General features: G+C 64.6%; 57 protein-coding genes and 1 pseudogene (1 of these 58 cut by a window edge). 20 read left to right on the top strand and 38 right to left on the bottom strand.

The annotated features are described in order from the left end of the window. A protein-coding gene (locus tag BRA1253DRAFT_RS38630; RefSeq protein WP_083870077.1) for a GNAT family N-acetyltransferase crosses the window boundary here: on the top strand, positions 1–537 show its final stretch. The gene continues 705 nt to the left of window position 1, outside the view; 537 of the gene's 1,242 nt are visible here — the last part of the coding sequence; its start codon lies beyond the left edge, outside the window; the stop codon is at positions 535–537. A 51-nt stretch (positions 538–588) separates the two neighbouring features. Further along, positions 589–1,017, top strand: a complete 429-nt coding sequence (locus tag BRA1253DRAFT_RS38625; RefSeq protein ID WP_007603258.1) for an HIT family protein — start codon at positions 589–591, stop codon at positions 1,015–1,017. A gap of 92 nt (positions 1,018–1,109) precedes the next feature. On the opposite strand, the gene tsaA is transcribed toward BRA1253DRAFT_RS38625, so the two are convergent. The 4 genes from tsaA to BRA1253DRAFT_RS38605 all read right to left on the bottom strand — a co-directional run bounded on the left by tsaA (position 1,110) and on the right by BRA1253DRAFT_RS38605 (position 3,785). Further along, entirely contained in the window at positions 1,110–1,601 is a 492-nt protein-coding gene (tsaA, locus tag BRA1253DRAFT_RS38620; protein ID WP_007603257.1) for a tRNA (N6-threonylcarbamoyladenosine(37)-N6)-methyltransferase TrmO, read from the bottom strand. A 31-nt stretch (positions 1,602–1,632) separates the two neighbouring features. Next, on the bottom strand, positions 1,633–1,983 hold the full coding sequence (locus tag BRA1253DRAFT_RS38615) for an AzlD domain-containing protein (RefSeq protein WP_007603256.1): 351 nt from the start codon (positions 1,981–1,983) through the stop codon (positions 1,633–1,635). Then, positions 1,980–2,720: an AzlC family ABC transporter permease gene (locus BRA1253DRAFT_RS38610; protein WP_035994751.1), complete on the bottom strand. Its 741-nt coding sequence runs from the start codon at positions 2,718–2,720 to the stop codon at positions 1,980–1,982. Before BRA1253DRAFT_RS38610 ends, BRA1253DRAFT_RS38615 begins: the two co-directional genes overlap by 4 nt. A 117-nt stretch (positions 2,721–2,837) precedes the next feature. Then, the gene (locus tag BRA1253DRAFT_RS38605) at positions 2,838–3,785 is read right to left on the bottom strand and encodes a transglycosylase SLT domain-containing protein (protein ID WP_007603254.1); all 948 of its coding nucleotides are present in this window, start codon (positions 3,783–3,785) and stop codon (positions 2,838–2,840) included. Between the two features lie 114 nt (positions 3,786–3,899). Between BRA1253DRAFT_RS38605 and BRA1253DRAFT_RS38600 the strand changes: the two genes are divergently transcribed. Further along, the gene (locus BRA1253DRAFT_RS38600; RefSeq protein ID WP_007603253.1) at positions 3,900–4,940 is read left to right on the top strand and encodes a TRAP transporter substrate-binding protein; all 1,041 of its coding nucleotides are present in this window, start codon (positions 3,900–3,902) and stop codon (positions 4,938–4,940) included. A gap of 55 nt (positions 4,941–4,995) precedes the next feature. Here the strand turns inward: BRA1253DRAFT_RS38600 and BRA1253DRAFT_RS38595 are convergent, their stop codons facing one another. Together BRA1253DRAFT_RS38595 and BRA1253DRAFT_RS38590 are read right to left on the bottom strand one after the other, a co-directional pair. Beyond that, a complete protein-coding gene (locus tag BRA1253DRAFT_RS38595; RefSeq protein WP_007603252.1) occupies positions 4,996–5,196 on the bottom strand; it encodes a hypothetical protein in 201 nt (66 codons plus the stop codon). A gap of 77 nt (positions 5,197–5,273) precedes the next feature. After that, positions 5,274–5,570: a hypothetical protein gene (locus BRA1253DRAFT_RS38590; RefSeq protein ID WP_007603251.1), complete on the bottom strand. Its 297-nt coding sequence runs from the start codon at positions 5,568–5,570 to the stop codon at positions 5,274–5,276. 232 nt (positions 5,571–5,802) lie between these two features. Here BRA1253DRAFT_RS38590 and BRA1253DRAFT_RS38585 point away from each other — a divergent pair, with 232 nt between their 5' ends. Continuing rightward, positions 5,803–6,441, top strand: a complete 639-nt coding sequence (locus BRA1253DRAFT_RS38585; RefSeq protein ID WP_007603250.1) for an HAD family hydrolase — start codon at positions 5,803–5,805, stop codon at positions 6,439–6,441. A gap of 4 nt (positions 6,442–6,445) precedes the next feature. Here the strand turns inward: BRA1253DRAFT_RS38585 and BRA1253DRAFT_RS38580 are convergent, their stop codons facing one another. Both BRA1253DRAFT_RS38580 and BRA1253DRAFT_RS38575 read right to left on the bottom strand, forming a co-directional pair. Further along, positions 6,446–7,486, bottom strand: a complete 1,041-nt coding sequence (locus BRA1253DRAFT_RS38580) for a phenylacetaldoxime dehydratase family protein (RefSeq protein WP_007603249.1) — start codon at positions 7,484–7,486, stop codon at positions 6,446–6,448. Between the two features lie 26 nt (positions 7,487–7,512). Next, positions 7,513–8,529, bottom strand: coding sequence for a carbon-nitrogen hydrolase family protein (locus BRA1253DRAFT_RS38575; protein ID WP_007603247.1), 1,017 nt, complete (start codon positions 8,527–8,529; stop codon positions 7,513–7,515). A gap of 196 nt (positions 8,530–8,725) precedes the next feature. Here BRA1253DRAFT_RS38575 and BRA1253DRAFT_RS38570 point away from each other — a divergent pair, with 196 nt between their 5' ends. The 5 genes and pseudogenes from BRA1253DRAFT_RS38570 (at position 8,726) to BRA1253DRAFT_RS38555 (ending at position 12,238) form a co-directional block, all read left to right on the top strand. Then, positions 8,726–9,682 carry a helix-turn-helix domain-containing protein gene (locus tag BRA1253DRAFT_RS38570; protein ID WP_007603246.1) on the top strand — a complete coding sequence of 319 codons (957 nt, stop codon included), beginning with the start codon at positions 8,726–8,728 and terminating at the stop codon, positions 9,680–9,682. A 2-nt stretch (positions 9,683–9,684) separates the two neighbouring features. Continuing rightward, positions 9,685–9,837, top strand: a pseudogene (locus tag BRA1253DRAFT_RS44110) (aldo/keto reductase); the annotation flags it as partial. A 90-nt stretch (positions 9,838–9,927) separates the two neighbouring features. Beyond that, a complete protein-coding gene (locus BRA1253DRAFT_RS44835; RefSeq protein ID WP_007603245.1) occupies positions 9,928–10,089 on the top strand; it encodes a hypothetical protein in 162 nt (53 codons plus the stop codon). Between the two features lie 148 nt (positions 10,090–10,237). Beyond that, positions 10,238–11,659, top strand: coding sequence for an MFS transporter (locus tag BRA1253DRAFT_RS38560; RefSeq protein ID WP_051058504.1), 1,422 nt, complete (start codon positions 10,238–10,240; stop codon positions 11,657–11,659). A 129-nt stretch (positions 11,660–11,788) separates the two neighbouring features. Then, positions 11,789–12,238, top strand: a complete 450-nt coding sequence (locus BRA1253DRAFT_RS38555) for a PEGA domain-containing protein (RefSeq protein WP_007603242.1) — start codon at positions 11,789–11,791, stop codon at positions 12,236–12,238. Positions 12,239–12,362: 124 nt separating this feature from the next. On the opposite strand, the gene clpA is transcribed toward BRA1253DRAFT_RS38555, so the two are convergent. Together clpA and clpS are read right to left on the bottom strand one after the other, a co-directional pair. Then, on the bottom strand, positions 12,363–14,768 hold the full coding sequence (gene clpA, locus BRA1253DRAFT_RS38550) for an ATP-dependent Clp protease ATP-binding subunit ClpA (RefSeq protein WP_007603241.1): 2,406 nt from the start codon (positions 14,766–14,768) through the stop codon (positions 12,363–12,365). A gap of 285 nt (positions 14,769–15,053) precedes the next feature. Next, positions 15,054–15,386, bottom strand: coding sequence for an ATP-dependent Clp protease adapter ClpS (clpS, locus tag BRA1253DRAFT_RS38545; RefSeq protein WP_018455182.1), 333 nt, complete (start codon positions 15,384–15,386; stop codon positions 15,054–15,056). A 493-nt stretch (positions 15,387–15,879) separates the two neighbouring features. Between clpS and BRA1253DRAFT_RS38540 the strand changes: the two genes are divergently transcribed. Continuing rightward, positions 15,880–17,181 (top strand): pilus assembly protein TadG-related protein, encoded by a 1,302-nt coding sequence (locus tag BRA1253DRAFT_RS38540; protein WP_007603239.1) that lies wholly within the window; start codon positions 15,880–15,882, stop codon positions 17,179–17,181. 73 nt (positions 17,182–17,254) lie between these two features. Here the strand turns inward: BRA1253DRAFT_RS38540 and BRA1253DRAFT_RS38535 are convergent, their stop codons facing one another. Then, complete coding sequence (locus BRA1253DRAFT_RS38535; protein WP_007603238.1) at positions 17,255–17,593, bottom strand: phasin family protein; 339 nt, start codon at positions 17,591–17,593, stop codon at positions 17,255–17,257. 387 nt (positions 17,594–17,980) lie between these two features. Between BRA1253DRAFT_RS38535 and BRA1253DRAFT_RS38530 the strand changes: the two genes are divergently transcribed. Then, entirely contained in the window at positions 17,981–19,822 is a 1,842-nt protein-coding gene (locus BRA1253DRAFT_RS38530; protein WP_007603237.1) for a D-alanyl-D-alanine carboxypeptidase, read from the top strand. Positions 19,823–20,046: 224 nt separating this feature from the next. Here BRA1253DRAFT_RS38530 and BRA1253DRAFT_RS38525 read toward each other — a convergent pair whose 3' ends face one another. The 4 genes from BRA1253DRAFT_RS38525 to BRA1253DRAFT_RS38510 form a co-directional block, all read right to left on the bottom strand. Then, entirely contained in the window at positions 20,047–20,772 is a 726-nt protein-coding gene (locus BRA1253DRAFT_RS38525) for a DnaJ domain-containing protein (RefSeq protein ID WP_007603236.1), read from the bottom strand. Positions 20,773–20,842: 70 nt separating this feature from the next. Continuing rightward, positions 20,843–21,592, bottom strand: coding sequence for a hypothetical protein (locus BRA1253DRAFT_RS38520; protein ID WP_007603235.1), 750 nt, complete (start codon positions 21,590–21,592; stop codon positions 20,843–20,845). A 121-nt stretch (positions 21,593–21,713) separates the two neighbouring features. Further along, positions 21,714–22,574: an alpha/beta fold hydrolase gene (locus BRA1253DRAFT_RS38515; RefSeq protein WP_007603233.1), complete on the bottom strand. Its 861-nt coding sequence runs from the start codon at positions 22,572–22,574 to the stop codon at positions 21,714–21,716. Positions 22,575–22,916: 342 nt separating this feature from the next. Then, a complete protein-coding gene (locus BRA1253DRAFT_RS38510; protein ID WP_007603231.1) occupies positions 22,917–23,840 on the bottom strand; it encodes a division plane positioning ATPase MipZ in 924 nt (307 codons plus the stop codon). A gap of 282 nt (positions 23,841–24,122) precedes the next feature. On the opposite strand from BRA1253DRAFT_RS38510, the gene panC reads away from it, so the two are divergent. Continuing rightward, positions 24,123–24,974: a pantoate--beta-alanine ligase gene (gene panC / locus BRA1253DRAFT_RS38505; RefSeq protein ID WP_007603230.1), complete on the top strand. Its 852-nt coding sequence runs from the start codon at positions 24,123–24,125 to the stop codon at positions 24,972–24,974. Here the strand turns inward: panC and BRA1253DRAFT_RS38500 are convergent. From BRA1253DRAFT_RS38500 to BRA1253DRAFT_RS38480, 5 genes are all read right to left on the bottom strand, one after another. Further along, the gene (locus tag BRA1253DRAFT_RS38500) at positions 24,971–25,411 is read right to left on the bottom strand and encodes a DUF1489 family protein (protein WP_007603229.1); all 441 of its coding nucleotides are present in this window, start codon (positions 25,409–25,411) and stop codon (positions 24,971–24,973) included. The two genes, panC and BRA1253DRAFT_RS38500, sit on opposite strands and share 4 nt — an antisense overlap. Before the next feature lie 42 nt (positions 25,412–25,453). Beyond that, positions 25,454–26,419, bottom strand: a complete 966-nt coding sequence (locus BRA1253DRAFT_RS38495) for a hypothetical protein (protein WP_007603228.1) — start codon at positions 26,417–26,419, stop codon at positions 25,454–25,456. A 159-nt stretch (positions 26,420–26,578) separates the two neighbouring features. Beyond that, entirely contained in the window at positions 26,579–26,782 is a 204-nt protein-coding gene (locus BRA1253DRAFT_RS38490; RefSeq protein ID WP_007603227.1) for a hypothetical protein, read from the bottom strand. A 178-nt stretch (positions 26,783–26,960) separates the two neighbouring features. Beyond that, positions 26,961–27,329 carry a YidB family protein gene (locus BRA1253DRAFT_RS38485; RefSeq protein WP_007603226.1) on the bottom strand — a complete coding sequence of 123 codons (369 nt, stop codon included), beginning with the start codon at positions 27,327–27,329 and terminating at the stop codon, positions 26,961–26,963. An 87-nt stretch (positions 27,330–27,416) separates the two neighbouring features. Further along, positions 27,417–28,079 carry a glutathione S-transferase family protein gene (locus BRA1253DRAFT_RS38480; protein ID WP_007603225.1) on the bottom strand — a complete coding sequence of 221 codons (663 nt, stop codon included), beginning with the start codon at positions 28,077–28,079 and terminating at the stop codon, positions 27,417–27,419. 124 nt (positions 28,080–28,203) lie between these two features. On the opposite strand from BRA1253DRAFT_RS38480, the gene BRA1253DRAFT_RS38475 reads away from it, so the two are divergent. Next, positions 28,204–28,917: a DUF599 domain-containing protein gene (locus tag BRA1253DRAFT_RS38475; RefSeq protein WP_007603224.1), complete on the top strand. Its 714-nt coding sequence runs from the start codon at positions 28,204–28,206 to the stop codon at positions 28,915–28,917. 1,004 nt (positions 28,918–29,921) lie between these two features. On the opposite strand, the gene BRA1253DRAFT_RS38470 is transcribed toward BRA1253DRAFT_RS38475, so the two are convergent. From BRA1253DRAFT_RS38470 to mgtE, 4 genes are all read right to left on the bottom strand, one after another. Further along, a complete protein-coding gene (locus tag BRA1253DRAFT_RS38470) occupies positions 29,922–30,932 on the bottom strand; it encodes a hypothetical protein (protein ID WP_007603222.1) in 1,011 nt (336 codons plus the stop codon). Positions 30,933–30,981: 49 nt separating this feature from the next. Beyond that, positions 30,982–31,800, bottom strand: coding sequence for an aldo/keto reductase (locus BRA1253DRAFT_RS38465; protein ID WP_007603220.1), 819 nt, complete (start codon positions 31,798–31,800; stop codon positions 30,982–30,984). A gap of 172 nt (positions 31,801–31,972) precedes the next feature. After that, positions 31,973–32,320 carry a DNA-binding transcriptional regulator gene (locus tag BRA1253DRAFT_RS38460; protein WP_035994747.1) on the bottom strand — a complete coding sequence of 116 codons (348 nt, stop codon included), beginning with the start codon at positions 32,318–32,320 and terminating at the stop codon, positions 31,973–31,975. 163 nt (positions 32,321–32,483) lie between these two features. Continuing rightward, positions 32,484–33,905, bottom strand: a complete 1,422-nt coding sequence (gene mgtE / locus BRA1253DRAFT_RS38455; protein ID WP_007603218.1) for a magnesium transporter — start codon at positions 33,903–33,905, stop codon at positions 32,484–32,486. Positions 33,906–34,021: 116 nt separating this feature from the next. Between mgtE and BRA1253DRAFT_RS38450 the strand changes: the two genes are divergently transcribed. After that, positions 34,022–34,795, top strand: a complete 774-nt coding sequence (locus BRA1253DRAFT_RS38450) for a polysaccharide deacetylase family protein (protein ID WP_007603217.1) — start codon at positions 34,022–34,024, stop codon at positions 34,793–34,795. 191 nt (positions 34,796–34,986) lie between these two features. Then, positions 34,987–36,321, top strand: coding sequence for a polysaccharide deacetylase family protein (locus BRA1253DRAFT_RS38445; RefSeq protein ID WP_035994744.1), 1,335 nt, complete (start codon positions 34,987–34,989; stop codon positions 36,319–36,321). A 3-nt stretch (positions 36,322–36,324) separates the two neighbouring features. Here BRA1253DRAFT_RS38445 and BRA1253DRAFT_RS38440 read toward each other — a convergent pair whose 3' ends face one another. Further along, the gene (locus tag BRA1253DRAFT_RS38440; protein ID WP_007603215.1) at positions 36,325–36,699 is read right to left on the bottom strand and encodes a hypothetical protein; all 375 of its coding nucleotides are present in this window, start codon (positions 36,697–36,699) and stop codon (positions 36,325–36,327) included. Positions 36,700–36,986: 287 nt separating this feature from the next. Here BRA1253DRAFT_RS38440 and BRA1253DRAFT_RS44830 point away from each other — a divergent pair, with 287 nt between their 5' ends. After that, positions 36,987–37,244, top strand: coding sequence for a hypothetical protein (locus tag BRA1253DRAFT_RS44830; RefSeq protein ID WP_007603214.1), 258 nt, complete (start codon positions 36,987–36,989; stop codon positions 37,242–37,244). Positions 37,245–37,265: 21 nt separating this feature from the next. Here BRA1253DRAFT_RS44830 and BRA1253DRAFT_RS38430 read toward each other — a convergent pair whose 3' ends face one another. From BRA1253DRAFT_RS38430 to BRA1253DRAFT_RS38375, 12 genes are all read right to left on the bottom strand, one after another. After that, entirely contained in the window at positions 37,266–37,454 is a 189-nt protein-coding gene (locus BRA1253DRAFT_RS38430; protein WP_007603213.1) for a hypothetical protein, read from the bottom strand. 11 nt (positions 37,455–37,465) lie between these two features. Next, entirely contained in the window at positions 37,466–37,795 is a 330-nt protein-coding gene (locus BRA1253DRAFT_RS38425) for a four-helix bundle copper-binding protein (protein ID WP_007603212.1), read from the bottom strand. A 101-nt stretch (positions 37,796–37,896) separates the two neighbouring features. Next, positions 37,897–38,841 (bottom strand): cation diffusion facilitator family transporter, encoded by a 945-nt coding sequence (locus BRA1253DRAFT_RS38420; protein WP_007603211.1) that lies wholly within the window; start codon positions 38,839–38,841, stop codon positions 37,897–37,899. 18 nt (positions 38,842–38,859) lie between these two features. Beyond that, a complete protein-coding gene (locus tag BRA1253DRAFT_RS38415) occupies positions 38,860–39,765 on the bottom strand; it encodes an NAD(P)/FAD-dependent oxidoreductase (protein ID WP_007603210.1) in 906 nt (301 codons plus the stop codon). Further along, entirely contained in the window at positions 39,762–40,838 is a 1,077-nt protein-coding gene (locus BRA1253DRAFT_RS38410) for a flavodoxin family protein (protein WP_007603209.1), read from the bottom strand. The genes BRA1253DRAFT_RS38415 and BRA1253DRAFT_RS38410 overlap by 4 nt, the downstream gene beginning before the upstream one ends. 80 nt (positions 40,839–40,918) lie before the next feature. Beyond that, entirely contained in the window at positions 40,919–41,119 is a 201-nt protein-coding gene (locus BRA1253DRAFT_RS38405) for a hypothetical protein (protein ID WP_007603207.1), read from the bottom strand. A gap of 2 nt (positions 41,120–41,121) precedes the next feature. Next, a complete protein-coding gene (locus BRA1253DRAFT_RS38400) occupies positions 41,122–41,328 on the bottom strand; it encodes a hypothetical protein (RefSeq protein ID WP_007603205.1) in 207 nt (68 codons plus the stop codon). A gap of 358 nt (positions 41,329–41,686) precedes the next feature. Then, positions 41,687–41,938 (bottom strand): hypothetical protein, encoded by a 252-nt coding sequence (locus tag BRA1253DRAFT_RS38395; RefSeq protein ID WP_245286057.1) that lies wholly within the window; start codon positions 41,936–41,938, stop codon positions 41,687–41,689. A gap of 96 nt (positions 41,939–42,034) precedes the next feature. Then, positions 42,035–42,781, bottom strand: a complete 747-nt coding sequence (locus BRA1253DRAFT_RS38390) for a Crp/Fnr family transcriptional regulator (protein WP_007603201.1) — start codon at positions 42,779–42,781, stop codon at positions 42,035–42,037. After that, a complete protein-coding gene (locus tag BRA1253DRAFT_RS38385) occupies positions 42,781–45,948 on the bottom strand; it encodes a CheR family methyltransferase (RefSeq protein WP_007603199.1) in 3,168 nt (1,055 codons plus the stop codon). The genes BRA1253DRAFT_RS38390 and BRA1253DRAFT_RS38385 overlap by 1 nt, the downstream gene beginning before the upstream one ends. Before the next feature lie 169 nt (positions 45,949–46,117). Further along, entirely contained in the window at positions 46,118–46,384 is a 267-nt protein-coding gene (locus tag BRA1253DRAFT_RS38380; RefSeq protein ID WP_007603196.1) for a hypothetical protein, read from the bottom strand. Between the two features lie 10 nt (positions 46,385–46,394). After that, positions 46,395–47,402, bottom strand: coding sequence for a chemotaxis protein CheB (locus tag BRA1253DRAFT_RS38375; protein ID WP_007603194.1), 1,008 nt, complete (start codon positions 47,400–47,402; stop codon positions 46,395–46,397). Positions 47,403–47,484: 82 nt separating this feature from the next. On the opposite strand from BRA1253DRAFT_RS38375, the gene BRA1253DRAFT_RS38370 reads away from it, so the two are divergent. Further along, complete coding sequence (locus BRA1253DRAFT_RS38370) at positions 47,485–47,889, top strand: response regulator (RefSeq protein ID WP_007603192.1); 405 nt, start codon at positions 47,485–47,487, stop codon at positions 47,887–47,889. Between the two features lie 346 nt (positions 47,890–48,235). Here the strand turns inward: BRA1253DRAFT_RS38370 and BRA1253DRAFT_RS38365 are convergent, their stop codons facing one another. Next, positions 48,236–49,018: an SDR family oxidoreductase gene (locus BRA1253DRAFT_RS38365; protein ID WP_007603189.1), complete on the bottom strand. Its 783-nt coding sequence runs from the start codon at positions 49,016–49,018 to the stop codon at positions 48,236–48,238. Positions 49,019–49,218: 200 nt separating this feature from the next. Between BRA1253DRAFT_RS38365 and BRA1253DRAFT_RS38360 the strand changes: the two genes are divergently transcribed. From BRA1253DRAFT_RS38360 to BRA1253DRAFT_RS38350, 3 genes are read left to right on the top strand one after another with little or no spacing between them, the layout of a single operon-like run. After that, positions 49,219–50,394: a zinc-dependent alcohol dehydrogenase gene (locus tag BRA1253DRAFT_RS38360; RefSeq protein ID WP_007603187.1), complete on the top strand. Its 1,176-nt coding sequence runs from the start codon at positions 49,219–49,221 to the stop codon at positions 50,392–50,394. Positions 50,395–50,406: 12 nt separating this feature from the next. Further along, positions 50,407–50,949 (top strand): hypothetical protein, encoded by a 543-nt coding sequence (locus BRA1253DRAFT_RS38355; RefSeq protein ID WP_007603185.1) that lies wholly within the window; start codon positions 50,407–50,409, stop codon positions 50,947–50,949. A 27-nt stretch (positions 50,950–50,976) separates the two neighbouring features. Then, the gene (locus BRA1253DRAFT_RS38350) at positions 50,977–52,581 is read left to right on the top strand and encodes an alpha-amylase family glycosyl hydrolase (protein ID WP_007603183.1); all 1,605 of its coding nucleotides are present in this window, start codon (positions 50,977–50,979) and stop codon (positions 52,579–52,581) included. Positions 52,582–52,589 lie beyond the last annotated feature (8 nt).

Here is a 52,589-nt window from a genome sequence, read left to right as displayed (position 1 = left end):
GGGGTCACGATCCACTGGCTCACGGGCAAGGACATTACGGAAGACGCATGGGATGCGTTTTTCATGTTCTACATGGAGACCGGCTCGCGCAAATGGGGCCGGCCTTATCTGACGCGGGAATTCTTCTCGCTGATCGGCGAGACCATGAGCGATGACGTGCTGCTGGTGATGGCCCGTCGCAACGATCGCTGGATCGCGGGCGCGATCAACTTCATCGGCTCGGACACGCTGTTCGGCCGCAACTGGGGTGCGGTCGAGCATCATCCCTTCCTGCATTTCGAAGTCTGCTATTATCAGGCGATCGACTTCGCCATCAAACGCGGGCTGGCGAATGTCGAAGCCGGTGCGCAGGGCGAGCACAAGATCGCACGCGGCTACCTGCCGCGGACCACCCACTCCGCTCACTTCATCGCCGATCCGGGCTTGCGCCGCGCCATCGACGATTACCTCAAGCGCGAGCGCGCCTATGTCGCGGAAGCCGGACGTGAGCTAGCCGAGCTCGGCCCGTTCCGCAAAGGCGCCGACGAGGCGCCTTGACGGTTCGTTGCGGCTGGTGACAGTAAGCGCAAATTCTAGGGAGCCGCCGCCATGACCGCCTACGACCCCAACAACATTTTCGCAAAGATCCTGCGCGGTGAATTCTCCTGCCACAAGGTTTACGAGGATGAGCACGTGCTCGCGTTCCTCGACATCATGCCGCGGGTACCTGGCCACACGCTGGTGATTCCAAAAGCACCTGCCCGCAACATCCTCGACATCAAGCCGGACGACTACGCCCATGTCGCCCGCGGCGCGCACAAGATCGCTGCCGCAGCGATGACGGCGTTCAAGGCCGACGGCATCACCGTGCAGCAGTTCAACGAGGCGGCCGGCGGACAGGTGGTGTTTCATCTCCACATGCACGTGATGCCGCGCCACGACGGCGTGGCGATGCTTCCGCCCGCCAGCCGCAAGGAAGACGTCAAAGTGCTGGAAGAGAACGCGACCAAGCTGATCGCGGCGTTGAAGGCGGTTTGAGTCTCAGCTCCCGTAGCCCGGATGGAGCGAAGCGCAATCCGGGACCGTTCCCGCATTCCGCTTCGCTCCATGCGGGCTACGATGACCGCCTCTTACTCCGTCTGGAAATCCCCCGGCTGCGGCGCGGCCAGTGGCGTGAACTCGCAGCGATCCGGTTTGATGTCGATCAGCGGCGTGTTGTCGAGGCAATCGAGCCCGCGCACCAGAATCGCGTTGCCCTCGATGCCGACCAGCTTCACGATCGACGTCCCGATCGGATTGGGGCGCACCGGCGAGCGCAGCGAAAACGTGCCGCGGGTCTTTTCGTTGTTCTTCGGGCTTTGCAGGACGATGTCGCGGCGCGACTTGTCGAGCCAGTAGAGCACTTCGAGATTGCTGTAGAAATCGACACCTTTGATCGCCGGCACGAATGGCTCGAAGACCTCGAGCCGGCATATCGGGCCGTCATGCCGGCCCTGCCGCGGGGTCTCCAGCCGCGAGCTCCAGGGCGTGCGGATGCGGCCGATAAAGACGAGGCCGGCATCCTGCGTCGGCGGCAGCTCGATGGAGACTTCACCCTCGCGGAGCTCGTTTTCGCGAACCATATTTCCAAATCCCTGCTGTTCGCCGGCAGTTTTAGCCCAACCACCACTTGCCGGCCAGCATGAAGACTTCGCCCGCGACCACGCCCGCGAAGATCGAGCGGCGGGTCAGCAGGAAGACGACGAGGCCGGCGCCGACCGCACCGTAGCGCAAGGCGTCCGGCACGCTCGCAAGCGCACCGGGCGGCTCGACCACGATCTGGGCGATGACGCCGGCCAGGATCGCGGTGGCGACCGCCCGTACCCAGACCAGAAGCTCGGAGCCTTCGTCGATGCCGCCGCCGAACCACAGGCCCAGCATGCGCCATATCTGGTTGGGAACAACGCCGGCGACGAACAGCACCGCCAGCGCGTGCCAGTCGCCAATGAGCTGCGCAAAACTCATGCACGCACCTCCCGCCACCAATGCACGCCATAGGCGATGGTGCCGGCCACGAGGCCGCTGACGAGGATGTCGAGTCCGGAGTTCATTTTCGCGGCCAGCGGATACAGCAGAACCCCTAGCGCAAGTGCGACGACATCGGCGACCTCGCGGCTGTTGCGTGCGGTCGAGAACAGGAAGGACAGCGGCGTCAGCAAAAGGATCGCCGCCCCAAGCGTCTGGGTCAGATTCGCAGCAAGGAAATAGCCGACCGTGTTGGCGGTGAGACACACCGAGACAAGACCGAAGCCAAGTCCGTTGACGAAGGCGATCCGGCGTTCACGCGGCACCTGCGGCAGGAAGCGATGGCATTCGACCCACAGTGTCACTGCAGTGAGATGCGCCGCGAAAAACAGCTCGCGCCGTTTCGTCGTCGGCGTGCGCATCAGCGGCAGCACCGAGACCACCATCGGAAACAGGCGAATGGCGCTGACGGTGACCGCGATCGCCGACTGGATGACCGTCGCGCCGGAGCCGAGCGTGGTGATCAGGATGATCTGCGCCGGACCTGCCCAGACGAACAGCGTCGAGCAGAGCGCCCAGAGCAGGCTGAAATGGGTGTCGTGGGCGAGCGCGCCAATGCCGAGATAGGTCGCGAACAGGACGAGGGTGAGGATCGTCTGCGTGATCGAGCGCAGTCCCCACGCAAAGGCGCGCCAGGGACTTTGCCATTGAGGTGAATCGAGCGGAGGAAGCGCCACGGGAGTCTTGGCCGGGTGAGGAATCGTGCCTGCATAACGGGCAATACGGCGGCGGGCGTCAAGAAAGCGCGCGGCGGGGCTGGCATGCACGCGTGGTTGCCATTCGGGGCGCGTCCCCTACCCGCTCACACCGCGGTTCTTCAGCACGAAGCATGCCCCGCCCGCCTTGCGGATGCGACCGCAGAGTTCATCCGCCTCGCTCCGCGTATCGGCGCCGATGCGCACCTGGTAGAAGGCGCGCGTGCCTCGGCTGCGCATCACTGAGCTCAGCAGGCTCGGATCACGTTCGCCGATCACGGCGCCCAGCCGCGTGACCGCGCGGGAATACATAGCCAGTGCCCGGTTGCGGTCAAAGCCCGCGGCGAGCTGCACGCCCCAGATTTTTGCGGCCGCCAGCTCCACATGCTGTTCGAGCTCGGCGACGAAAGCATTTGGCGCGCGCTTCAAAAGCGCCATCAGATCGCGGCAGCTCGTCGGTGGCGCGCTCGGCGGACCCTTGCCCGTTGCGCCTGCCTTGGCCCAGGCATCGATGCTGGTGCCAGTGATGGCAAGAACGTAATTGCGGGTCTGCTCCGGCATGCTGCCGGTGCCGGCGAGCCATTCCTGCACCCGGCGCGGCCCGGCATTGTAGGCGGCCGCCGCCAGGCCGAGATTGCCGAACTGGTTGCGCAGCTCGTTCAGGAATTCCGCCGACTTCGGCAGCGCCTGCACCGGATTGAAGGGATTGAGCAGCCCGCGCTCGCTCGCGGTGCCCGGCATGAATTGCGCGATCCCCTGCGCGTGTTCGCCGCTGCGCGTCATGGGCCCCACCGCATCGGCCTGGAAGCGGCTCTCCTGCCAGATCACGCGGGCGAAGAACTCCAGCGGCAGATTGGCATCGCGCGCCGCGGCCTCGACGATCAGGCAGATCGATTCCCGCGTATCGCTCTCGCGCGCATCCGCGGGCTTCGCCGGCTGCACAGCGAGTTCTTCGACGCTGGGGACGGCGACGTCGGTTTTGGCGGGCGAACTGTCCCACGCAACAACCTGTGTCGCCGAGACAAGCAGCGCGGGGATGATGCACATCGCAATCTGCACCCATCGCGTGCAGGCATGACGGTGGCGCGCCTCGGCGCGGCATGCGACAGTGTGATCTGCCATGTTGTGGCATCGTGCCATGGTTCGACGAGTTGCCAATATATGCTGCCTGACCTGCTTCTCCCAATGCGTTACCCCGCCAAACGGATCCGCGCGATCCTTGTCCTCGCCGCATTCATCCTGGGCGTCGCGCCAGCCGCCGCGCAGGTGACGTCCCAAGTCACCTCTCAAGTCAATTGGCGGATGACCACGGAATACCCTGAGAATAACATCTCCGGGATTGGACTCGCGACCTTCGCAAGCCGCGTCTCCGACCGTACCCACGGTTTCGTGACCGTGACGAACGCCTTCGATAACCAACTCAAGATCAACTCGGGCGAGATGCCGCGCGCGGCGCTGGACGGCCGGATCGCGGGCGGCGATGCCTTCGCGGGCGCGCTCTCGGGCCTCGACCCTGTGTTCGGATTGTCCACCCTGCCCTTTCTCGTGCAATCGGTCGACATCGCCCGCGCCACCAATCTGCGGGCGCGCCCGCTCTACGAAAAAGCACTCGCTGCGCGCGGCCTCAAGCTGCTCTATGTGACGATCTGGCCGGCCACGGGCCTGTGGTCGGAACGGTGGCTCGAAGGTGCCGACGACCTGCCGAAACTGAACTTGCGAACCTATGATGCCAATTCCACCGAGGTCATGCGCGCGGCCGGCGCGAACGCGCAATTCCTGCCGATGGACGCGGCGCTCGCCGGACTGAGGGAACACCGGCTGAATGCCTTCCTCACCTCCGGCGACGGCGGTGCGGGGCGCAAATTGTGGGACTTTCTGCCGCATTTCACGGCCATCAACTACGCGATGCCGATCTCGATCGCCTTCGTCCGCAGCGACGCCTTTGCCGAACTGTCCGAACCGATGCAGCGCGAGGTGCTGGCCGCGGCGGCCGAGACAGAACAGAGCCAGCTCGCGCTACTGACCCACCGCACCATCGAGAACTATGCGCGCATGCGCGACAATGGCGTCCATATCGCCGAGCCGGCGCCCGCGTTCCTTGTCACGGAGCTGCGGAAGGCAGCAAAGGACGCGATCGCCGCCTGGGGAACCCGGGCAGGCGCGGAGGCGACCGCAATCGTCGAATGGGCGAGACAGCAATGAGGGAGCGGTAGCGGAATCTGCAATCAACGTCCTGCCGGTGTCGCTGCCTACCGCCCTAGTTCTTGACCGGACCCGGGATTTCGCCCCGGATGGCGCGGTCGAGGGCATCGATCAGCGCCTGGATCTCGATGAACTTGTTGCGCGCTCGCTCGGCCGTGTCGCGCACAAACGGAGCGGCCAGCACTTTCGCATGCGCATCCCTGTCCTCGATCATGCGATCACGGGCCTTCTTCAGAGTTTCAAGTCGCTCGCTCATCCGGCCTCTCCTGAAAAAAATCGTCCCGATCTCTCGTCCGGATTCGCCATTAACAAGACGCGGCGAACGAGCAACCCTCAACAGCCGCGGCAGATGTTCTTCAGCTTCGCTGCGGTTCTGGCCTCTTCCGCAACGAACGGGTCCTTGTAGGCAGCACGGGACCCATCGTTCTCCGCAGCAGCGGGCTTTCTTTCCTTTGGAGGAAACGCAGCATCGTAGCAGGCGAGACGTCCGCTCGTGCTTTCGATCGCCCGGCAGTCCGGCCCTGCCGCGACAGCGCCTTGCGACAGTGTGCCAAGTATCAATATGGCAAGCATCAATGCGACGAGAAGCGCTCTCCGGCGGATCCAGTCGACCAGACGAAATCGAGTCATACACGCTCCTGCTTAGTCGGCGGGAGCGCTGGTGACCCTCAGTCACCGGTCGATGCCAATGGAAGGCGGTGATGGCGCGACTCTACGCTTCCCTCCCGCGAATAGCGAGCTTTAAGGGATACGCGGTATCAAGAAGGCGATTTTCGGCCTGACAATGGTTGCGCGTTTGCCTTGGTCCGTGGCCTCGTTTAGGTCAAGCAATAGGCGGCGGTATCAACACAGGCGTGGCGACATGGTTACAATCTATTTCGATCTCGACGGCACGCTGACCGACCCGAAGCCCGGGATCACGCGCTCGATCCAGTACGCCCTGGAGCGGCTCAACGTCGCGGTGCCGAGCGCGGAGGAGCTGACCTGGTGCATCGGCCCGCCGCTGCATGCCAGCCTGCAAAAGCTCACGGGCAGCGCGGAACTCGCCGACCGGGCGCTGCTGCTCTATCGCGAGCGCTTCAGCGATGTCGGCCTGTTCGAGAACGAAGCCTATGCAGGCATCGTGGACACGCTGACAACGCTTGCCGCGACAACACCGCGCATGTTCGTGGCGACCAGCAAGCCCGCGGTCTACGCCACCCGTATCGTCGAGCATTTTGGCCTGAAACCGTATTTCGAGCGCGTGTTCGGTTCCGAGCTCGACGGCACGCGCGTCGACAAGCGCGACCTGCTGCGCTACGCGCTCGACGAAGCCAGGGTCGATCCCGCCAGCGCGATCATGATCGGCGACCGCAGCCATGACGTGGTCGGCGCCCGCACCAACGGCATGACCGCGATCGGCGTGCTCTATGGCTACGGCAGCGAGGCCGAGCTGCGGGACGCCGGCGCGCATCACATCTGCGCCGCGCATTCGGAGCTGCTCGGTCATTGCGTGATCTAGCCGATCAAGCGCTGACGGTCTCTATCGCCGCCAGCATGCCGGTCCTGGCGTGACAGTTCAGATACTCGAAGAACTGCTCGTCTGCAGCCGCCACAGTGACCTCGTGATAGAGCCGCAGTTTTGCTGAAGGGCCGAGCGTCGACAGGTACTTCATCGCGGCGCCGAATATCCTGACGTGGGTCGGATGCGATTCCGCCCACCGCTCCAGCGCTGCCAGGCTCTTCCACCAGCTTTGACCATAGGACTTTTCACTCGCGCTCCCGTCGGCTGCCAGCACGCCCATGTAACGGTTGGCGTAGCAGCCGATGCCGAGGCCCTCATCGCGCAGGAAATCCATGCCCTCGCGCAACACCGGTTCGACGTCGTCGAGATAGAGCTTTCGCTCCGAGGTCTCGGTATCGCTCCAATCCTGGCCTGATCGGATCAGGCAGAGATTGTCGTGCGCCTGCACGCGCAGCCGCGCGCCGTCGCGGATCAATTCGGGATTGCCGCCCGGCGACATTGGATCAGTCTGCGACAGCGGGATGCGATCACGCATGCCGCCCCAATAGGCGTGCTCCTGCACCTCGCCGCTCATGCCGCCGGCGATAGCGGCGACGCCCTCCGGCCGGCCGAGCGAGGAAAACAGCGTCTCGTGCCGCGCCACCGTGGGGCGCAGCACCTCGATGAAAGTGCCGATGCCCTCGCGCTGCGTTCCGGTCCAGGCCTCGCGCGCCGGTGCAAACCATTTGTCGAACCGCGCAATGTCGTCCCAATAGGCCACGGAGACGACGTTCTCGTAACCGGCCTGATCAACGTATTGCGCGCGGTCCCAATGCGAGGGCCCGCCTTCCGCGGCAAACCGTTCCGCGATGTCGGCGAGCGCGTCGGTCGCAGCCGCCGGCGCCGTGCCGCGATATTGAAGGCCGAAATAGGCCATCACGACCCGGTTCACCGCAGGCTTATAGCGCGCCACGAAGGACGGGTATGGCGGCTGGTAATCGTCCGGCACGCGCTTGTGGCGCGTGCGCGGGGTCTCGAGATGCAGAGGAATTGCGGATTCCATGAGCGTGCCTCCCTCGATTCCGGCGATCAGCTCGCCGCCGCGGCGATGTCCGTGGGCTCGACGGTGTCGACCGGCAGCGCAAACTGCTCGACGCGCTGGTAGCGCTTCTTGTTGAGCAGGAGCCGCGTCACGTCGGGGCGCGAATAATGCCCGGCTGGATCAGCGGCGTTCTTGGCGACACCGATGGCGCCAAGATCGATCTCGGCGATCAAGAGGCCCTCCTGGTCCGGCGCGAGCTTATCGCCGATCTGGCTGCCGTCGGGACCATAGATCGCAGCGAAGCCACCGCCGGCATGCAACAGCGCATGCTTGTCCGGTCGATCACACAGCTCGTCGATCATCGCTTGCGAGACCGTTGCGCAAGGGGCAAGCACGAAGCAGGAGCCCTCCACGGCATAGACGCGCGAGGCGGCGTTATTCACCTCGGCGCCGAGCGCCGGCGCGAACGGATCGTAGAGCGAAAAGCTCGGCCAGGCCGCGACATGGACCTGCTCGTTCTGGGCATACATCGCGTATTTCGACAGCGGCTGGAGATGCTCCCAGCAGCACAGTGCGCCGATGCGGCCGATGTCGGGCCGCGCATGCACGGCGAGATCGCTGCCGTCGCCCTCGCCATAGACCGTGCGCTCGGCATGGGTCGGCCGCAGCTTGCGGCGCTTTGCGATGGTCTCGCCATCCGGCCCGATCAGCCATTGCGCCAGATAAAGACTGCCGCCGTCGCGCTCGGACAGGCCGAGCACGGCAGTGAGCTTGGCCTTGTGCACGGCGTCGCGCAGCCGCTCGGCCTGCGGACTGTCATAAGACAACGAATTGTCGAAATAGCGCTGCACGAAGCCGCGGCCGATCGCCCAGGCCGGGGAATCCATCCAGATGTGCCAGGGGTAGCCGGGGATGAAGGCTTCCGGAAAGGCGATCAGCTTTGCGCCCTTCTCGGCGGCGTCCCTGATCAGGGCGATCGACTTGTCGATCGAGGCGTCGAGATCGAGCCAGGCAGGCGCCGCCTGCACCACCGCGACCTTGTATTTCGGATGTTCGATGCCCATTCCCACCTCCCTTGCCGGTTGATCGGAAGCCAGGTCCGATGCAGTCTATTTGACCAAGCCGGGACGGCGGGCGCTCGACCGCGGCGGAACAAAAACTCGACCGGACGGGATTCGCCGACCCGGTACGGGATTTGCCTTTCAGGCGGGACCTGCGCCGACACGCGATATTGCGGGATGTGAAAGGGAGGCTTTGCAGATGCCGATCCAGTTCACCACAGACGACAGCCCAGGCCACCGCCGCCTTGCGCTCTGGCAGGATATTGTCTGCGACGTCTTTGTCGGGCTCGACTGCAAGTCCGATCTTGGCAACGCCTTTCGCGGCTCGGTCACCCGGGCGCCACTGGGCAAGGCGGAATGCTCCGAGGTCTGTTCCGACCGTCAGCACGTGTTGCGCACGCCCTCGCGCATCGCGCGCTCGGATCAGGATTTCATCCTGATCGCGCTCGGCAATCGCGGCACCGGCGGCGTGGTGCAGGACGGCCGCGAGGCCGTGGTGCACCCGGGAGAGTTTGCGCTCTATGACACCACCCGGCCCTACGAGCTGAAATTCGACGGCATCTTCACGCAGACCATCTTCAAGGTGCCGCGCGAGATGCTGCAGCGCCGGCTCAGCGCGACCGAAACCCTAACCGCCAGCGCTTTCGGACCAGACTCGGCACTGCAGAGGATCGCCTACGATTTCATCTACCGGCTTTGCCAGAGCGCGGATCAGATCGATCCGCACCACGCCGCCGCGCTGTCGGAACAGGCCGTCGATGTCCTGGCGATGGCGCTGGGCGAGCGGCTAGGCAAGACGCCGCTGCCGTCCTCGACCCATCGCTCCGCCCTGCTCTACCGATTGAAGGCGCATATCCGGGCTCATCTTGCCGATCCCGACCTCTCGCTGTCCGAGACCGCAGCGGCGCTCGGCATTTCGTCCCGCTATGTCAACGATCTCCTCGCCGACGAGGAAACCTCGTTCCAGCGCTACGTCCTCGGTGAGCGCCTCGCTCAATGCAGACGCGATCTCGTCTCCCCCGTGCTCGCTCACCGCCACATCAGCGAGATCGCCTTCGCATGGGGCTTCAACGACCTCTCGCATTTTGGCCGCGTCTTCCGCGAGCATTTCGGGATGTCACCGCGCGATTTCCGGCAGAGCCAGTCGCGGCATTGACGCACGGGCAGCTGCGCGAAAATCTCGGCGCGGTCGGCTGGTCGTTGACCAAGGACCAGATCGCCAAGCTCGATACGGCGAGCAAGGTGACGCTGCCCTATCCTTACTGGCACCAGCGCACGGCCTTCACCGACCGCAACCCGCCGCCGGTGTAGCGACCGCGCGCGCGCGGCGCAGTCCGGCTTGAGCTGCATCAATCCGGCCCGCGCCGACAGTGGCATCGTGCGCTCCCGCGAGGCCGCCCGATGCGCCGATTTGCCATGAAGGCTCTGTTCACCGCTCTCAATCTCAACCGCGCCGAGCGGAGCGGGATCGATTGGGACCGCACCATCCGGATCGTCTCGACCGCGGTGACGGTTGGGCTCGTCGCGCTCTATGTTTTCGGGAAGTCGATCTCGCGCTGGTGAGCCCGCGAAGGCCGTTCCGACCCATGCCCGCGGTGCCGGGAGACCCGCGCCGGGCGCAGGAACCGCCCGTATCCTGCCGGGTTGCGATGCATCTCGCAATTTCCTAGTCCGGAGACGAACCACGGCTCGAATCAAGCCCGCCGCCATCATGTCGCCAGCCCCCATGGAGCACGCCGACGGCCTGCCGCAGCCGCAGCGTGGCCAGGCGGTCCTGACGATTGCGCTCGGCATCATCATGGCAGTGGTCGACAGCGCCATCGCCAACGTCGCGCTGCCGACGATCGCGGCCGACCTCGATGCAAGCCCGGCGTTCTCGATCTGGATCGTCAACGGCTACCAGCTCGCGATCACGATCTCGCTGCTGCCGCTGGCTTCGCTCGGCGAGATCGTCGGCTATCGCCGCGTCTATCTGGTCGGGCTGGTGCTGTTCACGCTTGCCTCCGCATTCTGCGCGCTGGCGCACACGCTGCCGCTCCTCACGATTGCACGCATCGTGCAGGGGTTCGGCGCGGCCGGCATCATGAGCGTCAACGCGGCGCTGGTGCGCTTCACTTACCCCCGCAGCCAACTCGGCCGCGGCATCGGGCTCAACGCCCTCGTCGTCGCCTTCTCGGCCGCGGTCGGCCCGACGCTCGCCGCCGGCATCCTCGCGTTCGGCAGCTGGCCCTGGCTGTTCGCCATCAACGTCCCGCTCGGCGTGGTGACATTGGTGCTTGGCCTGCGCAGCCTGCCGCACACCAGGCCTGCGAGCCATTCCTTCGACTGGCAGAGCGCGGGGTTGTCCGCGATCACTTTCGGCGTCGGCATCGCGGCCGTCGATAGCGTCGGTCATGGCGAAGCGGCGATCACCTGCCTCGTGCAGTTCGCAATCGCGCTCGTCGCCGGCGCACTGCTGATCTACCGCGAGACCCACATGGCCTCGCCGCTGCTGCCGATCGACCTGTTGCGCATCCCGGTGTTCGCGCTGTCGATTGCAACCTCGATCGCCTCGTTCTGCGGGCAAATGCTGGCCTTCGTCGCGATCCCCTTCTACCTCCAAAGCCGCTTCGGCTATTCGGCGGTGCATATGGGGCTCCTGATCACGCCTTGGCCGATCGCGGTCGCGTTCGCAGCACCCCTCGCCGGTCGCCTGGTCGAGCATTATCCGGCAGGCCTGCTCGGCGGCATCGGCCTCACGCTGTTCGCCTGCGGCCTCGCTGCGCTCGCCTTGCTGCCGGCGGCGCCCACGCCGCTCGACGTGATCTGGCGGATGGCGCTGGCCGGCGCCGGCTTCGGCCTGTTCCAGACCCCCAACAACCGCACCATGATCGCAGCCGCCCCGCGCGAGCGTGCCGGCGGCGCCAGCGGCATGCTGGGGACGGCGCGGCTGCTTGGGCAGACCACCGGCGCAGCGCTGGTCGCGCTGTTCCTCGGCCGCTATCCGATCGAGGGAACCAGGATCGCGTTGCTGACCGGCGTCGGCTTCGCGCTCTGCGGCGCGGCGCTGAGCATGTTGCGGCTGTCGCCCGCGGGCGCGCGCGGCGCCGAGCATGTTCGTGTGCAGGACGACCAGCGCCTGCGCGGTGACTAGCCGAGCCCACGCGCACGCTACCACCCTTCCTATACACAACCGGTGCGTAGCTTAACTATCTGAACCAATGACGTATTGCCCTCCCGCTGTGGTTGCGCTTCAATGGCGTCGGGGAATAAGGGGCACTTCATGCGATCATTTGGAATTGTGGCGCTCAGCGTCATGCTGGGCGGCTGCGCGTCTGTCACGCGCGGCACGACCGAAAATATCAGCATCTCATCAACACCGTCAGGCGTGGAAGCAATTGTCAGCGGAATGGAAGTTTCAACCACCTGCACCACGCCCTGCTCAGTGGTCGTCAAACGCAGCGCCGACATCTCGATTGCCTTCCAGAAGGAAGGCTATGAACCGCAGGTCGTTCCGCTCAGCCGAGACATACAGACCGGCGGAGCCGCCGGCTTTGCGGGCAATCTCTTGCTCGGCGGCGTCGTCGGCATGGGCGTCGATGCAGCGACCGGGGCGGCAACCGATCACAAGCCGAATCCGGTTATCGTAACCATGCAGCCCTCTGTCCCGCACGCAGCGCCGCGCGCTCCGAAAAAGCCTCGGCCGCCCCGCGCGCCGGAGGCTGGGACGTAAGGTCGGCACGACGGGATCGGCTACCTGAGCCTAGTTCCTGCCCGGCCCCGCCACGAGGCAACATCCAGCGCCAAACAAAAAGGCCGGCTCTGCAGCCGGCCTTTTCAATTCATCGCGTGGCAGATCAAACCTTGACCAGCGGGCTCTTGGTCGGCCCCTTCGAGCCGCCGGGGCCACCGGGCTTGGACTTGCCCGGCGGGCGCTTGCGGGCACCCGGGAGCTTCTCCTGCTTCGGCGTGACCGGACCCTCGACGAACTCGAAGCCGATCTTGTCCTTGCTCTCGTCGGCCTCGTCCTTGATCAGAACGACGCGGACATGGCCGCCACCCTTGAGCTTGCCGAACAGCACCTCGTCGGCCAGCGGCTTCTTGATGTGCTCCTGGATCACGCGAGCCATGGGACGTGCGCCCATCTGCTCGTCGTAACCATGCTTCACCAGCCAGGTCTTGGCGGGCTCGGACAGCTCGATGGTGACGTCGCGATCGCCGAGTTGCGCTTCGAGCTGAAGCACGAACTTCTCGACCACCGTACCGATCACCTCGACGCTGAGATGGCCGAACGACACGACGGCATCAAGACGGTTGCGGAATTCCGGAGCAAACTGCCGGTTGATCGCCTCGTGGTCGTCGCCTTCCCGCTTCGAACGCGTGAAGCCGAACGCCTGCTTGGCGAGATCGGACGCGCCCGCATTCGTGGTCATGATCAGGATCACGTTGCGGAAGTTGACCTGCTTGCCGTTGTGGTCGGTGAGCCGGCCGTGATCCATGATCTGGAGCAGCACGTTATAGAGATCGGGATGCGCCTTCTCGATCTCGTCGAGCAGCACCACGCAATGCGGATGCTGGTCGACGCCGTCGGTGAGCAGGCCGCCCTGATCGAAGCCGACATAGCCGGGAGGCGCGCCGATCAGGCGCGACACGGTGTGCCGCTCCATGTATTCGGACATGTCGAAGCGCAACAGCTCGACGCCGAGCGACGCCGCGAGTTGCTTTGCGACCTCGGTCTTGCCGACGCCGGTCGGACCCGAGAACAGATAGCAGCCGATCGGCTTCTCCGGCTCGCGCAGGCCGGCTCGCGCCAGCTTGATCGAAGCGGCGAGCGATTCGATCGCCTTGTCCTGACCGAACACGGTGCGCTTCAGGGTCTGCTCGAGATGCTTGAGCACCTCGGCATCGTCCTTCGACACGCTCTTCGGCGGGATCCGCGCCATCGAAGCGATCGTGGTCTCGATCTCCTTGATGCCGATGGTCTTCTTGCGCTTGTTCTCGGCGACCAGCATCTGCGCCGCGCCGGATTCGTCGATCACGTCGATCGCCTTGTCCGGCAGCTTGCGGTCGTGGATGTAGCGCGAAGAGAGCTGCACCGCAGCCTCGATCGCCTCATTGGTGTATTTCAGCCGGTGGTAGTCTTCGAAGTACGGCTTGAGTCCCTTGAGGATTGCGATCGCGTCCTCGACCGTCGGCTCGTTGACGTCGATCTTCTGGAAGCGCCGCACCAGCGCGCGGTCCTTCTCGAAGTGCTGGCGGTATTCCTTGTAAGTGGTCGAGCCCATGCAGCGGATGGTGCCGGAAGCGAGCGCGGGCTTGAGCAGGTTCGAGGCATCCATCGCCCCGCCCGACGTCGCGCCCGCACCGATCACGGTGTGGATCTCATCGATGAACAGGATGGCGTTGGGATGCGCCTCGAGTTCCTTCAGCACCTGCTTCAGGCGTTCCTCGAAGTCGCCGCGATAGCGCGTACCGGCGAGCAGCGTGCCCATGTCGAGCGAGAACACGGTCGCAGCCGCCAGCACCTCCGGCACTTCACTGTCGACGATGCGCTTGGCCAGGCCCTCCGCGATCGCGGTCTTGCCGACGCCGGCCTCGCCCACGAACAGCGGATTGTTCTTCTGCCGGCGGCACAGCACCTGGATCGCGCGGTTGATCTCGGAATTGCGTCCGATCACCGGATCGATCTTGCCGTCGCGCGCCTTCTTGTTGAGGTTGACGCAATAGGTCTCGAGCGCCTCGCCCTTCTTCTTGGCGTCGTCGCTGCCCTTGGTCTCGGTCTCTTCGTCGACGCCGCGCACGGGGCGTGCCTCGGAGACGCCCGGTCGCTTCGCGATGCCGTGGCTGATGTAGTTGACGGCGTCGTAGCGCGTCATGTCCTGCTCTTGCAGGAAATACGCGGCATGACTCTCGCGCTCGGCAAAGATCGCGATCAGCACGTTGGCGCCGGTCACCTCTTCGCGACCGGACGACTGAACGTGGATCACCGCGCGCTGGATCACGCGCTGGAAACCTGCGGTCGGCTTGGCGTCGTCGGCGCCGTCCGTCACCAGGTTCTCGAATTCGGTCTCAAGATAATTGACGAGGCTCGTACGGAGCTTGTCGAGGTCGACGCTACAGGCGCGCATGACGGCGGCTGCATCGGAGTCGTCGATCAGGGAGAGCAAAAGATGCTCGAGCGTCGCGTATTGGTGATGACGCTCGTTTGCGATCGCCAGTGCACGATGCAGGGATTGTTCAAGGCTTTGGGAAAAAGTCGGCATTCGCGTCCTCTATGGCCCCCACCATCATGATCGCCATCGCCCGGTCAGGCAACAACAACCTTTGTCACATATAGTTATACAAGATCGCGGCGAAAGACCGGTTCCGCGACTCAGGCGGCTGCACAGCTGCGGTATTTTTCGATGCAAAACCCGTTCCGGTTTGGGCACGATCGGCACCGGTCCGAAATTCCGTAGTTTTGCCGTCTGCAACGAACATCGCGCGCAGACATCACGCGGCAATCACACTGCGACATGCACAAGAACCGCCTTCAAACGCGCCGTGTCTTACTTCTTTTCCATCACGCATTGCAGCGGATGCTGGTGCTTGCGAGCGAAATCCATCACCTGCGTCACCTTGGTCTCGGCGATCTCGTAGGTGAACACGCCACACTCCCCGATCCCGTGATGATGTACGTGCAGCATGATCTTGGTTGCGGCCTCGGCGTCCTTCTGGAAGAATTTCTCCAGCACATGAACGACGAATTCCATCGGCGTGTAGTCGTCGTTCAGGATCAGCACACGGTACAGGTTCGGCCGCTTCGTCTTCGGCTTGACCTTGGTGATGACGGACGTGTTTGGCGCGGAGGGACCGCCCGAACGGTTCTCGTCGTTGCTCATCAGCGGAGCGTGGGCGTGGGCGGCGGCGGCCGCGGACGGATCTGGTCTGGAAGACAGTTGCGGCATGGCTCAGGCGTTCAAATTCCCCACAGAAGCGTATGGCGGTTCGCCGCGCAGCCCCGGCCTTCGGAGCTTCGCACAGGCGCACCGCCTTGTTGGGTCGCCGCTTCCAGCCGGTCCGGTCCAAGCCGGATCGGCTTCACCGAATATGGGCCTGCCCCCGGCTCGCCGCAAGCGTGCGACAGCTCGGCCGATGCGGCCATGGCGGTCCCGATTCCCGGTCCGGGCGATCCTCACCAAGGTTAATCAATCCGGACTGATTTGACAAAAGCTTCCGCCCCGCCCGTTTAGAAGATGTTGACCAGGAACCCGGCCGGTAACGCGGCTGCGGCGGCTTCGCGCGGGTTATCTCCGGTTTTCTACGGATCCATTTACCCTGCCTTCAATGGCGTGGCGCGAAAACGGGCAAAGTCACAGATTTCCGGGAATCGTCATGTCTCGCCTGCCCCTTGTCAGCCGTATTGTTGGTCGACACCTCTCCCGGTTTGCAGCGGCCGAACAAGGCAATATCGCCGTGATCTTCGCTATCGCGCTGCTCCCGGTTCTAGGCTTCGTCGGAGCTGCAATCGATTACAGTCGCGCGGCCCAGGCTCGTTCCGCAATGCAGGCGGCCCTCGATTCGACCTCGCTGATGGTCTCCAAGGATCTGTCGTCCGGCACCATCACAGCGTCGCAGATCAGCACCAAAGCGCAGGCTTATTTCAACGCCCTGTTCACCGCCACCAACGCCCTGCCGTCGGTCAGCATCGCGGCCACTTACACCGCAAGCACCAGCATGGGCTCCACCATCCAGGTCACCGGCACCGGCACCTACACGACCACCTTCATGAAGGTCGCAGGTTTCCCGACACTCGACGTCGGCGCCGATTCCACCAGCGCCTGGGGTCTGGTGCGCATGCGCGTGGCCTTGGTGCTCGACAACACGGGGTCGATGGCGGACGACGGCAAGATGGCGGCGATGCAGACCGCCGCGAAGAGCCTCGTCGACCAGCTCAGCCCGCTCGCTAAGACCGATGGCGACGTCTACATCTCGATTGTTCCGTTTGCCAAGGACGTCAACGTCGGTGCCAGCAACTACAGCAAGTACTGGGTCGATTTCACCGATTGGGACGCGGCCCGCGGTACCAGGTCCGCCAACCACAACACATGGACGGGATGCGTGGTCGACCGCGACCAGGACTACGACACCAAGAACACGACGCCCACGGGCGGCAACGCGGGAACGCAGTTCCCGGCTGAACAGTACTCCTACTGCGACACCGGCAGTTCGTCCTATCTGCAGCCAATCATGCCGCTGAGCTACGACTGGAGTTCACTCAAGAGCCGGATCGACGCCATGAAGCCCACCGGTAACACCAACCAGGGCATTGGCCTCGCCTGGGGCTGGATGACGCTGTCGACCGGCGATCCCATGAACGCGCCGGCCAAAGACGCCAACTACACCTACAAGGACGCGATCGTGCTGCTCTCCGACGGTCTCAACACGCAGAACCGCTGGTACGGCAACGCTTGGCAAATCGACGCGCGGCAGAAGAAACTGTGCGACAACGCCAAGGCGGCGAACATCACGATCTATACGGTGCAAGTGAACACCGGGAGCGATCCGACGTCCAGCGTACTGCAATATTGCGCGAGCGGCACCGACAAGTTCTATCTGGTGACGAAGGCAGATCAGACCGTCTCGGTGTTCAAGGACATCGGCACGTCGCTGTCCAAGCTGCGCGTGGCGCGCTGAGATCGACACGCCGCGACACAAAAAAAGCCCGGCTGTTGCAGCCGGGCTTTTGATTCCAGGACGTCAGGAAACGTTAGCTGGCGGCCGGAGTGAACTTCGACACAATGGTCTCGACCGGCTTGAACGCCTGCTTGGCGAGGTCGCTGTAAAGGCCTGCGATCTTCTGCGATTCCGCGACGAAGGACTCGTAGGCGGAACGGGCGAATTCGGTCTGCGCTTCGACGGCCTTGTCCAGCGACTTCACGCCGGAAAGCTTCTCGACGAAGGACTTGGTGTCTTCGAACGACTTCTTGGTGTAGTCGCCGTAGGCGCTGGCGATCGCCTGAAGGCCGTGCTGCATCGAGGTCGCGGAGGCGACGTACTGCTCGAAGTGCTCTTTCCCGTAGCCTTGAAAGTCTTCAACCTTGAACATTCGGAATCCTTTTCCCTAGCTCTCGTCGGGAAGCCCCGGCTCCCTGACTCTGCTCACAATTAGTGCAACGCACAAAAAAGTCAAGAATTTTGTGCGTCGCACAAATTACGTACAAAATTCGCCGCGATTCCCGGGGTTTCCCGCAATGGTTCCTTAAGCTTTTGGAAACCGCAGCGCCCTACCTTGATTCCCTGGACGTGTTCTACTTCCACAAGCGGCCAAAAGCCGTTGGAGAACATCACCTTAGCCAGAACAGCGGCTCAGGCCCAACGTCACCCGCGGCCAACACCTGCGGAGGACAGCCTGAGCAGGTAATGATCCAGGGTCCCATGGGCACAATTTCGCCTCACGAGCCGGTGATCAAGTCAGAAACGGGGACGGGGTTTCATGCTTCGTAAAAACTTGTCTTCCTCGCGCTTGGCGCGGGTTGGCGTTTTTGGGCTTCTTGCGGTTACCAGTGCGGTCATCTTCACCACAGATGCTGCCGAGGCGCGGCGCCACCGGCGTCACTATGCGCAACACCGCGTGCAGCGCGATGTGTCCGAGAGTTCCAGCCCGAAATTCGCATCGATCATCGTCGACGGCAATTCCGGCTCCGTGCTTCAGGCAACGAGCCCCGACGGGATCCGCCATCCGGCCTCGCTGACCAAGATCATGACGCTCTATCTGCTGTTCGAGCGTCTCGAGTCCGGGAAGATGAAGCTCGACACCGAGATGCCGGTCTCACAGCACGCCGCCGATCAGGATCCGACCAAGCTGAACCTGCGTGCCGGCCAGACCATCCGCGTCGAGGACGCGATCAAGGGTCTCGTCACCCGCTCCGCCAACGACGCAGCCGTTGTGATCGCGGAAGCGATTGGCGGCGACGAGGACGACTTCGCCCAGATGATGACGCGCAAGGCGCGTTCGCTCGGCATGTCCAGGACGGTTTACCGCAACGCCAACGGCCTTCCCAACGACGAGCAGGTCACGACCGCGCGCGACCAGGCCACGCTCGGCCGCGCCATCCAGGAGCGCTTTCCGCGCTACTATCGCTATTTCGCGACCTCGACCTTCAACTGGCGCGGACAGTCGATCCGGAACCACAATCATCTGCTCGGGAATGTCGAGGGCGTGGACGGCATCAAGACCGGCTATACTCGCGCCTCCGGCTTCAATCTCGTGACCTCGATGCGCCGCGGCAACCGCCACCTGATCGGCGTGGTGCTGGGCGGCCGCAGCGGCGGCTCGCGCGACGCCATCATGCGCAACCTGCTCGCGGAGAACCTCGATAAGGCCGCGACCACCCACACCGTCGCCGCGGTCACCGAGCGCAACGGTTCCGATGCCGCTGCCGAAGTCGCCGATGCGTCGGATACCCCGACCCGCTCCGCTCCGCAGGTCCAGGCTGCGGCTGCCCCCGAAGCAGCCCCGTCGCGTCTCGCCGCGCGCCTGTCGACGCTTGCGGCTGCGACTGCCGCGGTGCCGCCGGCTCTGCCCAGATCTGAAGCCAACAGGCCTGAAGTTCGGCCGACAGAATCCAGGATCGAGCCTGCGCCGCTCACGAATGGCGTGATCTCGAGCCAGCCGCTCTCGATCATCCCCGGCTCGTCCGAGCCGATGAAGCCGGTCAGGGTCAAGACCGTCCAGGTCAAGGCCGGCGCCGTGAAGGTCGCCTCCGCCGCCCCGGCTCAGATCGCACCGCAGGTCACGAGCACGATCGCGTCCCGTTCCGACGTCGCCGAAACCTCCGGCGCCGTCGTGGCCCGGGCAGACCTCATCAACAAGCCCGAGGTCGCCAGCCAACCGGAAGCTCCGAGGGCCGAGATCGCCCGTACCGAGCTACCGCGGCAGCCAGCGGGCTTCGGCACCGGCAACGGCGTCCTCGGCGTCTTACCGGCCGCAACCGCCGCCGCACCCGCCCCGGCTGCTGCGAAGCTCGCGTCAGCCGACCCGGCGCTGCAGCCGATCATGAGCGCCACCACGAAGCCGGTCGTCACCCACAGCGGCTGGATCGTCCAGGTCGGCGCGCTCGAGAGCGAGAACGAAGCCCAGCAGCGCATCGACGCGGCGCGCAGCTCGGCCCGTGGCCTGCTCAGCAAGGCCGACCCGTTCACCGAGCCGGTCGTCGCGAAAGACAATCGCAAGCTCTACCGCGCCCGCTTCGCCGGGCTCGACCGCGACCAGGCCGAAGCCGTCTGCCGCACCCTGAAGCGCGCCGATATCTCCTGCATGACCGTCCGCAACTGATCTTTCGCACCGCTCCAATGAAAATGCCCGCGCCTTGCGCGGGCATTTTCATTTTCGGGACGCGGTGGCCGACGAGGCTGTTCCACGACAACCTCTCGTCAAGGATTTACGGTTAAAACTTTACGCAAGGGATCGACCACGCCGACAATGGCGGGCATCGGGGCGACGGCAAACAGAGCAAGCAGAGCTCACACGGGACGAGCGTTTGTAGCGTGGTGCCGGAGTTAGCCGTTATGCGTGCGAAGCAGAGTATCCTTGGCCTCGTTTACACGGGCAGCGAGATACGTCGAGCCCCCCTGGTCGGGATGCAGTTTCTTCATCAGGGACTTGTGAGCCCGGCTGATGTCGTCACGCCCCGCCCCCGGCTGCAGGCCAAGGATCTGATAGGCCTCCTCCGTCGTCATTTTGCCGGTCGCCACCGTGCGGCGCTGCCCCCCTGCCGCGTCGCCCTGCGCGTTCTGACGCCAAGCGGGAAACCGGCGGTCCAGATAGCTTTCAAGTAGGGCCACGCTCTCGGCGTCGAACGCCGGGACCATTGCCAGCAGGGCCGCGAGATCGAACTCATCGAGATCGCGCCCGGCGTGAGGCCCGGCGACGATCCGGCCTCCGAGCTGGCCGGAATCGTGATCGAGCCGCATATCCAGGAATTGCGAGCGCACGCGCGAGGCCTGACCGGCCGGGCGCGTCGCGCCCCCGCCGAACAGCCCGCCGATATTGCCGAAGCCGGCGTTTGCCATCGGTGTCCAACCCAGGAGCCCGGCACCGAATATCCCGAGCGGGATCGCCACCACCAGCTCGCCCTTCAAGCCAGTGAACGCTGCGACAGCCAGCGCGACCACGCCGCCACCGAACCTGATCGCGCGTGCCAGCACCGCTGGGTTGGCCGAACGGAACATCTGGAGCAGCAGATAAAGGGTAATAACAGCGATAGCGCCGGCAATCAGGGTCATGGCCGGAATATAGTCGGCCTACCGCCAAAAAGCATCGTGTCCTTGCGCCCCCGCCGACCGCGCGCCAGCGCTACTTCATCTGGCCGATCAGCCTGGCCGCGCCACTTGCGGTCTTCGCCAATTGCAACAGCGCCTCGCGTCCGCCGGCCGCGTAGGCGGCGGCTGCGCGCAACAGCTCGCGCAACTGCGCCGCCGCGCCCGGATCGAACCGGCACCAGGCACCACCTGTCAGACGCGCGATCTCGCGAAAGGCCTGCTCGGCCACTGAGTCATGGCCTTCCTGAAATACGAACACAGGCACCTTGAGCATGCCGAGCTCGCCTGCCTTGGCGCAGAGCTCGTCGACGTTCTCCTCCATGGCGTCGCCGACGAAGACAACGGCGCGCACGCCGGATGCGACCGCCTCGCGCCGCGACTCGCTCAGCACCTTGCCGATCTGGGTGTCGCCGCCACGGCAATCGATCTTGCCCATCAGCGTCGCAAGCCTGGCGCTGTCGGAGATCCATCCCGTGGCGCGGCACTCGTTGAAGCCGCGATAGTAGACGAGCCGGATGTCGAGACTGCCGAGCGCGGCGGTCTCACGGAACATGTCGGCCTGAAGCGCGCAGGCCATGTCCCAGGTCGGCTGCCGGCTCATCGTCGCATCCAGCGCGAAGATCAGCCGCCCTTTCGCACCGGGCGCATGCGGTGACAGCGCGCGCGCGTTGGCGACGAAGGCGGCAATGTCCTCAGATGTCGAGGTCCCCGCCTGCGGCACAGCGCCATCTGGTTGTGCCGAGACGGCATCGCGGCCGCGCGGTTTGATGGGCTCGCCGGACATTCCTTGACCCTTGCGTGAGCGGCTAATGTGGTCAGCGCATGCAGCCAGGTCAATGTGCAAAGCTCCCGCAGGCGGCAGCCGGCGGAGGCTTTGAAAATCGCTATCGACGACGAGGAAGGCGTCAGCTCTTGGCAGGCGCCATCAAAGCGACCGGCCCGGGCTCGAGAATCTTGGGCGGGGACGATTGCGTATCGACCGGCGCCACTTCGCTGTCGGTCGCGCTCAGGAACTTGTCGAGCATGCCCTGGATCGAGTTCTTGGCCGCGTCCGGACCGGTGTCGCGCATGTCGTTGTGCTGGAATTCGGTCTTCACGACCTGGATGCCGGCCTTCTCGCATTCCTCGTCGGTCGGGATCACGCCCGCATCGGCCTTGAACTGCGGATCGGTGGAGCGGAACGACAGGATCTTGAACTTGCCGGCGGTGACGAAGGGCACGCGAAGATTGTCGAGCGTGACGACCTTCTTGACCTCATCCGGATACTGCTTGGCGAAATACATCGTGATGTCGCCGCCCATGGAGTGGCCGACCATCGTCACCTTTTCGTAGTCGGCGTTGGGCTGAACCTTCTTCATCTCCTGCATGGCGAGATGGATGTTGGCGACGCCGCGCAGGATCTGCGGCAGCCGGCCAACATAGATCTCACCGGGCTTGGTCACCATCGGAGGATCGGTCGGCAAATCATGCTGCGGGCTGACGACGAGGTAGCCGCGCGCGGCGAAAATGTTGGCGAGGAAGCCGTACTCGGTGTTCTTGACGGTGTTGCCGTGGTTGATCACGGCGACCGGCATCGTGATCATGCCGGCATTAGCCTGCATTTCCTTGTCACGACGGATCGCGATATCGACGGGCACCGCACGGTTGTCGCGCGAGGCATCGTAGAAGGTGATGGTCTCGTGCCTGATTGCCCACTTGCTCGCCGTGAAATAGGCGACGCCACAGAGGGCACTGACCGAAACCAGAACGGCAATTCCACGCTTCATTTTCGTCCTCAGCCTCAGGCTCTTGCGGCCTGAATCCCTGTTGAAAATCGTGTTCTTCCGGAGCTCTTCGGCCCCTAGTCGCCTATTCCCTAATATATGTCACAGCCGCGTGACAGGAAGGCTAAATATTGTGAACCATCAGCCCTTTCATTGTGCGGCGCACACGTTTCTTGGGCACCCGGTTCTCATACGGCTACGTCAGGGTGCACGTCACCTTCCGACGCAACCTGTCTCGATCGGGTTCAATTTTGCAGTAAACGCGGGGTGAAAACGGTTGAGTGCGGCCTCGGTTCCCGTGGGAACCGGCCGCTGGATCGACTGGAAGTAGCTATATACCGACGCCTAGGCGCCGAGGATGTCGTGGACCTCGAGCGGCTTGTCGACCTGATTGAACCACTCAGCGCGGTTGGCCGCGCGGCGGCGTCCGCGCTCGTCGAGCGGAAGCTTGAGCTGGCGGAGCAGGCTCGTCACCTCCTCCCGTGCGGTGAGATGGCCGAGATTGGGCCGCATGCCCAGCGTCGCCTCGTCGATCTCGTCCAGCGCGGTCAGGCCGCGCGGGAAGAACTCGCGATAGACGACGCGTTCGGCGAAGCCGTCGACGTAGCGGAAGCCGAGCCGTAGCGACAAATCCTTCAACCCCTCGGCAACGAGCTGCTTGTTGCGGGAGCCGAGCATCGACAGCCGGTTGCGCACCACGATCCAGTCGGTGGTCGCGCCGTCGAGCTGGCGGCGCTTGCGCCTGACATCCCGCACCATCTCGGCGTAGTGGCTTTCGCCTGTCACCGCGTAATTGGCGGGATCGACGGTGCCGAGCACATCGAAATCGAGGAAGCTGTCGTTGATCGGGGTCACCAGCGTGTCGGCCATCGAGTGCGCAAGCCGCATCAAATAGCTGTCGGTGCCGGGCGTATCGATGACGATGAAGTCGAAACTGCTCTCGACCGCCGAGACCGCCTCCATGAACTGAAGGAACTCCGAATTCTCGTTCTCGGCGACCTGCATGGTCTCGCCGAGCTTGATGCAGCGATGCAGCGGCAGTTCGAGGTCGAGCTTGGTGCGACGCGCCCAGGCGGAACGGTTGTTGATGTAGTGAGTAAAGCTCTGCTGACGGCAGTCGAGGTCGATGGTGGCGACGCGCTGGCCGGCTTTCAGAAGCGCGACTGCGATGTGCAGGGCGGTGGTCGACTTGCCGGAGCCGCCCTTCTCGTTGCCGAGCACGACCACATGCGCCGAGCCGGACTGGCCTTGGCTAGCTTGCACAAGCATCGCGATCCTCAACACCCCTAACGAATATCTTCGAGTTGGCCGCGTCTGCGGTCAAGTGAAATGCGTGACAGGCAATACAAATCGCGGCGCGCCTTCCTTCGTCATGAATCGCCGCGCCGCTTCGCGTCTGTGATCCAGCCCACAATGTCGCGACCTCTTGCGCGGCTTTGCGCGGGATGCTGTGCCGCATCCGGATGCGTGGCGTCCATGGTCGCCGCTTGTTAAGGTTAGCCTGCCGGGCGCCGGGACGCGCCCGCCGATTCCAAACCCCGTCGAGTTCTGATGTCACGCAGCCCCTTGATTGCCCGCACGGTCCCCACCTTGCGACGCGCCGTCGACAATCTTCGCAAGCGAAAGGCCACGATCGCGCTGGTCCCGACCATGGGAGCGCTCCATGACGGTCATGTGTCGCTGGTGCGCCTGGCCAAGCGGCGCGCGAGCCGCGTCGTGGTGTCGATCTTCGTCAATCCGACCCAGTTCGCCCCGACCGAGGACTTTGGCGCCTACCCGCGCACCTGGAAATCCGACATCGCCAAGCTCGCCGCCGAGGACGTCGACATCGTCTGGTACCCCGGCGCCGAGGCCATGTATCCGCAGGGCTTTGCCACCCGCATCGTACCGGAGGGACCGGCGCTGGCCGGCCTCGAGGACCGCTTCCGCCCGCATTTCTTCGGCGGCGTCGCCACCGTCGTCGGCAAGCTGTTCACGCAGTGCTGGCCGGATGTCGCGATCTTCGGCGAGAAGGATTTTCAGCAGTTGCGGGTGGTGGCGCAGATGGCCCGCGACCTCGACCTCGGCGTCAAAGTGATCGGTTCCCGCACCGTGCGCGAGCGCGACGGGCTCGCGATGTCCTCGCGCAACGTCTATTTGTCGCCACGGGAGCGGCAGACCGCAACGACGCTGTACCGCGCCATGAAGGAGAGCGCCGGGCGCATCCGCGCCGGCCAAGCGGTCGCAGCCGCAATGGCGCGCGGAGCCGCGATGATCACCGCGGCCGGCTTTGAGCTCGACTATTTCGAGGTCCGCCATGCAGCGACTTTGGCGCCTGTCGCCTCGCGCAAGGACGGGCCGTTGCGCATCCTGGTCGCGGCCAAGCTCGGCACGACCCGGCTGATCGACAATATCGCGGTTTAGAGCAGCCCGAGATCGCGCAGCTCGCGCCGCATCGGCTCCGGCATCGCCGCGATCGAGCCGGCGGCGGACTTGCCGAGATCGGGCGGCACGGAATCGTCGGCAAGGTAGCGCCAGCCCTGGAACGGGCGCATCGGCCGCGGCGACACCGGAATCACCTTCGGCTGCATCACGATCCGGCAGCGTCCGATGCCGTCCTTGTCGCGGAACGGCTCGATGCCGATGATCTTTTCGCGCGCGGCGACCTCGCCCTTGATCACCCAATAGAGCGAGCCCCCCGACAGGATCTCGGCGTCGCGCTTGGGCACCATGCGGGTGATGTGGATGTGATGTTGCGGCAGACCCTTCTTCTTGGCGGTCTGCATCCGTTCGGCCGTCCACTCCTTCAATTCCTTGACGGATTCGCAGCCGACGGCGAGCTTGATCAGATGTAGTGGCATGCCCCAGCATTAGCCGGGCAGCCGCGCATTTGGAATGCCGATCTACTCGTTATCCGCAGCCGGGGGAGCCGCGGCCGGCGGCGTGAGCGGAACCGGTGCTGCCGCTGGTGCCCGCGCAGCCTTCGGCGCAGGCGGCTTCTTCGCGGCGGGAGCTGCGGCCTGTGCCGAGGCCGCTGCCGGGGGGCGCGGAGCCGCCGCGTTCGCGGTGGGCGCCGCCTGACGCGTCGGCGGCTCCGGATTCATGATGCTGACCGGCGGCGTCGACGAGGCACTCGGGAACTCCGCACTGGTCGGCTTGCCCGTCGGCATCGACGGCGGCAGTCCGGCAAGGGCGGCAGTGGCGGGCAACGATTGCGCTGCTGCAGGCGCATTCCAGGTCGGGGCGTAGCGCGCGACCAGCGTGTCGTAGAGATGGGAATCCATGTTGGCGGCGACCTGCTGCTGGTCGGTCAGCGAGCGGAAGGCCGCACAGTCGAACTGCGTGCAACCGTCGCGCACGACCAGCACCTGCGCGACCAAGCCATAGCGATCACGTTCCAGCGATTTGCGCAGCACCTTGATGTCGGGCGTCAGGCTCTTCTCGGCGGTCGCGGCATCGCCGAGCGCCATCAGCCGGTCGATCCTGGCCGCGGTCGTGGAGACGGCCGCAGCGGCCACGTCCGGCGCGCCGAACAGCGCCTTCTCGCAGCCGATGGCCACGGCATCGCCGGCGAGATCGTCGAGACAGGACAACGCCGGCAGGCTCGCGGTCATCGCGGCCTGCGCGCGCGCCTCGGTCGGGGTGGTCTGCCCTGCCGGTCCATCGACGCGCACAACAGCAGCCATCGCGATGGTGATGGCGAGCAGCGTAACAACGGTCAGCGCGCCGTTGGCGACCGACCGCTCGGCGCGCTGCAGCGTGACCAGGAGGATCAGTCCGAAGAAGCCGGCAGCCGCCAGCATCATCCACATTGGAAAGGCCGGCGAGCGCCAGATTTGGTCGAGCGACGAGGCCCATGCCCAGTTCATGCGCGACGTCCCCTCACGCGAGCAGAGAGCGAATGGTCAAAGCGAGCACCGAGAGTCGGCAGCTGCCCCCGGCCCACCTTTTGAAGGTGAAGCGGGCCTTTTGACGGCGGCAGAATACAAATTCCCGGGGACGCGCCAATGCGCGGGTAGCGTCGGTCTTCAGGACAGCGCGAGCTGGCTTTCCTTGGCGACGCGTTCAAAAGCCTCGGTCGAGCTCTTGATCCGGTACTGGCAGTCGTCACCATCCGTCGGCAGCAAGCGGATGATCTCATACGAGCCGCTGGCAGCAGGGCGTGCGACATTGCTGGCCGTGAACAACACGCGCGATCCAATAGGGAATTTGTGCTTCAACACCCTCTCCATCACTCAAACAACGCCTGCCACGCCCGTGGTCCCACTGCGTCGGCCGGCCGGAAACCCGGCCGCTATATAGCATGCGGCGGGCTTTTTTGGCCAGCAGTATGCGACATGGCAAACCTGCAAATTTTGCAGTTATTTCAGAGTGATGCTGCCAGCCGGTGATACCGCTGGAACCGGTTCCTCAGGCGCTATGGGGCAAATGGCCGTCGGGGCTTGCGTGATCCACGGCTTTGGGCAGTTCCAGGGCCAGAATCTGGCCCAGCTGGTCCACCGGGATGTTGTAGCGCGCAGCCAATTGGCGGACGGTATCGCTGCCGAGCACGGTGCGGAGTTGGTCGGCTGAGATCGGCAGGTTCTGGCCGTTGCCGAGCCAGGATTTGACCTGGTCACCGAACCCCGCCTGCTGGAGCTTTGCGACGATCGCGCCGAGGCCGCCCTGATTGTTGCTGCCGAGCACCTCGCTCAGCACAGCCGGCAACACGGCTGCCCCGAGCTGGCCGAGCGCGTTCCGCAGCGCCGGATTGTTCTCCAGCGAGTCCAGGATTCCCATGATGTCCCCTCTCCTTGCCCGCAGCTCCGCCGCGATTGAGCGCCGCCATGTGCCGTGCCGTCAAGCCGCGCTCAATCACATTCGCGACTACAAGTTCTCGAACTTTTCGATGACAAGCGTTTCGGCGAGCGCGTCCCGGGTCCATTCCTGGAACGCCGGCAGCGCCAGCATCGTGTCCATGTAGGCCTTGGTCTCCGGCGTGACCTCGATTGCGTAGGTGCGGAAGCGGTGCACGACCGGGGCATACATCGCATCCGCTGCGCCGAAGCGCCCGAACAGGAACGGTCCGTTGGCGCCATACCGGGCCCGGCATTCGCGCCAGATCTCCTGCACGCGCGCGATATTGGCCTCGGCGTCGGCCGACAGCGTCACGGGGCGCACCGGGCGGTGCAGGTTCATGCCGCATTCGTTGCGAAGGGCCATGAAGCCGGAATGCATCTCGGCGCACACCGAACGGGCATGGGCGCGGGCGGCGGCGGCGTCCGGCCACAGCTTCACTTCCGGATAGCGCTCGGCGATATATTCGATGATGCTGAGTGAATCCCACACCGTGATGTCGCCGTCGACCAGCACCGGGACCTTTCCGGCGCGGCTGAACGAGATGATCTGCTCCTTGTCCGCGGGATTGTCGGTGTAGAGCGGGATAAGAGTCTCCACGAACGGGATGTCGTTGGCGCGGAGCGCGAGCCAGGGCCGCATCGACCATGACGAGTAATTCTTGTTGCCGATTGCGAGTTTCAGCGCAGCCATGTCATCAGTCCTTCCCGATACGCCTTGAAGCGAGCCGCTTTTAACGCCATCGCCTGCCGCCAATCAATCGTTGCTGCACCTCGCCATGCGTGGCAAGCGTTGCGATCCTCTCCAGGAGACTGACATGAGCAGGCATTGGGTCGACATCACAGCCGTCGGCTTCTTCATCATCGAATGGCTGGTCTACGCCCTGACGCTGGAGCATTCGGCCTACGGCCGCGACAGCCTGTCGGCGCGCATGAACCGCTACCGCGAGGTGTGGGTGCGCCGGCTGCTCGACCGCGACGCGCGCATGGTCGACATGCAGATCATGGCCTCGCTGCAGAACGGCACCGCCTTCTTTGCCTCCACCAGCCTGATCGCGCTCGGCGGCGCGCTGGCGCTGCTGCACGCGACCAACGACGCGATCACGATCTTGAGCAAGCTGCCGATCGATCTCAGCACCTCGCCCGCCATGTGGGAGCTGAAATGCGTCGGCCTTGTCCTGATCTGCGTCTATGCCTTCTTCAAATTCGCTTGGTCGTACCGCCTGTTCAACTATGTCGCGATCCTGTTCGGCGGCATGCCGGCGGCCTCGCAGCGTGACACGCCGGAGGCCGAAGCTCATGTGATCCGTACCTCGCGCCTGTTCGAATCCGCCGGCCGCCATTTCAACCGCGGCCAGCGCGCCTTCTTCTTCGCACTCGGCTATCTCGGCTGGTTCGTCAGCCCCTGGGTGTTGTTCGTCACCACGGCAGCCGTGGTGATCGTGACCTGGCGGCGGCAATTCGCCTCGAGCGCGTGGGAGGCGATGGCGCCGGAGGTGGCGGATGGTGATGAGATGAAGCGCGGTCGTTGACTCGCGCGTGTCCCGCACGCGCTGCTGCGCTGAGTCCGGGGCACGAGAGCGGAGTGTGGCGCACGTTCTCTCCACATCGTCATTGCGAGCGCAGCGAAGCAATCCAGAATCCCTCGGCGGTAAGACTCTGGATTGCTTCGCTGCGCTCGCAATGACGGAGTATGAGGCGGTAGCGCCACTCTTCCAGCTCGCATCTTGAATTGTAGACACGCCTTTGCATCCTCGCGGCGCGTTTCGCCCGAGCTTTGCTTCGTCGCTCCACCCTCAAAGCCAAGAGGGCGCAGGGAAGGCCGGGTGCTGACCTCGCACCCGCGGTCCGCTGCGCGAAAAGCACACGCAGAAAAACCGCACAGCAGCATACAGGTGGTGCCAATCACTCGGCCTTCCCTGCGCGATGGTTGGACGGCTTATGCCGTGCTCTCCCGGGAGCCGAACTTTCCTTCTGGCCTCCCTCGCCTCGCGAATTGGATGATGCTGTCTGCCCGGTTGGGCTCGCACACATCTCCGCGAAAGCTTGACCGTAGCAACGACGGCCAGGACCACACGGTTTTGCCGTACGCGCATTCGCCATTTCGCCGCAGGGTTCGACGGCCTCGTGCACGTGACCATCGAAATACCGACGAGACGAACTTCACAGCGCCGCTCGTCCGCAGGCGGTTGCGGGCTCACAGGGACTACCCGCCCTGCCCGCACCTCTCATGCCGACGCTGCCGCGTCCACCGCAAGCCCGGCTCGCAATCAAGACGACAACGAGATCGCCCCTCAAGGATGAGCCGGGATGCGCGACACATACGCCAAAACCGAATTTCGGTAAAGCGGAATATATTTGCGTGAGCGGATTGACAGAGGAGCGACACAGGCGCGGTCGCGTAGCCCGGATGGAGCGCAGCGTAATCCGGGAAGGTGCGAAACGCAGCGCGAGCGGCCCTGGATTGCGCGGAGCCTGTCATCGGGCGGCGCTTCGCGCCGACCCGTTGGCTCCATCCAGGCTACTTGACTACCTGCTATCCGCCGAAATCCCGCGGGCTGAACGGCAGGTCCATCACCTTCCATTCCCCGTATTTGTCGGCCGGCAGCATCTTGTAGGGCTGGCAGGCCTGAAGCGCGCTCATGGCGGACTTCACGAGCGCCACGCCCTTTGCGGATGGCGGCGCTTCGATCAGGATCGGCTCGCGCGCCAGCGTGCCGTCGGTCGCGAGCACGGTGCGCAGCTTGATGTTGACGGTGTCGGTCGGCGCGACCCCAGCCGGCAGCTTGGCGCAGCTTCGCAAGTGACGACGCAGCTCGGCGATGATTTCGGCCGGCAGCTTGGCCGCGATTGAATCCTTGGCATCGCCGCCATCGTCCTTGGGGGCGTCTTTCGACAGCTCCGTCGGCAATTCCGGCGGCAGGCCCAGCATGACGCCGTACTTGACGGTGACGTCGGGCTCCGGCGCCTGATAGGCCGGGGGCGGCGCGGCCTCTGGCTGCTGCATCGCTTGTGGCAGGAGCTGTGGCGCCGGGGGCTGAGGTGGCTGCGGAGTCGCCTGAGGCGGCGGCGACTGCGATGGCTGAGGCTGTGGCTGTTGAGGCTGCGGTTGCGTCTGCGCATTCGCCTCGCGCTGCTGCTGCGGCGTCTGTGAAGGCTGTGGCTGCGGCTGTTTCTGCTGCGGCGGTTCAGGCGAGGCCTGCTGCTTTGAGGCTTGCTGCTTCGAGGATTGTGCCGCGGCCTGCTGCTTCGCCTCGGGCTTTGGCGCGGTTGCCGCCTTGTCCTTGTCGGTGAAATCCAGTTTCGGTAGTTTCAGGTCAGGGATCGGCTCCGGCGGCTTCGCCTTGAGTTTTTCTTCGGCCTTCTCCTCGGCCTTGGCCTCCTCCTGCTTCACCTGCTCCGGCGTCACGATGCTGACGGAAACCGATTCGGGCGGGTTGGCGTGAAACGGATGGACTTCGCTGATCACGATGATCAGCGCGACCAGCGTCAGATGGGCGATCGCCGACGCTGCAATGTCCGTCCGTATGATCTTCCGCAGTTCCATCGCCTGACTTCAGGTTGCCAAGCTGGTCCTAGCATACGGCAGCCCCCTCTCAATCCCATTTTGGCGCGAAGCCGAAATCGGTCAGGCGGCCCCTGGGACTGGCCAGCGCAGCGATCTGGGCCATCTCGTCATCCGAAAGCTCGAAATCGAAGATCTCGATGTTTTCCGACAGGCGTTCGACGCGCGAGGTGCGCGGGATCGCAGCGACATTCTGTTGCACCAGCCAGCGCAGGCAGACCTGCGCCGGCGTCTTGTGATGCAGACGTCCGATCTCGGCGAGCGTCTGGTCGGTCTTGATCCGCCCCCTGGCGATCGGGCTGTAGGCGACCAGCGCGAGCCCGTGCTGATCGCAGGCCGCCCTCACCTTCGCCTGGTCGAGATAAGGGTGGTATTCGACCTGGTTGCAGGCCAGCGGCTCCGGCGACAACGCCACCGCCTGCTCGATCAGCGCGACAGTGAAATTGGAGACGCCGATGTGGCGGGTCAGGCCCATGCGCTTGGCATGCGACAGCGCGCCCAGCGTCTCCTCCAGCGGCACGTGCGAATTGGGCCAGTGCAGCAGCAAGAGATCGACAGAGGGAAGCCGCATGCGCACCAGACTCTCCTTGACCGAGCGTTCGAGATCGTGGGGCGCGAAATGGTTGGTCCAGACCTTCGTCGTCAGGAAGATGTCGTCGCGGCGCACGCCGGAGGCGCGCAAGCCGTCGCCGACCTCGCGCTCATTGTCGTAGACCTGTGCGGTATCGATGTGGCGATAGCCGAGCCGCAGTGCCTGCTCGACCACACGCGCGCACATGCGCCCGCTCAGCTCCCAGGTTCCCAGCCCGATGGCCGGTATTCTTGCGCCATTGGTCTCGACGAACAGCATGAGGAATCCTCTCTGTCGCGGTCGCCCCAAATCATGATCCAGGCGTCACTATGAACCCGGCTGGCAACGCTGCCAACGGGCGGCACCGACCGCCGGGCCGGATCTTGCGCGCAATGCTAACGGGAGGTTCGCGCCAGACCTTGACGCCAAGCCTCGACGACAGGCCTTCAGCTCAGGCTTTGGCGAGCGCCTGGAACACGGTCTCGGGCGCATGCGCGATCACGGCGAGCAGCGCGCGGGCGGGTCCCCGCGGGGCGCGCTTGCCCTGCTCCCAGTTGCGGATGGTCTCGACGGGAACGCCGAGTTTAGCCGCGAACTCCATCTGGGTCAGGCAGGCGCGGCGACGCAAATCGCGCACGGCGAGCGAGCTGGCTTCGGCCGGCGCTGCGCTGGCCGCAGGCTGGATTGGCAAGGGCTGGATCGGAAAGGGCTGGATTGGAAACGGCTGGACCGGAAACTCCTGCCCATCCCGCAACTCGACGATCCGTCCGTCCGCCTTCAGCCGCACACGCATGCTCATTCCCCCAAGCGGGAACGATGATGCGGCAGCTCGCTTAAGTTCGGATTAAAGATGATGGCCAGTAGCCCGGATGGAGCGCAGCGCGATCCGGGGCATCTCTCGAGCCGACGCAGCGGCCCTGGATTACGCTTCGCTCCATCCAGGCTACGGATTTCAACAGCTCCTACCTCAGCCCGAACCATAAGGTCGCGATGCCGAGGAAGGAGAAGAAGCCGACGACGTCGGTGACCGTTGTCACGAACGTCCCTGACGCCACCGCCGGATCGGCTCGCACACGTTCGAGCGCCATCGGGATCAGGATGCCTCCGAGCGCGCCGGCGAAGAGGTTCACGATGATGGCGAGCCCGATGACCATGCCGAGGCCCGGGATCCTGAACCAGGCCACCGCCGCGATTCCCGTGATCACGGCAAAGGCGAGACCGTTGACGAGGCCGACCAGGCCCTCGCGCACCACCACGCGCCAGGCATTGGAGGAGCCGAGCTCGCGCGTCGCCAGCGCCCGCACCGCGACCGTCATGGTCTGGGTCGCGGCATTGCCGCCCTGGCTCGCGACGATCGGCGCCAGCACGGCGAGCGCTACCATCTTCTCGAGCTGCCCCTCGAACAGGCCGAGCACGGAGGACGCCAAGAAGGCGGTGGCGAGATTGACCAGCAGCCAGTTGAACCGTGCGCGTGCAATGGTGAACACGGTGTCGGACAGCTCTTCGTCGCTGTTGACGCCGCCGAGCGCCTTGAGGTCCTCGTCCGCCTCTTCCTCGATGACGTCGACGACGTCGTCGACGGTGATGACGCCGACGAGGCGGTCCTGGGTGTCGAGCACCGGGGCTGCGACGAGATTGTACTTGCCGAACATGCGCGCCACCTCCTCCTGGTCCTCCAGGACGGAGACGCGGCGGCGATCCTCGTCGGTCAGCTCGGCAAGCGCCACCGGGCGGCGGGCGCGCAGCAGCACGTCGAGCGAGACCGCGCCCTGCCAATGCTGCTCCTTGTCGACGACGTAGATCTCGTAGAAGCGGTCAGGCAAATCCGGCGTCTCGCGCATGTAGTCGATCGCCTGCCCCACGGTAAAATCCTGGGGCACGGCGATGAACTCGGTCTGCATCCGGCGGCCGGCGGAGTTTTCCGGATAAAGCAGGCTGCGCTCGAGCACGACGCGCTCCTTGAGCGGCAACTTCTCGAGGATCTCCTCCTGATCGGCCTGATCGAGCGTTTCCAGCAGCTCGACCGCGTCGTCGGATTCGAGCTCGAGCACACCTTCCGCGACCGTCTGCGGCGGCAGTTCCTCGAGGATCTCCTCGCGCACGCCCTCGTCGAGCTCGTTCAGCGCGGAGAAGTCGAAATCGCGCCCCGTCAGTTCGACCAGGCGGACCCGATCGTCAGGCTCGAGAGCCCCGATGAGATCGCCGAGATCGGCCTCGTGCAGTTCGGCAACGCAGGCGCGCAGCGCGGCGCTGTCGCCGGCCTCGATCGCATGGGCAATTTCCGCGACGAATTCGTGACGAATCTCGCCGTCTTCATTGCGCATCGGCACGTGGTCGAGTACCGATTCCGCAGCAGACGCGGCACCGTCCAGATGTTCATCCATGGCGCGCCTCGCCGTTCGACAGGTTGAAACGAGTGGTCTGAGCTGACGGTTCAGGCAATACCCACAAGGCAACTCTGAGCGCAATGACAAAGATGCTTCGATTGAGGTGGACCTCGATGTCGGCAGGCGCAGCGCTCGCCGCCCTCGCCGGCACCGCCTCGACTGAAGCCGCCGAGTGCCCGCGCAAGGACGCGCTCGGCACCTCCCGCATTCTGAGCGTCGACGCCAAGACCACGCCGCGCGTGGGCTTGAAGAGCTTTCCGCAGACGTTGCCGCTCGCCGATCACGAGGTCGTGCTGACCTTCGACGACGGACCGCATCCGCCGACGACGTCGAAGGTATTGGCGGCACTGGCGCAGGAATGCGTGCGCGCGACTTTCTTCCTGATCGGCCTGCACGCCTCCGAACACCCCGACATGGTCAAGCGCATCGCCCGCGAGGGCCATAGCATCGGTCACCACACTTTCTCGCATCCGTTCATGGCGCGGATCCCGTTCGACAAGGCGAAGAGCGAGATCGATCGCGGCATTGCCGCCGTCGAGCTGGCTCTGCACGGCACCTCGACAACGACGCCCGCGACCCCGTTCTTCCGCTTCCCCTATTTCGAAGCCACGCAAGCCGAGCTCGACCTATTCCAGTCCCGCGGCATCGTGGCGTTCGGGGCTGACCTGTGGGCCAGCGACTGGAACGAAATGACGCCGGAGCAGGAATTGAAGCTCGTCACCGAGCGCCTCGCCGCCGCCGGCAAGGGTATCATCCTGTTCCACGATCCCAAGGCGCGCACGGCCGCGATCATGCCGGCCTTCCTGCGGTATCTGAGGGAGAACGGGTATCGGGTGGTTCACATCGTGCCGGCGGGCACATCACAGAAGAGCGCCGACGCCCGTTGATGCCGGAATGTCACGCCGGCGCAAAATGGGGTGATTTTGGCCCTATTAACAGTCTGTTCATGCTACGCCATGCAAGTATCAAGGGGACTTGTCGCGGCAGAGTCCTGGGTAGCGGTTCCTTGCGCCTGAACCGTTTGCAGATGTCTCCGACCTACTATGGCGGCAATCGCGTAAGAGGGCAGACCGGGTTCATGATCGGAAGTAGCGTTGTTGCTCGGACGCGATCGTGGATCGTCCTTTGCCTTGGCGGATTCCTAGGCGGATTTTTGGGTGTCCTGACCATCGGCTCGCCGGCCATTGCGGCCGACTGCCCCGGCCGTCCGGACGCACTCGGCACGTCTCGCACTCTCGTGGTCGATCCGCACGAGCATCCCCGCATCGGCACCATGCAGTACCGCGAGACGCTGCCGCTGAAGGATCATGAAGTCGTCCTGACCTTCGACGACGGTCCGTTGCCGAAATATTCCAACCAGGTGCTGCAGATCCTCGCCGACGAGTGCATCAAGGCGACCTTCTTCATCATCGGCGAACAGGCCAAGGCGAACCCGGAAGGCGTGCGCAAGCTGGTCGCCGCGGGCCATACCGTCGGCACCCACAGCATGACGCATCCGCTCACAATGGACCGGATGCCGCTCGACAAGGCCGAGGCGCAAATCAATGGCGGCATCGAGTGGACATCGGCCGCAATGACCGATCCGTCCAAGCTCGCGCCGTTCTTCCGCATTCCCGGCCTGATGCGCGCCGACGGCGTCGAGAACCTTCTGATCTCGCGCGGCATCCAGGTCTGGAGCGCCGATTTCCCGGCCGACGACTGGCGCCATGTGTCCTCCGATCGCGTCTATCAGCTCGCGATCCAGCGGCTCGAGGCCAAGGGCAAGGGCATCCTGCTGCTGCATGACATCCAGGCCCGCACGGTGGCGGCCCTGCCGAAGATCATCCGCGACCTCAAGGCGCGCGGCTATCGCATCGTGCACGTGGTGCCCGCGACCGCCGAGCAGCCAGCGACGCCGACAACGCCGGTGGAATGGCTGCTGCATCCGCCGACCGAGACCACACCGATCGCGCGCTGGCCCGCCGTGCCGAACTTCGTGTTCGCGCAGACCAAGACGCTTCCGGCGCCCTCGCTGGCCGACCTCAACGCGCAGACCGCGCATCAGCCGCTGCTGCCGCGCAAGACCATGGCGCTCGCCGATGTCGCCGCCACCCTGCCCGTGCCCGCCCGCGATCTCTTTGCGATCCCCGAGGGCTCTGTCGAGGTGCTGCTGTCGACGACGTTGTCGCGGCGCGTCGCGACGCGCCTGGCAATGGCGGCCGAGACGCCCCGTGCGGCCAAGGGCAAAGCCGGCAAGGCGCGCGCTGCCCGCACCGCGCGCGCTGCTCATGGCACACCGAAGCATGCCGCAGAGACCGAGGGCACTGCCCCCAAGGGCACTGCCCCCAAGAGCACTGCGCCCAAGAGCGCCGCGCCAAAGAGCACTGCGCCGCGCCCGACCCGTGTGGCGAGCCTGAAGAAGCGCGCGCAGTAGAGCCTACTGTCGCATGATGTTGGCGACGCAGAGCAACACGATCAGCGCCAGGAAGAACAGGTCCATATAGGACTTGACCTCGCCGTCGCGCCGCAGCCGGGCGACGTCAACCACGACCTGCCTGCGCGCGTTCGTTCCGCCCGCGCCGTCATTGATCGGGCCCTGCAGCCGCTTGGTCTCGGCCTCCAGCCGCTCGATCTTCTGGTAGAAGTAGAAGGCCCGCAGCGTCGAAGCTGCGCGCATGCCGGTATAGATCAGCACCAGGATCGCGATGATCGCCCGGTTCTGGTATTTCTCCATTAAATTCAGGCTGAAATAGACCATCGCCATGAATGCGAAGTTGGTCACGAAGCGGTAGACGAAGCTTAGAAAGACCATGCGGGCTCAAGCCTTGAAGGGTAGTGCAACCGGACCGTGTTGCGAATGCGGGGATCAGGGGGCCAGACCGGAATAGCCGGCCCGAATGCCATGCAGGCCGGTCTACGCCAACTTTGTTTCACCAAAGATACTATTGCCCCGGCAATGCCGCCTTTTAGCCACGCCCGGCCATAATGCAAGCCGCAGGACGGCCGCCGGGCCCTCCGCGTGCCTGCTGGCTGCAACGGCTCCATGGAGATTTGGCGGAAGTCCCGATAGACTGGCGCCGCCACATATGGGGTCTGCCGATGCCGAAGAAGGGAATCACCGGCCACGACGACTGGGTTCTGACCGAGGCGCTGGCGACCGCGCTGGTCGCGCTGGAGCAGCTCGACACCAAGCACCAGCCGAGCGCGCATATGGACGACATCCGCAAGATGCTCTCGAACGGCAAGGAGCCGGCGGCGGTGAGCCTGCATCTCGCCCAGGCCAAATGCCGGCTGTTTCCCGACCTCGATCCGCTGGAGATCTACCGGGAATACGGCATCGGCGAGGAATATGGCTGAGGGCGCCGTTGACGGCCGGACTTAAGGCCCGCCGGCGACCGATCCCGCGATCACCATGACCAGCGCGGCCAAGTCGATCTTTCCGTTGACGATCAGCTCCTCCGAGGCTTTCGCATCGTCCGCGCGTTCGACCTTCAGCAATTGCGGCCGGTTGGCCGCCTGCCGCTGCAGCTCCTCGACGATGGCATCCGTGAGTTTCTCTTCCAGCATGGGCTTCGTCCTCAGGCCGCCATCGCACGACAGGATTGCGCGCAGGAGCGGCACATGGCGACGCACTCGTCCATGCCGCCGACCCGCTCGCAATCCTCGGCGCATTCGCTACAGATTTCCGCGCATTCGCCGCACGTATGCCGGTGATGCGGCGTGTTGATCAGCATGAAATGCGCCGCCGTCCGGCACATTTCGGCGCACGCCATCATCAGGCGGAAATGCTTGGGCTCGACGTGCTTGCCGCCGGTCTGGAGGCAATGGTTCATCGCGGTGCCGAGGCAGGTCTGGTAGCAGCTCATGCAGAGCGCGATGCAGCGCGTCATGTCTTCGGATTGAGCCATCCGGTTTCTCCAGTGCTCGCCCCCTGCCCCGGTCAACCAGGGGGATGTTGTGATCGTTCCTTCCGTCGTGCCGATTGTGACGCCCAGGGAACCTCGCAAAACTAGCCGTAGCGCCTCGCGCGCACCGCCCGGTAGCGAGCATCGGTCTGCGGCTTGATGAACAGCGCCGCCACGCTTGGATGGCGTTTGCGTATCTCGGTCTCTATCGCGACGACGCATCGCTCGATGTCGTCGGCGCGCTTGTCATCCGCAAATTCGATGCTGAGGGCCGCAACGACCTCGACCGGCGACAGCTGCACCGTCAGAAGGCCGTTGGCCCTGAGCACGCCGGGCGAACGCCTTGCGATGTCGAGGACCGATCGCGCAAGCTCCGGATCGGCAGGCTCGCCGATCAGCAGGCTCTTGCTCTCGCGCGCGAGACCGATCGACACGATCGCCAGCAATATCCCGATCAGGATCGAACCGATCCCGTCCCAGACCGGCTGGCTCAGCACTACGGCGGCCGCAGTGGCCGCCGCAGCAATGGCGATGCCGACCAGCGCCGCGCTGTCCTCGAGCAGCACCATGAATGCCGGAGGATCCTTGCTGCGAACGAAGGCCTGATAATATCCGAACCGCTGGCCGTCGGAGCCGAAGCGCCGCAGGGCAACCAGCCAGGAGCCGCCTTCAAACAGGAACGACAGCCCAAGCACCACGAAGCTGACGATCGGACTTTCGATCGGCTCGGGTGCGGCGACATGCAGAATGCCCTGATACAGCGAGACACCGGCGCCCAGCGCGAAGATCAGCAGCGCAACGATGAAGCTCCAGAAATACAGCTCGCGCCCATAGCCGAGCGGATGGGATTCGTCGGGCGAACGGCTCGCGCGCCGGTAGCCGTAGAGCAGCAGGATCTCGTTGGTGGTGTCGACGAGCGAATGCACCGCCTCGCTCGTCATGGCCGAACTTCCCGTCCACGCGGCGGCGCCGATCTTCGTGACCGCGACCAGGACATTGCCGAAGAGCGCCGCATAGACCGCGGTCTTCGAGGATGATTCTGTTGCCAATGTCCGATACCCCGCTCCTCATGCCAGCCGCCGCGGCAGGCTGTGGTGGATCGTGCAGGCGGCGACCGCGGCGTGGCCGAACGCGACCGAGATCTGGTGCAGGTCGGTGACGACGTCGCCGATGCCGTAGAGGCCGTCGACCGAGCTGCGCTGATGATCGTCGACTTTCAGGTAACCCTCCCCGGTATGTTGGGCCCCCAGATTCATCGCGAGATGCGAGCGCACCTCCGCACCCATCACCGGGTAGACCATCTCGAATTGCGCCGTCCGGCCGTTGGCGAAGACGGCTTCGACCCCGTGGTCTCTCCGCCTCAGGCGCAGGCCGGGCGCGACGACGATCTCGACACCCGATTCATTCAGCTCCGGTGCCGCGGCCTTCCCGTCATCCTCGCCCGTTGCCAGCAACGTCACGTCGCGCGAGTAGCCGCGCATGAAGAGCGCCTTGCCGGCGGCACGGTGAAGCGGACCGACGATGCCGATGCGACGGCCGATCGCCTCGTAGGCGTCGCAAACGGGGCAGTAGCGCAACAGCCCGTCTGCGACCGCCGCGCGCCATTCGTCGAACGGCGGATGGGCGTCGACGATGCCGCTGGCAAGGATGACGGTAGCAGCCGTATCCGCGCCGCCGTTCCAGATCGCCTGAAAACCCTGGTCGTCTCGCCGCAAGGCGGTGACTTCGGCGGCCACCCGCGTGACCGCGAGCTCGCCCAGTTGCGCGGACATGCGCGCGAGCAGGTCGGTGCCGGACAGGCCGTGGACGAAGCCCGGCACATTGTGACTGCGCGGGATCAGCGCCGCCCGGCTCGCGCCCGCGTCCACGACACAGACGCGGCGCCGAAATCGCGCGAGATAGATCGCGGCCATCAGCCCGGCGGGGCCGCCGCCGACGATCAGGCAATCATACGGCTGATCATTCGCCGTCATTTGGGGTTTGGATCCGACAGGCCCGCACCGGGCGCGCGAAGCTGTCCGCTCCGCGCCAGCCGGACCGCATTACCGAGCGCGCGCGCGACGTTCTTCACCTCCGTCTGGAATGCCCTGTCGTCATCGAGGTCGCGGTGCGAGGTGGCGTATGGCTCCATGTAGCCGACATAGCCATCGAGCTCGGCGAAGCGGCCCGCCGAGATCAGCTGCATGTCGGTCAACCAATCCGACAAAGCGCGGCGCACGCCCTCGGCACCGACCGCATCGCCGTGAACGACGAGGCCAAAATGACGGCCGGCGAGATGGCGCGGATAAGACCAGCCTTTCAGCTCCAGCGCCTTGGCTTCGGCAGCCTTCTTGCCGTGGGTCGAGGTCGGATCGGGATTGCCGCCGTCGGCGCAGACCATGCGATCCATCATCGCCTTGAGCCCGGCGGGCACGTGATACCAGTTCACCGGGGTCACGATCAGGATGCCGTGGGCCGCGACCCAGAGCGGATAGATATCGTTCATCCAGTCGTCGGTCTGCCCCAGCGAATAGTTCGGATAACAGCTGCACGGCCAGTGGCAGAGCGGCATCGCGGTTCCGACGCAGGATTTGCAGGGATGGATCGTCTTGCCGAACTCCGAAGCCAGGCGCGATAGATCGAGGACGTCGACGGCAAGCCCAAGCTCGGCAAAGACCGGCTCGGCGAGCTCGACCAGACGCCAGGTCTTGGACATCTCGCCGGGACAGGTGTGCTCGCTACGGGCCGAGCCGTTGATGATGAGGATGCGCGGCGTCTCGTCCGCGTCGTCATGGCGTCGCTGCGCCGCCAGGATCTTCGCGCGCGCATCGAGCCAGTCGACGGCGATGTCGTAATCGGGATCGGAGAATCCTGCGCCCGCCTTTCGCGTCAGCGGGGCCTTGCGTGAATTGCTGTAGGCATCCCAGGCCGCGCCGACGATGGCGTCGAGCTCGCGCTGGAGCGGTGCAAAGGCGGGATCGACGAACCGGCTCCGGTAGCGGCGCTCGAAGGCCTCGCGCGAGAGCTTGACGGGCGGCATCCCCTTGCGAATGTCGGCTTCCGTCATGCTGGCTCCTCGCGAGGTCGGTACAGTCCGACCAACCCGGGGCGCAGCGCGCGGTTCCTTCTCGCTCTCCTCTCGTCGCCCTACTGGCGGACAACTTCCGGCGGCACATCGAACTGCGCGATGCGCTGGTCCAGCCGCCACAGTTCGATGCGGTGCACCAGCACGAGCGAGGCGGCCTCGCGCTTGGCCTGCTCATCATTGTCGCAGACCAGGTTGATGCATCCAAACACATGCCCGTCCGGATCGATCTGGAACGCGCGGTAGTGCTTGATGCTCCGCATCGTCACCCTCCCCGTCTCGGGTATACGGGTTCGCTCAGCCAGTCCGTCAGGTTGGAGGTCACCTCGTTCTGCTTGGCGCGCCGAAGCAGCATGTCACGCTCCTTGCCGGGCGGCAGGCTGCGCGCGCGCTCGCGAGCGGCTTCGGCGAATGCCACCAACCGCTCCTGGAGCGATTGGGTCTGTTTCCTGCGGTTGCGTTTCGCGGTCATTGTACTTTCACAAAGCCCTTCAGATGGAAGGAATTGGGAGGAATTGGCCCCGGCGGGAGGTCGGCGCCGGGGCCAGAGTTTCGTGCCGGTCGGGGCGGCCCAGCCCGGCAGCGTTCACAGCTTCGGCCGCAACCGCAGGTTCCGGCATTTCAATAAGTTAACGGTGCGTGATTTTGCCGATGCGAAACGAAACGGCGAAGCATCACCCGGTCGCGGCCATTCGCAGCAAGGCGCAGCGCGAAGGCATTTCGCTCAAGCCCGTCAACCGCTCGCCTTACAACAGGCGATCCAAAGCAGCGAAGCGGCGCTGAGCGAGGCACCCATCCCGGCGCATGCTAGCGTTTGATGTCGTCGGCTCCTATTCCGACGGCACGCGGTGTCTGAGATCCTGCTGTTCCCGGTTGTCGCGAAGGGCCTTGAGCTCCGAGCGCAACATCGCGCTTTCCATCACCACCCGGCGCACCTCGCGCGTGGCGTCATCAAGCTGATCCGCGACCGCTCTGCGCTGCGCCCGGAGGGCGCGGCTCGCTTCGATCGCGCGCTCAGCGCGGGCAAGCAGGACGTCGTTCATCGAACGACGATAGAAGATTCGGGATGAAACCGCCTTCACGTAAGTTACGTCAATTACTCAAAACCAGCCATCCGCTCAAAAAACATCCGCGAACGCTAACCTGGATCAAGTATCTCGGAACAGCCGAGAAGACGCTTAGGCCCGTCGATAGAGTTGCAAATAGCTCGGCGAGAACAGCGCCGCGTCCTTGAGCGCATCGAGGTCGGTGATGGTCAGCGTGCGATCGCGCAGCACGATCAGGCCGGAGGCACGCAGCTCCTGAACCGTGCGGTTGAGATGGACCACCGACAGGCCGGTGGCGTCCGCAAGATCCATCTGCGTCACCGGCATCACGCAGGAATTGCCCTCGACCATCCCGACAGGACGCAGCCGCTCGATGATCTCGCAGAACAGATGGGCCACGCGTTCAAAGGCCACCCGGCGGCCGAGATTGATGGCCCATTCGCGCTGGATCGCGTTGTTGACGAGCGTCTCGCACCAGAATGCTTCCGCCAGCGCGCGGTCGGCCGCCACGAGACCTTCGAACCGCGCGCGCTTGATTTCGGTGTAGACGACCGGCGTCATCGCCGCGATGGAATGATCCATCACCGACAACAGGAACGCGTGCGCGTCGCAACTTTCGCCGGGGAAGAGAAAATTGACGATCTGGCGCCGGCCGTCCTCCAGCGTCTTGTAGCGGCAGAGCCAGCCCGACAGCACGAGGCGCACGCTGTCGACCGGATCGCCCTCCGAGATCAGATCCTCGCCCGCCCCTGCACGCTGGATTCCCTCCAGCATTGCGTATTCGAGCGAGGTGCGGGCCTCCATCGACAACGGCCTCAGCACGTTTAGCCGGCGAATGACCGGGTCCACCTGGCTGCGATCTAGCGTCGACAAGGGCATCAGTTGGCCACCGCCGGTGTATGAAACGCCCGCTTGCTGAGGGGCATGGTGATCGTGCATTCCAGTCCCCTCGGATTGAATGCCAACCTGGTCTGCCCCTTGAACTCGAACGCGAGTGTGCGCTCCAGAAGCTCGGCCCCAAATCCTTTGTGCGGTGGCGGCGCAACCGGCGGCCCGCCGCGCTCCCGCCACTCGAACACCAGCTCCGCCGGGTCGGTGCCCTGCTCGAGGCGCCAGGAAATCTCGATGCGACCTGTCGGCCGGCTCAGGGCGCCGTATTTCAGCGCGTTGGTTGCGAGCTCGTGAATGGCGAGCGCAAAGGTTTCCGCGGCCTTCGAATGAAAACGCACCGTGGGGCCGCTGACACGTACCTGCTCGCCTTCCCTGGCATTATAGGCCAGCAGCTCCTCGACGGCGAGGTATTCGAGATCTACTCCGCCCTCGGGATCGCGGGTCACCAGTGCCTGGGTTCGGGCGAAAGCGTTGAGCCGGCCATCGAGATGGGAGGCAAACTCCTCGACCGTCGAGCTCGTATCGGCCGTGCGACGAGCGATCGAGCGCACCACGCCGAGCGTGTTACGGACCCGATGCTGGAGCTCGGCCAGCAGCAGGCGCTGCCGCTCCTCGGCGCGGGTAATGGCAGTGACGTCGACGAAGGTGATGACGACACCGGCGATGAAGTTGTCGATGCTGCGATAGGGCAGGATGCGCACGATGTAGCGCGTGCCGCTGTCCGGCGCCCTCAGCTCGCGCTCGGCGATAACGAGCGTCCGCAGCACGCCGCGAATGTCGTCATAGAGGTCCTCGATCGGGATGCGCGCCTTGATGTGCGCGATGGGGCGGCCTCTGTCGGTTTCGACGAGATGCAGGACCTGCGTAATCGCCGGCGTGAAGTTCATCACGCGCAAATCGTTGTCGAGGAACACGGTCGCGATCTGCGTGCTCTCCAGGAAATTCTCGAGGTCGCTGGTGGCGCGCGTCAATTCCTGGACGCGGTGAGCCAGCTCGCCGTTCACGGTGGTCAATTCCTCGTTGACCGACTGCAGTTCCTCGCGTGACGTTTCGAGCTCTTCGTTCGCGGACTGAAGCTCTTCATTGAGCGACTGATATTCCTCGTTCGAGGACTTCAGCTCCTCGTTGGTGCTTTCGAGCTCTTCGATGGTTGCCTGAAGGCGCTCCCGCGTCGCCCGCAGCTCGCCTTCGATACGCTCGACATGCTCGGTCTGCACCAACGCATTGGGCTTGCCTTCGTCGGCACCGATGGCGCGCACCGGGCCGTCCTTGAACAGGACGACGAAATTGCGATCGCCGCTGCCGCCCTCCTGGATCGGCTCCACCGTGATGTCGACGGGAATGTGCTGGCCGTTGGCGCCGAGCTGAACCTGCTCGGCATGGGCGGGCTCGTTGCTCTCCGCCGCGCGGCTGAGCACCGCGCGCAGGTCCAGGCGGAGATCGCGATGGACGAGTTGGAGCAGATCGAGCGTGGCGGCGCCTGCCGTCGGCTCGATGTAGCGTCCGGTGCGCCCGGAAAAGTGCAGGACCTGAAAGTTGCTGTCGGCGATGACATAGGCGGGCGCATAGCGCTCCGCGATCCGCTGCGCGCGACGCTCCAGCCCGATATCAGGGCGGAAGGAGCGCGCCGGCGCTATCTCGAGGTTTGCCCTCCCCGCGGCGGTCGTGATCGGAAATTCCGGCGGCAGCCGGGTTCCGGTCTCGAGCTTCTTGAAGATGCGGGCGCGGCGGTCGACCGGTACGAACAGTTTTGGATGCCGCGTGACGTTCTCGGAATTGCCGAGGAACAGGAACCGATCCGGCAGAAGTGCGAAGTGGAATAGCGGGATCACCCGGTTCTGCAATTCGGCATTCAGATAGATCAGCAGGTTGCGGCAGGAGACGAGATCGAGCTTCGAGAACGGTGCGTCCTTGATGACGTTGTGCTGCGAGAAGATGCACATCTCGCGCAGCTCCTTGACCACGCAATAGGTATCACCCTCGCGCACGAACCAGCGCGCCAGGCGCTCGCCGGTCATCTCCGCTTCGATCTTGGTGCGATAGCGGCCGACGCGCGCAGCCGCCAGCGCCCGTCCGTCGATGTCGGTCGCGAAGATCTGAACCTGCGGTGGCGAGTCCATTTTGGCCATGTACTCGCGCAGGAGGATAGCGATCGAATAGGCCTCCTCCCCGGTGGCACAGCCGAGCACCCAGACGCGAACCTGCTGGCTCGCGTCCTTGCCTTCGAAGAGCCTCGGGACGATCTGGCTCTCCAGCACCTCGAATTCGCGGTTGTCGCGGAAGAATTCGGTGACGCCGATCAAGAGGTCGTTGAAGAGGTGCTGCGCCTCGTCCTGGTCGTTGCGCAGGAAATCGACATAAGCGGAAATGTCGCCGATCTGGACCACCTGCATCCGCCGCTGCACGCGACGCAGGAAGGTGTTCTGCTTGTAGCCGTGGAAATCATTGCCGGTCTTGCTGCGCAGGATGTCGGCGATGCGCGACAGCGAGGTCGCTGCAGCGGCCAGCACCTCGTCGAACCCCTGCTTCTCCTCCAGCCGGCGCAGATGACGGGCATAGACCTGGATGTGCTCGGCGATGTCTTCGGCGGTCAGCACGTAGTCGGCGATCGCGGCCGGCGTATCGGCGTCCTTCAGATGATCCGCCTCGTCGCTCGCGCCTTTTTCGGCGATGGCAAGGCCACCGTGGTCCTTCAGTGTCGCGGTACCCAGTGTGCCATCGCCGCCGATGCCGGACAGGATCACGCCGATCGATTGCTCGGCGCGTTCTTCCGCCAACGACACCAGGAAGCTGTCGATCGTGGCCCGCTCGCCGGGCGCCTGCTCGGCCGGGCGGACGCCGAAGCGACCGCCGTGGATCGTCGTGATCATCGCGGGCGGGCACAGATAAATCGTGCCACCCTCGATGGTCTGGTCGTTGCCGACGTCGGAAATCTTGCCACCGTGGGAATTTCGCACGATCTGGCGCAGCCGCGGCTCGTCGAGGGCCTCATGATGCTGGAACGCGAGCACGACGGCCTGGTCGGCGCTTACGGTCAGCCTGGAAAAGAACCGCTCGACACTATCCAGAGCTGTCGGCGCGGCGCCCACCCCGATGATCAGCGGAGACCTGGTCTGGCGCTCTCTTTCGACCGGCTGGTCGCCGATTTCATGCATGGTCTCGATAGCCTCATTCAGTGACGGGAACCAGAGGACGCCCGCTCGCCGGAAATAGCAGAATTGATATTATCCCAACAGGTGCAAGGCGGAAACGTCACGCTGCGTTCCGTACAGCGAGCATTGGGTGTTCGGCATTGAACTTGGGCGGCCTGCCAACGCCCCCGGATCACTCCGGGCCGACTTGCTGCCGAAGATAGGCAATCCGCTGCTCGATCAGGACACGATGGCGCAGCCATTCCGTCAAGGTCTGCTTCAGCGCCTCGACCAACCGTTCCGCCTGGTCCGCGTCGTGGCCGCCGGCACTGAGTTCGCGGATGCGCGCCTCCTGATCGAGGATGCGCTGCGAACCCTCCTCGATATCCCGATCGGCCTTGATCAGATGGCGGCGCTCGGTATCGAGCTGCTCGGTCCATTCGGCGAGGGAAATGGTCATGGCGACCTCCTCAGGCCTCCCGCTTGCGAACCGGAGGATCGAGCGACTTTAGCACGACCCTCCGGATCATGTCGGCATATTCGCGATATTCGGCAGCCCGCGCCTGGTACATCTCGGCAACCGCAGGCCGGCCGTTGCGCCGTCCGTCCAAGGCCATGCGCTGCACCAACTCAGCCCGCTCCTCAATGATGCGCAGTGCGACCCGCAGGGCTTCATCCACTTGCCCCTCCTGCTCTTTTGCGAGGATGTCGGCGGCGAAGGCGTGACCGACCTGGCAACGGAAGCGCATCGGGTGCGATTCCTTGATCTCGGACAGCACGCCTCCGCAGGCCGGACAGGTCAGTGCAACCGGATCAGCCACCGAGAGGAGCTTGTCACTGCCGATCCGTTCGCCCGCCGCGATCTCGACCTCGAGCCGGATCTCGGGCGGGATCGGCAGCGCGGCACCCGCAACCTCCCTGGCGAGATCCGACAGAACGTCGCCCATGCCGGCGCCAGGGACGCAAAGATCGATGATGGTCGCCTCCAGGGCGCTTCTTGGCATTTCATCGGCGATGGCGTCCGAGGGGTCCTGAACCACCGAGATTCCGCCGCAACGCTTGATGGCGTTGAGACCGGCCGCACCGTCGGACAACAGGCCGCTGAGGAGCACACCGATGACGCGCGGGCCGTAGTTGATGGCGGCCGAGCGGAACAGGGCGTCGATGGCCGGCCGGACCATGTTCTCGCGCGGACCGCGCCCGAGGAACACGTGATCCTCGGATAGCAGCAGATGATGGTCCGGTGCGGCCAGATAAACCTGGCCGGGCTCGATCTTCATGCCATTTTCGGCCTGCCGGACCGGGAGCGGGCCGGCGCTGCTGGCGACCGTCGAGAGAATGCCGATGCCCTGCGCCGGGATGTGCAGCACGATGAACACCGCCGCGGGCAGATCGGGCGGGAGACGGCCGAGGATCTGCTTCAGCGGCGCGGTCGCGCCGGCCGAGCCACCTATGACGATGATGTCGCGGTTGCTCATGGAACCCACTATCGGTTGTATCGTTATACCAAGGCGGGTCACCGCCCAATGTTCCTATGGAAGGCAAGGGATGGAAGGTACCATGGCGATTTCGGCTGGATCGTCAGGTCCACGGTCGCCGCTCAGCGGGCGGCGCATCTTCATTGTCGAGGACGAATATTTTCTCGCCGATGACATCGGCAAGGCATGTCAGGCGCTCGGTGCAGAGGTCGCGGGGCCGGTCGGTGATCTCGATGACGCGCTCAGTATCCTGCGTGACGGCGGCATCCTGGATGCCGCTGTGCTCGACGTGAACATCCGCAGTGAAATGATCTTTCCTGTGGCGCGCGAACTGAAGGCAAGGAACATACCTTTCATTTTTACGACCGGATACGACAAGGTCACGATCAGTCCGGAATTCCACGACGTGCCCATCCTGGAGAAACCGATCGATCTGCCTGCGATGGCGCAGCGGCTGGCGGCGCTCATCTCCGATCCGAACGGTTGAGCCGGACGGCGATCAGAACAGATGCGCGAAAGCGAGCCAAGCGGTCACCGCCAGGCACAAAAGCACCGCAGCATAGGGCAATGCGATCCGCAAACAGCAGCCCTCCCCGGTATCAGCCCATCATCATCCAGACGATCGCCGCCATCATCACCAGAAAACCCGTGATTGCCGTTGCGACAAAGGCCTGTTCGACGCGATCCATCGGCATCGCAGCCCCCTTTTTCCAGCCGAACCAGTCTGAGGGCTCGGGGAGCTTTGCGCATTAGGCTATGTGAATCGGCGTGCTCCTTTGTGTCTGTCTGCGGGATCGGCCGCACCGCCCAGCAGAGATTGCGAGAGCCTCGTTCTACGACTTCGCCGTGCCCGGCTCCGCCATCTTGCGATGTTGCTTGGCCAACATCTCGTTCGGCGTGACGTTGGCGATTGTGGTCTGGATCTTGTTCTTCATTCCCGTCACGATGTCGGATTCGCCGCGCAACATGGCGTCGAAGCCGGCCTTCGCGACGTCGTAGGCACTATCCTTCTGCTCGGTGCCGACCTTGGTGTCCATCATGTCGGCGCGGCGGAAGAACTCCGTTTCGGTGGCGCCCGGCATCAGACAGGTAACGGTGACGCCGCTGTCGCGCAGCTCCTCGCGGAGCGCGAAAGAGAATGAATCGAGAAACGCCTTGCTGGCGTTGTAGACCGCCTGAAAACTGCCCGGCGTGAATCCGGCAACCGAGCCGGTGATCAGGATACGGCCCGAATTGCGGCGGAGCATCTCGTTGCCGGCGCGATGGATCAGATAGAGCGTGCCGGTGATGTTGGTGTCGACGACGTGCTTGATCCTGGCAAAATCCTGATCGAGGAATGCCTTGCCGAGGCCGACGCCGGCATTGGCCAGCAGCGCGTCGATCGGCCGGTCGCCGACCGCGGCGCAGAGCTTGTCGACGCCGTCGGTGGTAGCGAGATCGGCCTCGACTGGCTCGACGCTGGCGCCGAGCCTGCGGAGATCGACGGCCACCCTCTCGATCTCGGGCTCATCCGCCGCGATGACAAGGTTGAAACCTGCCTGGGCACAGCATCTTGCGAGTTCCAGGCCGATGCCGGTGGAGGCGCCGGTGACGACGGCAAGTTGATTGGCGGGCATGAGCGTATCCTTCTCGTATTCTCGCGATGACGTTGATGACGCTCCAATAGCTGCAACCGCCTCTCGTTCCTATCCAGGCCAAACCTCCCGCCGAAGCAAACCTCCCGCCGAGACTGTGCGGTGCGAAGATTTTCCACGTGCGATAGCAACCATCGTTCGTTGTTCGACTTGGATGCCTCGTAGCTCGCGGGAGGACAGAGATGAAGGCGCTGGTTTGGCACGGCAAGGAAGACATTCGCTGCGACACCGTCACCGATCCTGAGATTCAGGATCCGCGTGATGCCATCATCAAAGTCACGAGCTGCGCCATCTGCGGCTCGGACCTGCACCTCTTTCACAATTACATTCCGGGCATGCTGCCCGGCGACATCATGGGCCACGAGACCATGGGCGAAGTGGTCGAGGTCGGCTCCGGCGTCGACGGCAAGCTGAAGAAGGGCGACCGCGTCGTCGTTCCCTTCACCATCATTTGCGGCGAATGCGACCAGTGCAAGCGCGGCAATTTCTCGGTCTGCGAAACCACCAATCGCAAGAGTCATCTCGCGGAAAAGGCGTTTGGTCATTCGGGCGCCGGCCTGTTCGGCTATACGCATCTGACCGGCGGCTATCCGGGCGGTCAGGCCGAATATCTGCGCGTGCCGTTCGCCGATGCCACCCATATCAAGGTGCCCGCCGGCATTCCCGACGAGCAGCTGCTGTTTCTCAGCGACATCTTCCCGACCGGCTGGCAGGCAGCCGTGCAATGCGACATCGAGCCGACCGACACGGTCGCGACCTGGGGCTGCGGGCCCGTGGGACAGATGGCGATCCGCAGCGCCATCCTGCTCGGCGCCAACCAGGTGATCGCGATCGACTGCCTGCCCGAGCGGCTCAGCATGGCCGAAGCCGGCGGCGCCACCACCATCAACTTCGAAAACGAGAGCGTTCTGGAACGGCTCGAGGAGCTCACCGACGGCAGAGGCCCTGAGAAGTGTATTGATTGCGTCGGGATGGAGTCGCATGTGATGGCCTCCCTGCCCGACACGCTGCTCGACCGCGCCAAGCAGATGGTGATGGTGGAGAGCGACCGGCCGCATGTTCTTCGCGAGATGATCTATGTGTGCCGGCCCGGCGGCATCATTTCGGTGCCGGGCGTGTACAGCGGATTCTCCGACATGCTTCCGATGGGCGCCTTCATGAACAAGGGCCTGACGATGCGCACCGGCCAGACTCACGTCAACCGCTGGACCGACGACCTGCTCCATCGCATCGAGGAAGGCCAGATCGATCCGTCCTTCGTCATCACCCACACCGTCCCGCTCAGCCAAGGCCCCGAGATGTATCAGGTGTTTCGCGACAAGCGCGACTCCTGCGTCAAGGTCGTGCTGAAGCCCTGAGGAGCAATATCCATGTTCCATTTCTCCAACATCGTTCGCACCAAGGGCGACCCCAAGATCGTCGCCGGCGGCCCGAGCCTGAAGCGGACCGAAGACCAGCTCGCGCGTGCGCTCGGCTGGTTCAGCATCGGCCTCGGCGTCGTCGAATTCTTCGCGCCGCGGCGCGTCACGGAAACGCTGGGCATGGAAGGCCATGAGACGCTGGTCCGTGCCTTCGGCGTGCGCGAGATCCTGGCCGGGATCACGACGCTCTCGGTCGAGAAGAACGCCGGCCTGTGGGCTCGCGTCGGCGGCGACGGCCTCGATGCCGCCGCGCTGCTCTCGGGGCTGACCGCGGACAATCCCAAAAAGGGCAATATCGCGCTGGCGCTGCTGATGGTCGGCGGCATCGCGCTGCTCGACTACCGCGCAGCGCAGGACACCAAGCCGCAGCGGCCGCCGCGCGACGCACGGCGAAAGCTGTATCCGAACCGCAGCGGCTATCCCAAGGGCATCGAAAGCGCCCGAACCGCTGCCAAGCAGATCGCATCGCACGCCACCGCGGGACGGACCTGAGGAAACACGACGAGGTAATGCAAGGCAATGAGCGAGGCGTCCCGTAACGAAGGTGCGTGGTGGGAATCCGCCGTCATCTACGAAATCGCACTAATCTCGTTCCAGGACTCGGACGGCGACGGCAAGGGCGACCTCGCCGGCCTGACCTCGCGGATCGACTATCTGAAATGGCTCGGCGTCGACGCGGTGTGGCTGACGCCGATCTCCAAGAGCCCGTTCCGCGACCTCGGCTACGACATCTCGGACTACTGCTCCATCGAGCCTGCCTTCGGCAACCTCGAGGCGTTCGACCGCCTGCTCAAGGCCCTGCACGCGGCGGGGATCCGCGTGATCCTGGATCTCGTGCCCAATCATACCGCGAACGATCACGCGTGGTTCGTCGAGAGCAGCAGCTCACGGAACAGCGCGAAGGCCGATTGGTACATCTGGGCCGACGCGGCCGAGAATGGCGGCCCGCCCAACAATTGGCTGAGCCGCTTCGGCGGCAGCGGTTGGGAATGGTGCGAGGCGCGACGGCAATATTACTACCATTCCTTCCTGGTCGAGCAGCCCGATCTGAACTGGCGCAACCCGCAGCTGCGCGCCGCGATCGCCGATGTCATGCGCTTCTGGCTCGATCGCGGCGTCGACGGCTTCCGCGTCGACGCCAGCGCGGTCCTGATCAAGGACGCGCTGCTGCGCGACAATCCGCATAACCCGCGAGCGAAAGGCAAACCGCCGCCGCAGCGCCAGACGCCCGTCTTTACCGACGATCGGCCGGAGACGATGGATTGCATCGAATTCATCCGCGAGGTGATCGACGGGTATCCGGGACGAATGTTGTGCGGCGAAGTCCAGGGCAAGACCGACCGCATCGGCCACTTCTACGGCAACGACCGACCGCGCCTGCATCTACCGCTCAATTTCGCGCTGCTGGACTCGCAATGGGACGCGCTGTCCCTGCAAGCAACGATCGACGCGTATTTCAACGCTATCCCGGATCGTGCATGGCCGGTCTGGGTGATCGGTGGCCACGACAAGCAGCGAATCGCGAGCACGATCGGCGAGCCGCAAATGCGCGTGCTGGCGATGCTGTTGATGACACTGCGGGGAACGCCGTTCTTCTTCATGGGCGACGAGATCGGCCGCAAGCGCGTTCCCATTCCGCCCGACCGCGTCCACGATCCCTTCGAGAAGCTCGTGCCGGGGTATGGCCTTTGCCGCGATCCCGAACGCGCGCCGATGCGATGGGATGACAGCAGCAACGGCGGCTTTACAACCGGCGATCCATGGCTGCCGCTCGAGCCGCCCGACGGCGCGGCCAACGTGGCCACGCAGCAGCGCGACCCACGTTCGATCCTGGCGCTGTTTCGCGCGCTGATGACGCTGCGGCGCGAGCACGCGTGCCTGCGCCACGGCGGATACGAGCCGCTACGCGCGCAGAACGACGTTCTTGCCTACAGGCGGACGGATGGCGGCAACGACATTCTGGTCGCGCTCAACATCGCCGCCGAGCCGCGGAAATGGCACTGGCAAGGTCGCGGCCGCCTGCTGATGTCCACGCACCTCGACCGGCCGTCCGAGCCGTTGCCGGACGCCTCCATCCTGCTCCGCGGCAATGAAGGCGTGATCATTGCACTCGACGCACGATGACGGCCGAG

The organism is Bradyrhizobium sp. WSM1253, assembly GCF_000244935.1.
Classification (GTDB): Bacteria; Pseudomonadota; Alphaproteobacteria; order Rhizobiales; family Xanthobacteraceae; genus Bradyrhizobium; species Bradyrhizobium canariense.
Note: the sequence above shows the minus strand (reverse complement) of the source record. Positions and strands in the feature narration are given on the sequence as shown.

What these genes read in the sequence shown, in the direction of transcription:
- BRA1253DRAFT_RS38625 (WP_007603258.1), top strand. Translation starts at nt 589, where the DNA reads ATGACCGCCTACGACCCCAACAACATTTTCGCAAAGATCCTGCGCGGT.
- tsaA (WP_007603257.1), bottom strand. Translation starts at nt 1,601, where the DNA reads ATGGTTCGCGAAAACGAGCTCCGCGAGGGTGAAGTCTCCATCGAGCTG.
- BRA1253DRAFT_RS38615 (WP_007603256.1), bottom strand. Translation starts at nt 1,983, where the DNA reads ATGAGTTTTGCGCAGCTCATTGGCGACTGGCACGCGCTGGCGGTGCTG.
- BRA1253DRAFT_RS38605 (WP_007603254.1), bottom strand. Translation starts at nt 3,785, where the DNA reads ATGTGCATCATCCCCGCGCTGCTTGTCTCGGCGACACAGGTTGTTGCG.
- BRA1253DRAFT_RS38600 (WP_007603253.1), top strand. Translation starts at nt 3,900, where the DNA reads ATGCTGCCTGACCTGCTTCTCCCAATGCGTTACCCCGCCAAACGGATC.
- BRA1253DRAFT_RS38595 (WP_007603252.1), bottom strand. Translation starts at nt 5,196, where the DNA reads ATGAGCGAGCGACTTGAAACTCTGAAGAAGGCCCGTGATCGCATGATC.
- BRA1253DRAFT_RS38590 (WP_007603251.1), bottom strand. Translation starts at nt 5,570, where the DNA reads ATGACTCGATTTCGTCTGGTCGACTGGATCCGCCGGAGAGCGCTTCTC.
- BRA1253DRAFT_RS38585 (WP_007603250.1), top strand. Translation starts at nt 5,803, where the DNA reads ATGGTTACAATCTATTTCGATCTCGACGGCACGCTGACCGACCCGAAG.
- BRA1253DRAFT_RS38580 (WP_007603249.1), bottom strand. Translation starts at nt 7,486, where the DNA reads ATGGAATCCGCAATTCCTCTGCATCTCGAGACCCCGCGCACGCGCCAC.
- BRA1253DRAFT_RS38575 (WP_007603247.1), bottom strand. Translation starts at nt 8,529, where the DNA reads ATGGGCATCGAACATCCGAAATACAAGGTCGCGGTGGTGCAGGCGGCG.
- BRA1253DRAFT_RS38570 (WP_007603246.1), top strand. Translation starts at nt 8,726, where the DNA reads ATGCCGATCCAGTTCACCACAGACGACAGCCCAGGCCACCGCCGCCTT.
- BRA1253DRAFT_RS44835 (WP_007603245.1), top strand. Translation starts at nt 9,928, where the DNA reads ATGCGCCGATTTGCCATGAAGGCTCTGTTCACCGCTCTCAATCTCAAC.
- BRA1253DRAFT_RS38560 (WP_051058504.1), top strand. Translation starts at nt 10,238, where the DNA reads ATGTCGCCAGCCCCCATGGAGCACGCCGACGGCCTGCCGCAGCCGCAG.
- BRA1253DRAFT_RS38555 (WP_007603242.1), top strand. Translation starts at nt 11,789, where the DNA reads ATGCGATCATTTGGAATTGTGGCGCTCAGCGTCATGCTGGGCGGCTGC.
- clpA (WP_007603241.1), bottom strand. Translation starts at nt 14,768, where the DNA reads ATGCCGACTTTTTCCCAAAGCCTTGAACAATCCCTGCATCGTGCACTG.
- clpS (WP_018455182.1), bottom strand. Translation starts at nt 15,386, where the DNA reads ATGAGCAACGACGAGAACCGTTCGGGCGGTCCCTCCGCGCCAAACACG.
- BRA1253DRAFT_RS38540 (WP_007603239.1), top strand. Translation starts at nt 15,880, where the DNA reads ATGTCTCGCCTGCCCCTTGTCAGCCGTATTGTTGGTCGACACCTCTCC.
- BRA1253DRAFT_RS38535 (WP_007603238.1), bottom strand. Translation starts at nt 17,593, where the DNA reads ATGTTCAAGGTTGAAGACTTTCAAGGCTACGGGAAAGAGCACTTCGAG.
- BRA1253DRAFT_RS38530 (WP_007603237.1), top strand. Translation starts at nt 17,981, where the DNA reads ATGCTTCGTAAAAACTTGTCTTCCTCGCGCTTGGCGCGGGTTGGCGTT.
- BRA1253DRAFT_RS38525 (WP_007603236.1), bottom strand. Translation starts at nt 20,772, where the DNA reads ATGACCCTGATTGCCGGCGCTATCGCTGTTATTACCCTTTATCTGCTG.
- BRA1253DRAFT_RS38520 (WP_007603235.1), bottom strand. Translation starts at nt 21,592, where the DNA reads ATGTCCGGCGAGCCCATCAAACCGCGCGGCCGCGATGCCGTCTCGGCA.
- BRA1253DRAFT_RS38515 (WP_007603233.1), bottom strand. Translation starts at nt 22,574, where the DNA reads ATGAAGCGTGGAATTGCCGTTCTGGTTTCGGTCAGTGCCCTCTGTGGC.
- BRA1253DRAFT_RS38510 (WP_007603231.1), bottom strand. Translation starts at nt 23,840, where the DNA reads ATGCTTGTGCAAGCTAGCCAAGGCCAGTCCGGCTCGGCGCATGTGGTC.
- panC (WP_007603230.1), top strand. Translation starts at nt 24,123, where the DNA reads ATGTCACGCAGCCCCTTGATTGCCCGCACGGTCCCCACCTTGCGACGC.
- BRA1253DRAFT_RS38500 (WP_007603229.1), bottom strand. Translation starts at nt 25,411, where the DNA reads ATGCCACTACATCTGATCAAGCTCGCCGTCGGCTGCGAATCCGTCAAG.
- BRA1253DRAFT_RS38495 (WP_007603228.1), bottom strand. Translation starts at nt 26,419, where the DNA reads ATGAACTGGGCATGGGCCTCGTCGCTCGACCAAATCTGGCGCTCGCCG.
- BRA1253DRAFT_RS38490 (WP_007603227.1), bottom strand. Translation starts at nt 26,782, where the DNA reads ATGGAGAGGGTGTTGAAGCACAAATTCCCTATTGGATCGCGCGTGTTG.
- BRA1253DRAFT_RS38485 (WP_007603226.1), bottom strand. Translation starts at nt 27,329, where the DNA reads ATGGGAATCCTGGACTCGCTGGAGAACAATCCGGCGCTGCGGAACGCG.
- BRA1253DRAFT_RS38480 (WP_007603225.1), bottom strand. Translation starts at nt 28,079, where the DNA reads ATGGCTGCGCTGAAACTCGCAATCGGCAACAAGAATTACTCGTCATGG.
- BRA1253DRAFT_RS38475 (WP_007603224.1), top strand. Translation starts at nt 28,204, where the DNA reads ATGAGCAGGCATTGGGTCGACATCACAGCCGTCGGCTTCTTCATCATC.
- BRA1253DRAFT_RS38470 (WP_007603222.1), bottom strand. Translation starts at nt 30,932, where the DNA reads ATGGAACTGCGGAAGATCATACGGACGGACATTGCAGCGTCGGCGATC.
- BRA1253DRAFT_RS38465 (WP_007603220.1), bottom strand. Translation starts at nt 31,800, where the DNA reads ATGCTGTTCGTCGAGACCAATGGCGCAAGAATACCGGCCATCGGGCTG.
- BRA1253DRAFT_RS38460 (WP_035994747.1), bottom strand. Translation starts at nt 32,320, where the DNA reads ATGAGCATGCGTGTGCGGCTGAAGGCGGACGGACGGATCGTCGAGTTG.
- mgtE (WP_007603218.1), bottom strand. Translation starts at nt 33,905, where the DNA reads ATGGATGAACATCTGGACGGTGCCGCGTCTGCTGCGGAATCGGTACTC.
- BRA1253DRAFT_RS38450 (WP_007603217.1), top strand. Translation starts at nt 34,022, where the DNA reads ATGTCGGCAGGCGCAGCGCTCGCCGCCCTCGCCGGCACCGCCTCGACT.
- BRA1253DRAFT_RS38445 (WP_035994744.1), top strand. Translation starts at nt 34,987, where the DNA reads ATGATCGGAAGTAGCGTTGTTGCTCGGACGCGATCGTGGATCGTCCTT.
- BRA1253DRAFT_RS38440 (WP_007603215.1), bottom strand. Translation starts at nt 36,699, where the DNA reads ATGGTCTTTCTAAGCTTCGTCTACCGCTTCGTGACCAACTTCGCATTC.
- BRA1253DRAFT_RS44830 (WP_007603214.1), top strand. Translation starts at nt 36,987, where the DNA reads ATGCCGAAGAAGGGAATCACCGGCCACGACGACTGGGTTCTGACCGAG.
- BRA1253DRAFT_RS38430 (WP_007603213.1), bottom strand. Translation starts at nt 37,454, where the DNA reads ATGCTGGAAGAGAAACTCACGGATGCCATCGTCGAGGAGCTGCAGCGG.
- BRA1253DRAFT_RS38425 (WP_007603212.1), bottom strand. Translation starts at nt 37,795, where the DNA reads ATGGCTCAATCCGAAGACATGACGCGCTGCATCGCGCTCTGCATGAGC.
- BRA1253DRAFT_RS38415 (WP_007603210.1), bottom strand. Translation starts at nt 39,765, where the DNA reads ATGACGGCGAATGATCAGCCGTATGATTGCCTGATCGTCGGCGGCGGC.
- BRA1253DRAFT_RS38410 (WP_007603209.1), bottom strand. Translation starts at nt 40,838, where the DNA reads ATGACGGAAGCCGACATTCGCAAGGGGATGCCGCCCGTCAAGCTCTCG.
- BRA1253DRAFT_RS38405 (WP_007603207.1), bottom strand. Translation starts at nt 41,119, where the DNA reads ATGCGGAGCATCAAGCACTACCGCGCGTTCCAGATCGATCCGGACGGG.
- BRA1253DRAFT_RS38400 (WP_007603205.1), bottom strand. Translation starts at nt 41,328, where the DNA reads ATGACCGCGAAACGCAACCGCAGGAAACAGACCCAATCGCTCCAGGAG.
- BRA1253DRAFT_RS38390 (WP_007603201.1), bottom strand. Translation starts at nt 42,781, where the DNA reads ATGCCCTTGTCGACGCTAGATCGCAGCCAGGTGGACCCGGTCATTCGC.
- BRA1253DRAFT_RS38385 (WP_007603199.1), bottom strand. Translation starts at nt 45,948, where the DNA reads ATGCATGAAATCGGCGACCAGCCGGTCGAAAGAGAGCGCCAGACCAGG.
- BRA1253DRAFT_RS38380 (WP_007603196.1), bottom strand. Translation starts at nt 46,384, where the DNA reads ATGACCATTTCCCTCGCCGAATGGACCGAGCAGCTCGATACCGAGCGC.
- BRA1253DRAFT_RS38375 (WP_007603194.1), bottom strand. Translation starts at nt 47,402, where the DNA reads ATGAGCAACCGCGACATCATCGTCATAGGTGGCTCGGCCGGCGCGACC.
- BRA1253DRAFT_RS38370 (WP_007603192.1), top strand. Translation starts at nt 47,485, where the DNA reads ATGGCGATTTCGGCTGGATCGTCAGGTCCACGGTCGCCGCTCAGCGGG.
- BRA1253DRAFT_RS38365 (WP_007603189.1), bottom strand. Translation starts at nt 49,018, where the DNA reads ATGCCCGCCAATCAACTTGCCGTCGTCACCGGCGCCTCCACCGGCATC.
- BRA1253DRAFT_RS38360 (WP_007603187.1), top strand. Translation starts at nt 49,219, where the DNA reads ATGAAGGCGCTGGTTTGGCACGGCAAGGAAGACATTCGCTGCGACACC.
- BRA1253DRAFT_RS38355 (WP_007603185.1), top strand. Translation starts at nt 50,407, where the DNA reads ATGTTCCATTTCTCCAACATCGTTCGCACCAAGGGCGACCCCAAGATC.
- BRA1253DRAFT_RS38350 (WP_007603183.1), top strand. Translation starts at nt 50,977, where the DNA reads ATGAGCGAGGCGTCCCGTAACGAAGGTGCGTGGTGGGAATCCGCCGTC.